We start from the raw sequence: 54,981 nt of genomic DNA on the forward strand, positions 1-54,981 counted from the left end.
CCCGCGTAAGGTGTTCCGCCACAACGACCTCGAGCACCTCGAGGAGCTGCTGGCGGCCGCCCCGGCCGACGCGCCCAAGATGGTCGCGTTCGAGAGCGTCTATTCGATGGACGGCGACATCGCCGACATCCGCGCCACGGCCGCCCTGGCCAAGAAGTACGGCGCCATGACCTATCTGGACGAAGTCCACGCGGTCGGCATGTACGGTCCGCGCGGCGGCGGCGTCGCCGAGCGCGAAGGCCTGATGGGCGAGATCGACATCATCGAAGGCACGCTGGGCAAGGCGTTCGGTGTCATGGGCGGCTATATCACCGGTGACGCCGTGGTGATCGACGCCATCCGCCTGATGGCTTCGGGCTTCATCTTCACGACCTCGCTGCCGCCCGCGCTGGTCGCCGGCGCCCTGGCCAGCGTCCGCTGGCTGAAGCAGCATCCCGAAGTGCGCGAGATCCACCAGGAGCGCGCCGCGACCCTGAAGGCCATGTTCAAGGCCGCTGGTCTGCCGGTGATGGACAACGAAAGCCACATCGTTCCGGTGCTGGTCGGCGACCCCGTCCACACCAAGCTGATCAGCGACATGCTGCTGGCCGATCACGGCGTCTATGTGCAGCCGATCAACTACCCGACCGTGCCGCGCGGCACCGAGCGCCTGCGCTTCACGCCCACGCCGTTCCACTCCGACGACATGATGCGTAAGCTGGTCTCGGCCATGGAAAAGCTGTGGGCCCACTGCAACGTCGCCCGCATGGGCGGCCACGCGGCCTAAGGAACAGACGCACCTTCAACTTCGACCGAACCACACATCGTCGAAACGAAAAACGCCGCCGGAGTCCGGCGGCGTTCGCGTGTCTCGAAGTTTGGGCGCAGCTAGCTGCCGCGCCGCACACCCTTGCCCAGACCGATCTTCTTGGCGAAGTCCGAGCGACGGGCCGCATAGGCCGGCGCCACCATCGGATAGTCCGGCGGCAGGCCCCATTTGCGGCGGTATTCCTCGGGGCTCATGTCGTAGTGCGAGCGCAGGTAGCGCTTCAGCATCTTCAGCTTCTTGCCGTCTTCCAGGCAGATGATGAAGTCGTGCTGCACCGAACGGCCGACCGGCACGGCCGGCTTGGCCTTCTCGACCGGGCGCGGAGCCTCGCCGCCATTGTTCAGCGAGGTCAGGGCCTCGTGAACCGTGCGGATAAGGTCGGGAATGGCCGTCTGGGACACTGTGTTCTGGCCGACATAGGCCGCTACGATCTCGGCGCTGAGCCCCAGGATATCGACGTCGTTGTCGTTCGCCGTGTCCGTGCCGCCGCCCTGAGACGCCATGAGAAACCCCACTACTGTTGTTGCAGATGTTTTGTCGCGGGCGGTCAGCGCCGCCCTACGCGACTGCAACGCACAACCAAGCATGTGGTTCCGAGATTGATCGCCGCGCCTTACCCGTTAAAGAGGGCGCCTCTGCTGACTCCCCCAAACGCCTGGAGAGCGTCATGACCCAATCCACCACCAGCGCCTTTTTCGGCGCGGACCTCGCCACCGCGGACCGAGACATCTTCGACCGCATCGGTCGCGAGCTGGATCGCCAGCAGAACCAGATCGAACTGATCGCTTCGGAAAACATCGTCTCGAAGGCGGTGCTGGAAGCTCAGGGCTCGATCCTGACCAACAAGTACGCCGAGGGTTATCCCGGCAAGCGCTATTACGGTGGCTGCGAGTTCGTCGACGAGATCGAGACGATCGCCATCGAGCGCGCCAAGAAGCTGTTCGGCGCGGCCTTCGCCAACGTCCAGCCGCACTCGGGCTCGCAGGCCAACCAGTCGGTGTTCATGTCGCTGCTGCAGCCGGGCGACACGTTCCTGGGCATGGACCTGGCCGCCGGCGGTCACCTGACCCACGGCTCGCCCGCCAACCAGTCGGGCAAGTGGTTCAAGCCGATCAGCTACACCGTCCGCCAGCAGGACCAGCTGATCGACTATGACGGCGTGGCCGAGATCGCCCAGCGCGAAAAGCCCAAGCTGATCATCGCCGGCGGCAGCGCCTACAGCCGCGAGATCGACTTCGCCAAGTTCCGTGAGATCGCCGACTCGATCGGCGCCTATCTGATGGTCGACATGGCCCACTTCGCGGGCCTGGTGGCCGGCGGCGTGTTCCCCAACCCCGTCCCGCACGCCCACGTCGTCACCACCACCACCCACAAGACCCTGCGTGGTCCGCGTGGCGGCATGGTGCTGACCAATGACGAGGCGATCATCAAGAAGGTCAACTCGGCCGTCTTCCCGGGCCTGCAAGGCGGTCCGCTGGAGCATGTCATCGCCGCCAAGGCCGTGGCCTTCGGCGAGGCGCTGCAGCCGTCGTTCGGTGAATACGCCAAGCAGATCATCGCCAACGCCAAAGCGCTGTCGGAAGCCCTGCTGAAGTCGGGTGTCAACATCGTCTCGGGCGGCACCGACAGCCACCTGATGCTGGTCGACCTGCGTCCCAAGGGCGTGACGGGCCGCGACGCCGAGCACAGCCTCGAGCGCGCCCACATGACCTGCAACAAGAACGGCGTGCCGTTCGACACCGCGCCGTTCACGATCACCTCGGGCATCCGCCTGGGCACGCCGGCCGGCACGACCCGTGGCTTCAAGGAAGCCGAGTTCACCCGCGTGGGCGAGCTGATCGGCGAAGTGATCAACGGCCTGGCCGCCAACGGTCCGGACGGCAACGCCGAGGTCGAGGCCAAGGTGCGCGAGGAAGTGCTGGCCTTGACGGCCCGGTTCCCGATCTACAACTAATATGGCTTAGGCTTCGCGGGAGGGGCCACATCATGCGTTGTCCCTTCTGTGGCCATGCCGAAAGCCAGGTCAAGGACAGCCGCCCGTCGGAAGACGGCGCGGCTATCCGCCGTCGTCGCATGTGCCCCGAATGCGGTGGCCGGTTCACGACCTTCGAACGGGTTCAGCTGCGCGAGCTGATCATCCTGAAGCGTTCGGGCCGGCGCTCGCCGTTCGATCGCGACAAGCTGGTCCGCTCGATCGCCCTGGCGACTCAGAAGCGGCCCGTCGAGGCCGAGCGGATCGATCGGATGATCAACGGCATCGTCCGCCAGCTGGAAAGCATGGGCGAGACCGAGCTTCCGTCGTCGGCGGTGGGCGAAATGGTCATGAAGGCGCTGAAATCGCTCGATGACGTGGCCTATGTCCGCTACGCCTCGGTCTACCGGGATTTCAAGGAAACGAGCGACTTCGCGAAATTCCTGACCGAAGAAGGTCTGAGCGACGTCGCCGAAGACGAGCTATAGTTCGTTAATCCCTGATGTGTGCTTTTGGTCGCGCGGCGAGCGTGGCCGTGGAGATTCGAGCTAGATGGTTGAAGACAACATCCGCCTGTTGATCGTGGAGGGCCGAAGCCATTCGGGGATCTCCGACGAACTGCTGCGCGGAGCCGCCCAGGCCATCGAGGCCCAGGGCGCCGAATATGACGTGATCACGGTCTCCAGCGCGCTGCAGATTCCGACCGCCATCGCCATGGCCGAAGAGGCCGGTCACCGGCCCGTCGGCGTGCGCTATGACGGCTATGTCGCCCTGGGCCTGGTCATTCGTGGCGAGACCTATCATTTCGAGCTGGCGGCTCATGAAACCGCCCGCGGCCTGCAGGACCTGGGCGTGGGCAAGCGCCTGCCGATCGGTTTCGGCGTACTGGCGGTCGACGACGAGGCTCAGGCCTGGACCCGCGCGCGGGTCAGCGAAGGCGACCGGGGCGGCGCGGCCGCCAAGGCGTGCCTCGAAACCATCGCTCTGAAGCGTCAACTGCTGGGACAGGCCCGATGAGCGGCAACCGCATCCAACCGCGCTCGGTGGCGCGCCTCGCCGCCGTCCAGGCCCTGTACCAGATGGAAGTCTCGGGCGCCGGCGTCGACTCCGTGGTCCGCGAGTTCGGCGAGCACCGCTTCGACCGCGACGTCGAGGGCGAGCGCCTGGCCGCCGCCGACGAAAAGTTCTTCGAAGAGTTGGCCAAGGGCGTGGTGAGCAACCAGGCCAAGGTCGATCAAGGCATCGTCAAGCGTCTGGCCTCGGGCTGGCGCCTGGAGCGCCTGGACGCCACGGCCCGCGCCGTTCTGCGCGCCGGGGCCTTCGAACTGATGTTCCGGCCGGATGTTCCGACCGAAGTCGTCATCAATGAGTACGTCGAGATCGCGAAATCCTTTTTCGAAGGACCCGAGTCAGGCTTCATCAATGGCGCCCTCGACGCGATAGCCCGTGATGCACGAGACTGACGAAGACGACTGGTTCGCAGAAGACGACGCTCCGCCCACGGCGGCAGCGCCTGCGACCGAATTCGACCATATCGAACGCCTTCTTCGTCCGCTGACGCGTGGCGATCCCGTGGCGCTGGACCTGCTGGACGATGCGGCCGTGCTGCCGTCGCGTCCGGGCTACGACTTGGTGGTCACCAAGGACGCCATGGTCGCCGGCGTGCACTTCCTGGCCGACGAGGCCCTGGACGTCGTCGCGCGCAAGCTGCTGCGCACCAATCTCTCGGATCTGGCCGCCAAGGCCGCCGAGCCCTACGGCTATTTCCTGGCCGTCGGCTGGCCCTCGGGCTCCGACGTCGCTTCGCGAGAGACCTTCGCTCGTGGCCTGGCCGAGGATGGCGCGGCTTTCGACATCTCGCTGCTGGGCGGCGACACCGTCACCACATCGGGTCCGCTGGTCGTCTCGGCGACCCTGCTGGGCTGGGTGCCGCAAGGCGCGGCTGTCCTGCGTCGCGGCGCCAAGCCGGGCGACCGCCTGATGGTCTCGGGCACCATCGGCGACGGCTGGCTGGGCCTGCTGGCCCAGTGGGGCGAGGTGATGGACGCCGACGGCGCCATGCTGCGTCGTTATCGCCAGCCCGAGCCCCGCGTGACCCTTCGCGACGCCATGCGCGTCCACGCCAAGGCCGCCGCCGACGTCTCCGACGGCCTGCTGGCCGACAGCGCTCACATCGCCAAGGCCAGCGGCTGCCGCGTCCGGGTCGACCTGGAGCGCCTGCCGCTGTCGCCCGGCGGTCAGGCCTGGCTGGACCAGCAGCCCGAGCAGGTCGAGGGTCGCATCTCCCTGGCCTCCGGTGGCGACGACTACGAAATCATCTGCGCCGTCGACCCGAACGAAGCCTGGAACTTCCGCATCGCCGCCGCCGCGGCGGGCGTGAAGGTCAGCGAGATCGGCGAGTTCGTGGAAGGCGAGGGGGTGTCGGCCTACTACAAGGGCCGCGACGTCACGCCATCCCGCCTGGGCTGGCTGCACGGCTAGTTAGGTTAATCTCAAGGCCTGTCGGTTATGGGAAAGACCCATGACCCGCTTCGTCACGCCTTCGCGCCGCCTCCTGCTCGCCGCCGCTCTTAGCGCTGTGGCCGTCCCTGCCTTCGCCAGCAGCGGCAAGAAAGAGAAGAAGGAAGGCGAGGGCCAGGCGCTCGATCCCACCTACAAGCTGGGCTCGATGACCATTCCGCTGATCGCCAACGGCCGGATCGTCAACTACGTCTTCGTGGCCATGACCTTGAAGCTGACCTCCGGAACCGAGGTCGAGTCCTTCAAGGACCAGGAGCCGGTGTTGCGCGACGCCATCGTCCGCGCGGCCTACAAGACCCCCTTCACCCGCATCGACACCTGGAAGGAAGTCGACGGCCCGCGCCTGACCGGCTTCGTGCTCAGCCAGTGCAACACCTTGTTCGGCAAGGGCAAGGTCGCCTCGGTCGAGATCGTCAAGCAGATCCCCCGCCAGCAGCTGATGCCGCCCAAGGCCGGCGTCGCCAATGCGAGCAATACGGGCCCTTTGAACCCCTGATTCCGCCGCAGCGGCCAAGCTTTGCCTCGCCAAACGCTTGCGCCGACACGGGTTGCGCGCCCCCCGACCATCTGACAGTCTCATTTGGATGACGCCGTTCGGCGGTCATTCAGGGAGCATCGAGGGGGCACGAGGCCAAAGGCCCGCCCGTCGATCCGGGCGGCGGTTTGGCGTTCGTCATATTTGGCGTTCGTTGGCCTCTCAGCCGCCGGGACCGGCGCACCCCTCGTGATTGGAAGCGCGAAGGGGCGAAGAACTAATGAGTCTTTGGCTTAATCTGGCCATTGGGGCCGGGCTTTTGGCGGTGCTTTACGGCGCCGTGCAATCAGCCAGTCTGATGCGGGCCTCGGCCGGCAATGCACGAATGCAGGAGATCGCCGCGGCGATCCAGGAAGGGGCCCAGGCCTATCTGAACCGCCAGTACACGACGATCGGCATCGTCGGCGTGGTGGTGATCGCCATTCTGGCGTTCTTCTTCAAATCTTGGGAGCAGCCTGTCGGCTTCGCTCTCGGCGCCATCCTGTCGGGCGCCGCCGGTTTCGCCGGCATGCTGATCTCGGTCCGCGCCAATGTCCGCACGGCCCAGGCCTCGTCCGAGAGCCTGGCCAAGGGCCTGTCGATGGCCTTCACCTCCGGCGCCGTCACCGGCATGCTGGTGGCCGGCTTCGCCCTGATCGGCGTGGCGGGCTACTTCGCCCTGCTGCTGTCGACCGGTCACGCCGGCACCGACCGCGTGGTGGTCGACTCGCTGGTGGCTCTGGGCTTCGGCGCCTCGCTGATCTCGATCTTCGCCCGTCTGGGCGGCGGCATCTTCACCAAGGGCGCTGACGTTGGCGGCGACCTGGTGGGCAAGGTGGAAGCTGGCATCCCGGAAGATGACCCCCGCAACGCCGCGACCATCGCCGACAATGTCGGCGACAATGTCGGCGACTGCGCCGGCATGGCCGCCGACCTGTTCGAGACCTATGCGGTGACCACGGTCGCCACCATGGTCCTGGCGGCGATCTTCTTCCGCGGCACCGAAGCGGTGTCGTCGATGATGCTGCTGCCGCTGGCGATCTGCGCCATCTGCATCGTGACCTCGATCATCGGCTCGTTCGCCGTGCGTCTGGGCAAGAGCCAGAACATCATGGGCGCCCTGTATCAGGGCCTGATCGTCACGGGCGTCCTGTCGATCCCGGCCGTCTGGTACGTGATCCACCAGCTGGTGCCGGCCGCCGTCACCGTCGGCCTGGGCACGGCGACCGAAAAGACCTTCGACGCCGACAGCCTGTTCTATTGCGGTCTGGCCGGTCTGGCCGTCACCGCCCTGATCGTGGTGATCACCGAGTACTACACCGGCACCAACTTCCGCCCGGTGAAGTCGGTGGCCCAGGCCTCGGTCTCGGGTCACGGCACGAACGTGATCCAGGGCCTGGCCATGTCGCTGGAATCCACGGCCCTGCCGGCCCTGACGATCATCGTCGGCATCGTGGTGACCTATAACCTGGCGGGCCTGTTCGGCATCGCCATCGCCACCACGACCATGCTGTCGCTGGCCGGCTTCATCGTCGCCCTGGACGCCTTCGGTCCGGTCACCGACAACGCCGGCGGCATCGCCGAGATGGCGGGCCTGCCGCCGGAAGTCCGCGTCACCACCGACGCCCTGGACGCGGTGGGCAACACCACCAAGGCCGTCACCAAGGGCTACGCCATCGGTTCGGCTGGCCTGGGCGCCCTGGTGCTGTTCGCCGCCTATACCGAGGACCTGAAGTTCTTCTCGGCCAACGCCACGCCGGGCAGCTTCTTCGACGGCATGGGCGCGGTGACCTTCGACCTGTCGAACCCGTACGTCGTGGTCGGCCTGCTGTTCGGCGGCCTGCTGCCGTTCCTGTTCGGCGGCCTGTCGATGACCGCCGTCGGTCGCGCGGCCGAGTCGGTCGTCGCCGAGGTGCGTCGCCAGTTCCGTGAGAACCCGGGCATCATGACCGGCGAGGTCAAGCCCGAGTACGGCAAGGCCGTCGACATCCTGACCAAGGCCGCCATCCGCGAGATGATCGTGCCCAGCCTGCTGCCGGTCGTTTCGCCGGTGGTGCTGTTCTTCGTGATCAACGCCATCGCCGGCAAGGTCGACGCGTTCGCCGCGCTTGGCGCCATGCTGATGGGCGTGATCGTCACCGGCCTGTTCGTCGCCATCTCGATGACCAGCGGCGGCGGCGCCTGGGACAACGCCAAGAAGGTGATCGAAGAAGGCTTCACCGACAAGAACGGCGTCCTGCACACCAAGGGCGGCGACACCCACAAGGCCGCGGTCACCGGCGACACCGTCGGCGATCCCTACAAGGACACCTCGGGTCCGGCCGTGAACCCGATGATCAAGATCACCAACATCGTGGCCCTGCTGCTGCTGGCGGTGCTGGCCCACGGCGTCTGATCTTTAGTCAGAGCCTGAAAAAGGAAACGCCCCGGAGGAAACTCCGGGGCGTTTTGCTGAGGACGGTGTTTTCGGGGACTGAGAAGAACTCAGTAGACGTCCTCATGGTCCATCTCGGCCAGGGCGTCCTGGACCTCGACCTGCGGCGCGCCACGGCGGTCCACGCCCTGGAAGTCATGGTCGATCCGCCGACGCCGGCAGGGGCCGAAATATTCGCTCGCCCGGATGAAGGGGCGAGGGTTGTTCACGATCTCATTGATCCGGTGCATGACCCCGCGCGCCGTCAGCGGCTTGGCCAGGAACTCGGTGACGCCCGCCATCCGCGCGTCGTTCAGCGAGCGCTGCGTCGCGTGGCCGGTCATCATGATGACCGGCACATAGGGGTTGGGGCTGGCCGTCGATGTCCGGATCCAGCGGATGAACGCCAGGCCGTCGACCGGCGACATCATCAGGTCCGTGAAGATCAGGTCGATCTCTTGCGACTGAAAGATTTTCAGCGCTTCGAGGCCATCGCTGGCTTCACGAATTTTGCGCACGCCGGCAGCCTTCAGAATCTGGCTGATCACCTTGCGCATGTTGGCGTTGTCGTCGACCAGCAGAATGGCGACGTCACGAAGATCCATGCCCTCCATAGTGCGCCTCCCACCGCCGCTATGAATTCGTTCTCCAAAACCTTGGAGATCAGAGGCCGCAGTTGACCCGTTTCGGGTTTATGAAGTGTTGAGAGCGCGGTTACTTACTTGAATTAAGAAGGTGAATGCCGAATTCAGAATGAATGGCGCTGTTCTACTCACGTCTGTGAGTAGGTTGCGGCGGCGCCCCACACTCCACGCGCGAAAAAGCCGTCCACCTTGCGGTGAACGGCTTTTCTAATCTGTCGAGTTGTCGACTTTTGCTGGAACGTCTAGCGGCGGTCGCCCGGACGCTGGCCCGGAGCCTCGTCGTCCTGCGGGAGCATGCCGCCGCGACCGACGTTGCCCAGCAGCTGCTCGAGGATGGTCATCTCGCGGCCGCGGGTCGGGGTCTCACGGCCGTTATAGGCGATGACCTTGCCGTCCTTCAGCGTGTAGGTGTTCACCGAGGCGACTTTTTCGTCGGCCGCGTTGAACTTGATGGCCACGACGTCGCGCTTGATCACGCGCGGCATGTAGAAGGCCACGCGGTCGGTGGTCTGCGAGATGTAGTACCAGGTGTTCTGGTCGAAGGTCGAAACGACCGACGGCGAACCCAGCTTTTCCATCAGCGTCGACTTGGAGTCCTCGCCGACCTTCATGTCGGCCGGACGGGCCTCGATGGCCTGGAAGCCGGAGTAGCTGGTCAGCGGCGTGCAGGCCGAAGTGGCGATCGCCAGGCCGAGAATAGCGGCGGCGAAAACGGCGGGGCGAGACATCAAGGCTCCGAACCGGAAAAATGCAGACTTTGACCTATCGCCCGCGGGAGCTTAGTTCAATGCCCGCGTGAAAGCGGACCCCGCGTCTAGCGGGATGTCGCGGCGAAATCGAGGCGTTTCATGTTTCTGGATCGGTGGCTCAAGCCCAGGCCCGCCAAGGCGGCGGGGGCCAAGCTCTATGCTGGAGCGGTCGGGCAGGCGCGATCCGCGGCTTTTTATCGTGACTTCGGCGTTCGCGACTCGATGGAGGGCCGTTTCGAGCTCTTCAGCCTGCATGTCATCTTCCTGGTCGAGCGACTGAAGGGCCAGGGCGACGCGGCCGCCGAGACCTCGCAGGCCGTGTTTGATTCTTACGTAAAGGGCCTGGACGACGCCTTCCGCCAGATCGGGGTGTCGGACACCTCGGTCGGCAAGAAGATGAAGAAGCTGGCCGGCGCCTTCTATGGTCGGCTGAAGGCCTATGACGATGCGGTCGCGACCTTGCCGGACGAGGCCGTCGTGAGCGCCTTCCTGGCCCGCAACGCCTTCGAAGAGCGCGGGGAGGGTGATGTCGCCGCCCTGACCGCCTATGTGATCAAGACGCGCACGGCGCTGGCGGAACAGCCGCTGGAGACCGTGCTGCAAGGAGACGTGACTTGGCCGAACCCGTGACCGCTGCCTGGCCCTGCGAAATTCCGCTGGCCCAGGTCGACCGTGGCGCCGTGAAGCTGAAGCTGGAGCCCACGGCCGACCAGCGCAAGGCGATCGCCAAGCAACTGGACCTGGTCAGCCTGGAAGCGTTGACCGCCGAGGTGTTCCTGACCTCGTGGCTGGACGGCGCTGAGATCTCCGGCGTCTTGCGCGCCCGTGTCGTCCAGACGTGCAGCGCCACGGCCGACGACTTCGAAACCCCGATCGATGCGCGCTTTGACCTGCGCGTGCTGCCGGCCAACAGCAAGAACGCGCCGCAGGGCGAGGACAGCGGCGACCTGGGCGTCGATCCGGACGCCGACGATCCGCCGGACGTGCTGGAAGGCGAGAAGGTCGACGTCTCGGGCTATGTGATCGAGCATCTAGCGCTGGAGCTTGATCCGTTCCCCCGCAAGCCGGGTGCGGTCTTCGTTCAACCGCCTGAACCGGTCGAACTTTCTCCGTTCGCTGCGCTCAAGAGCCTCAAATCAACGGATAAGGACGGCTAAAGAGCCCGACTCGACCGCTTGCGTGATATTCACGCGGATGTATCGTCCGCCGCCTTGAGGGCGGCCGGACCGCCTGCCGGAGCTCTAAGCGCCACGTGTCCCAATCCGTAGTCATCTCCGTCGACGCCATGGGCGGCGACCACGGCCCTTCCATCGTCGTGCCCGGCATCGCCCAGGCGAGCCAGGCTCTGCCGGGCGTGCGGTTCCTGCTGCACGGCGACGGGGCGGCGATCGAGGCGGAGCTGGCCAAGAACCCTGCGGCCAAGGCGGTCAGCGAGGTCCGTCACTGCGACAAGGCTATCGGCATGGACGAAAAGCCCGCCCAGGCCATGCGCCGCGGCAAGGGCTCGTCGATGTGGAATGCCGTCGAGGCGCTCAAGTCCGGTGACGCCCACGCCTGCGTCTCGGCCGGCAACACCGGCGCGCTGATGGCCATCTCCAAGCTGATCCTGCGCATGGGCGCGGACCTGGAGCGCCCGGCCATCGTCGCCAACTGGCCCAACATGAAGGGCGTGACCACGGTCCTGGACGTCGGCGCCAATGTCGAAAGCGACGCCGAGCAGCTGGTCGAGTTCGCCATCATGGGCGCGGCCTACCACCACGCCGTGCATGGGGCCAAGCGCCCGACGGTGGGTCTGCTGAACGTCGGCTCCGAGGATCAGAAGGGCCACGAGGAAGTCCGCGAGGCCCACGCCATCCTGCGCGAGACCAAGCTGGACTTCGACTATCACGGCTTCGTCGAGGGCAATGACATCGCCTATGGCACGGTCGACGTGGTCGTCACCGACGGCTTCACCGGCAATGTCGCCCTGAAGACGGCCGAAGGCCTGGCGCGGTTCTTCACCAACGAGATCAAGTCCACCCTGACCTCGGGCCCGCTGGCCATGCTAGGCGCGGTGATCGCCTCGGGCGCGCTCGGCAAGATGCGCAAGCGCCTGGACCCCAGCCGGGTGAACGGCGCGCCGCTGCTGGGCCTGAACGGCATCGTGGTCAAGAGCCACGGGGGCGCGGACGCCAACGGCTTCGACTCGGCTATCCGGGTCGCCACCAACCTCGCGCGCAGCGACTTCCGCGCCGAGATCGACAGAAATCTGAAGCGTCTGACCGCTGTCGCGGCCAAGGACGAAGCTCCGGCTTCGGAGCAGGGAGCGGCCGAGTGAGCGTAGTTCGCAGCGTAGTGACCGGCGTCGGCGCGTATCTGCCGCCCAAGGTCGTGACCAATGACGACCTGGCCAAGTTCGTCGACACCAGCGACGAGTGGATCGTCGAGCGCACCGGCATCCGCCAGCGCCACCAGGCGGCCGACGACCAGCCGGTCTCGGACCTGGCCGCCGAGGCCGCCAAGGAAGCCCTGGCCGCGGCCGGCAAGACCGCCGCCGATGTCGACCTGATCATCGTCGCCACCACCACGGCCGACCTGACCTTTCCCGCCGTCGCCACCATCGTCCAGCGCAAGCTGGGCGCGCCGGTCGGCATCGCCTTCGACGTCCAGGCCGTGTGCTCGGGCTTCGTCTATGCCCTGAGCGTCGCCGACGGTTTCGTGGCGCGTGGTCATGCCAAGTGCGCGCTGGTCATCGGCGCCGAGACCATGACCCGCCTGATGGACTGGAGCGACCGCGGCACCTGCGTGCTGTTCGGCGACGGCGCCGGCGCGATCGTGCTGGAGCCGAAGGAAGGCGAGGGGACCACGGCCGACCAGGGCATGCTGGGCTTTGCCCTGCGCGCCGACGGCACCAAGCAGGACCTGCTGTACGTGGACGGCGGCGTCTCGACGACCGGCACGGTCGGCAAGTTGCGCATGCTGGGCAACCAGGTCTTCAAGCACGCCGTGGTCAACATCTCCGAAGCCATCCACGCCTCGGCCGCCAAGGCCGGCGTCGAGGTGGCCGATGTCGACTGGTTCATTCCGCACCAGGCCAACCAGCGCATCCTGGCCGGCGTGGCCCATCGCTGCGGCATCGACGAGGAAAAGGTGATCTCGACGGTCGCCATCCACGCCAACACCTCGGCCGCCTCGATCCCGCTGGCCTTCGCGCACGGCGTCAAGGACGGTCGAATCAAGAAGGGCGACCTGCTGCTGCTGGAAGCCATGGGCGGCGGCCTGACTTGGGGCGCCTGCGTTCTGCGCCTTTAAGGCGCAGCTTGCGCGATCTTCCCGCCGGGCATGAACTCCCAGCGTTGAGCCTTTGACTTCATGCGATAATCACGGCATGAGGTCGTCGGTGAATTTGGGCGCGGTCCGTTGAGGGCGGTCGCGGGCTACCTGGATTTACCGCGAGTGCACCATCGTAGGTGGTTCTTCGAACCGCCAGGATACGCGTGAAGGGGGTTGCATGAAGGGCGCTACTTTGACCCGGGCCGACCTGTGTGAGGCGGTCCATGAAGAGGTCGGATTGACCCGTCAGGACTGCGCCGGCCTCGTCGAGCGCACCCTGGATCTTGTGGCCGAGGCGCTCGAAGAGGGCGAGACGGTCAAGCTTTCCGGATTCGGCGTCTTCCAGGTCCGCGCCAAGCGGGCCCGCATGGGACGTAATCCCAAGACCGGCGAGCCGGCCGAGATCGAACCCCGTCGGGTGATCGGTTTCCGCGCCTCCCAGGTCATGAAGGCGCGAATCGACCGCGCGCTCGGCGGCTAGGGAAACAATGCGGTGGCGAAGGGGCCCAACGCCTTCCGCACGATTTCCGAAGCAGCCGACGAGCTGGGCGTGCCGCAGCACGTCCTGCGTTTCTGGGAAACCAAGTTCTCCTTCATTCGCCCGATGAAACGGGCGGGCGGGCGGCGATTCTATCGCCCGCAGGACGTGGCCGTGCTGAACGGCGTCCGCACCCTGCTGCACAGCGAAGGCCTGACCATCAAGGGCGTGCAGAAACTGCATCGCGACCAAGGCCTGGCGCAGGTGATCGCCGCCGGCATCGGCTCGAATGGCTCGGCCACGCTTGATCCCGACTTCGACTACGACGCCCCTGTCGCGCAGCGGCTGGACGGCGAGGCGCGCGATCGCCTGGCCTTCGCGCTGGACGATCTGACGGCCATCAAGTCCCGTCTCGACGGGCTTTTGACCCGCGCTTAATTTCGTCCGAAATCGCTGTTGCCCAACGGGGGAGCGGCGCCTATAAGAGCGCCTCTTCCGTCGGAGCGTGGCGCAGCCTGGTAGCGCACTTGACTGGGGGTCAAGGGGTCGCAGGTTCGAATCCTGTCGCTCCGACCATTTCCTTCGGGGAATAAACGGAAGACGAAAGGCCGCCCTTCGGGGCGGCCTTTTTCATTTCCGGTCTTAGCGCTGGCCCACATCCAGCGGCTTGTCGGCCTTGCCCATCCACGTAATCAGCGGGATCACCGGCAGGATCCAGCCCATGCCCAGCGCCACGAAATAGATCAGGTGCACGAAGCGGTTCGACGGCAGGCGGTCGTACAGGCTGGTGAAGGCCCAGATCCAGGCGAACAGGACGACCATCACGGCCAGCGAACCGAGCAGCTTGCGCAGGCGCGCCGGAATCATGCGGGCAGGAATTTGGGGAGCGCTCACGCGGTTCTCCGGAAGAGGCCCAGAACGGCCAGGAACAGGATCGCGCCCACGCTGGAGACCAGCAGCTCACCGGCGAAGCCGTCCAGGTGCAGGTCGATGCGCGAGGCGATGAACGCTCCGATGAACGAGCCGATCACGCCGATCAAGAGCTTGATGAACAGCGAGTGCCGGCGGCCCAGCACGATGTCGGCGATCCAGCCGGCCAGGATGCCGATCACCGCCGCCGCGAATACGCCCATGCCGCTCATCGTCTTCTCCGCCCCCGTAAGACCAGCGTTTCTCGCATGAACGCGCGGCGCCGTCATGCTGAGCCACAGAAACATTGATGCGGGCAAGCGGCGGGCGTAGGGAAGTCTCGCCGCATTTCGGCCCACTAGTGACGCTTTTCAGGCCCGTATGACGTCTTTCCTGCGTTCCGACCGTTCGCGCCCTGTCGCGATCTGGCTTTTCATCGTCGCCGCCATGGTGTTCGGCATGGTCGTCGTCGGCGGCGCGACCCGCCTGACCGACTCGGGCCTCTCGATCACCCAATGGAAGCCGATCATGGGCGCGCTGCCGCCCCTGTCCGAGCAGGCCTGGCGCGAGAGTTTCGAGCTCTACAAGAAGATCCCCCAGTTCCAGCTGGTGAACCCCGACATGACCCTGGAAGGGTACAAGGGCATCTTCTGGTGGGAGTGGGCGCACCGCCTGCTGGGCCGCACGGTGGGCGTGGTCTTCGCCATTCCCTTCATCGTCTTCCTGATCCGCCGCGACATCCCGCGCCGCCTGATCGCCCGCTGCGCCGTCATGCTCGGCTTAGGCGGCCTGCAGGGCCTGGTCGGCTGGTGGATGGTCTCCAGCGGCCTATCCGAGCGCGTCTCGGTCGCCCCTGAGCGGCTGATGATCCACCTGGGCCTGGCCCTGGCTTTGTTCGTCGTCCTGATCTGGACGGCGCTGGACGCCTGGAGCGGCTCGCCGCGAGTCGAGGAACGTTCGGCCTGGCGCGGCTGGGCCCTGGCCTTCTTGGGCGCGGTGTTCTTCCAGAGCCTGCTGGGCGCCCTGGTGGCCGGCAACGACGCGGGCCTCGTCTATAACGACTGGCCGCTGATGAACGGGGCCTTCTTCCCGGCGGAGTACGTCGGCAAGGGCCTCTGGGGCACGCTGGCCCACAGCCAGGGCGCGGTGCAGCTGCATCACCGCCTGGTGGCCTACGCCCTGTTCGCCGCTGGCATCGCCATCGGCGTCCTAGCCCGTCGCGATCGTCCGTTGGCCGAGGGCAGCAAGGCCACGGGCCTGGCGGTGGCGGTCGTCGTCACCCTGCAGGCGGGCCTGGGCATCTGGACTCTGATGGCCTCGGTGCCGATCGCCCTGGGCGTGCTGCACCAGGCCGGGGCGGCGCTGCTGCTGGCGACGGCCACGGCCTTCGCCTGGCGCGTGCGCAGGCCCTGATTTTCCAGAGGACTGCAACAAAGAGCCGGAACAACTGTCACACGCCGGGCGCAAACGAAGGCCGATTCCTCATGGAGCTTGGCCTTGATCCGCTCGCTTGTTCTCGCCCTTGTCGCGACCGCCGCCGTTCCCGCCATCGCCTTGGCCCAGACCCCGGCCTCGGCCAGCGCCAACGACCCGTACTACAAGGCCGGCGAGGCCGCTCTGGCGCGCCAGATCGCCGTGGTCCCGAACACCGGCAAGGCCAAGAACGTCATCCTGTTCCTGGGCGACGGCATGGGCATTTCGACGGTCACGGCCGGCCGCATCTATGACGGCCAGCTGAAGGGCGTGGACGGCGAGTCCAACTCGCTGGCCTTCGAGAAGCTGTCCTATTCGGCGCTCTCCAAGACCTACAGCCACGACACCCAGGTCACCGACAGCGCCGCCGGCATCACGGCGATCATGAGCGGCGTGAAGACCCGCAACAAGATCATCGGCCTGACCGGCGCGGCGCTGGGCGAGAAGTGCGAGACCGAAAAGGGCAATAGCGTTGCGTCGGTCGCCGAGCTGGCCAAGGCCAACGGCCGCGCCGCCGGCGTCGTCACCACCACTCGCGTCACCCATGCCACCCCGGCCGGCGCCTATGCCCACACTGCCTATCGTGACTGGGAAGGCGACGGCGACATGCCGGTCGAGGCCCTGCAGGCCGGCTGCAAGGACATCGCCCGCCAGCTGATCGAGGCGCCCGACGCCCTGCGCCTGGACGTCGTCATGGGCGGCGGCCGTTCGCGCTTCCTGCCGGACGGCAAGGACGTGGGCAAGCGCGCCGACGGCCGTGACCTGACCGCCGAGTGGCTGAAGGCCGAGGGCGCCGGTTCGGCCTACGTCACCACGGTCGACCAACTGAAGGCGATCCCGGCCGACACCAAGCACGTGCTGGGCCTCTTCGCTGGCGAGCACCTGCCGTACGAGGTGGAGCGTCCGGTGCTGGGGCAGGGCGTCCCGACTTTGTCGGAAATGGCTCTGTCGGCCATCGACGTGCTGTCCAAGAACCCGAACGGCTACTTCCTGCTGGTCGAGGGCGGCAAGATCGACATGGGCAGCCACCTGGGCAACGCCAAGCGCACCCTGAGCGAGACCGTCGAGTTCTCGAAGGCGATCGAGGCGGTGCTGGGCAAGATCGACCTGAAGGACACCCTGGTCGTCGTCACCGCCGACCACAGCCACGGCCTGGTGATCTCGGGCTACGCCGCCCGCAACGCGCCGATCCTGGGCCTGGCCGGTAACGAGGGCGAGCCGATCCTGGCCGGCGACGGCAAGGCCTATACGACGCTGATGTTCGCCACCGGCCCCGGCGGTCCGGAAGGCAACGACCTGCGCAAGGATCCGGCCAAGGAAGACACCGACGACATCGACTATCACCAGCAAGCCACGGTGAACCTGGGCAGCGCCGCCCACGCCGGCGAGGACGTGGGCGTCTTCGCCGACGGCCCGCAGGCCTTCCTGCTGCGCGGCGTGGTGGAAGAGAGCTACATCTTCCAGGTCATGCGCCATGCGTTTGGGTTTGACGCCAAGGCGGATGTGGCGCCGGCGACCAAAGAAACGAAGAAGCGCTAGATCCTCCCTCGCGATGCGGGGGAGGTGGCCCAGAGGGCCGGAGGGGGCTAGCACTGCCGCCTTCCAGCTAGCCCCCTCAGTCGCTCCGCGACAGCTCCCCCGCAACGCGGGGGAGCATCTTATGGGCATTGAGCCGCCTCAATCCCCGGCATTCGCAAGATCGACCTCAGCGAAATCAACCGCTTGTCGATTTTACGCGCCCCTGAATGATCCGCGTTCAAAACCACCCCCATACTTCTCCTCACCCGATGGCGCGGAAGGGACGTCCGGCCGGCGATCGTGACGGCTGTCGGGTGTGGTCGAGCGGGAGTGCTCGCCGGGTCTCTTCGGGGGCTCGTCTTCGTGGCGGATCCAGCGGCAGGCTCCCTGAAACATCGGGACGAAGCCCTGGCGGCGAAGGCTTCGGCGGCGCGGCAGGCACGGGCTGAAATCGCCTGTGCATTCCGGACGGGATGGCCAATCCCTCCGCCCGCCGGGGGCCTAATGTCGGGAGCGGGTTAAAACCCCGCGCCTCGCTGGCTCACCGGATAACGGCTGCGCGGAGCGTACGGCCCTCGTCGAAACGGTACTTCCAAACTCACACTCCGGACGTTGTCCGGCGCTCCGCAGTCCCTTCCAACGCTTCAGCGGCTGATCGCATGAAGCCGATGACGCATGACCTTGATTTCAAAAATGCGGTATTATGATACCGTAACATCTATCTCATTGTATTTTATAGCTTTTGTAACTTTCTGCTCCTGCCGTTGTTGACACCGCACAAACCCTCCCGTACATGCCGCGCCTCATACGGACGAAACCGGGTTTCTCGGGTTCGAACGCCCAGAAATTACGGATCAATCCCATGCAGAAGATCACGGCTTCCTTGAAGCCAGCCGAGGTCGAGAAGAAGTGGATCGTGGTCGACGCCGAGAACGCCGTTGTCGGCCGTCTGGCGACGTTCATCGCCATGCGTCTTCGCGGCAAGCATCGCCCTGACTACACCCCGCACGTCGATTGCGGCGACTTCGTCGTCGTCATCAACGCCGACAAGGTGAAGTTCACCGGCAAGAAGATGGACGACAAGGTTTACTATCGCCACACCGGTCACCCGGGCGGCATCAAGGAAACCACCCCGCGCAAGGTTCTGGGCGGCAAGTTCCCGGAACGCGTCCTGGAAAAGGCCGTCGAGCGCATGCTGCCCAAGGAGAGCCCGCTGGCTCGCAAGCAGCTGACCCACCTGCTCATCTACAACGCCGGTGAGCACCCGCACCAAGCGCAAAACCCCGAAGTCGTCGACTTCGCGGCGCGCAACACCAAGAACACCCGGAGCCTCTAAGTCATGACCGACGCACAAGGCTTTGAAGCGCTGGCCTCGCTGTCCAGCAACCCGGAAACCGCCGTTCCGGCCGAACCGAAGATCGACGCCCAAGGCCGCGCCTACGCGACCGGCAAGCGCAAGAACGCGATCGCTCGCGTCTGGATCAAGCCGGGCAAGGGCTCGATCACCATCAACGGTCGCGACCAAGAAGTTTACTTCGCCCGTCCGGTGCTGCGCATGATGATCGCCCAGCCGCTGGAAGTGACCGACCGTCTGGGCCAATTCGACGTCATCGTGACCGTCGAAGGCTCGGGTCTGTCGGGTCAAGCCGGCGCCATCCGCCACGGCCTGTCCAAGGCCCTGACGCACTACGAGCCCGGCCTGCGCCCGGTCCTGAAGCCGCACGGCTTCCTGACCCGCGACAGCCGCGTCGTTGAGCGTAAGAAGTACGGCAAGGCCAAGGCCCGCCGCAGCTTCCAGTTCTCGAAGCGCTAATCGCGACGATTACGTTTTTGGGAAAGGGCGCTTCGGTCAGGCCGAAGCGCCCTTTTTCATTTCTGTCTCTGTTTTCTGCTTCTTCTACTGGCGTTCGTAGCCAGGTTCGGAGTCCGCCATGTCCAGCGCCCCCAAGGTCTTCATCGACGGCGAAGCCGGCACCACCGGCCTGCAGATCCGCGAGCGCCTGGTCGACCGCAAGGACCTGCAGCTGGTCTCGATCGATCCGGACAAGCGCAAGGACGCCGACGCCCGCGCCGAGATGCTGAACGGCGCAGACGCCGTGATCCTATGCCTGCCCGATGACGCGGCCAAGGAAGCCGTGTCGCTGGTGACCAATCCGAACACGGTGATCATCGACGCCTCGACCGCCTATCGCACCGCCGAGGGTTGGGCCTATGGCTTCGCCGAGCTGGACAAGGAACAGCGCGGCAAGATCGCCGCGTCCAAGCGCATCTCGAACCCGGGCTGCTATCCGACCGGCGCCATCGCCCTGACGCGGCCGCTGGTCTCGGCGGGCATCCTGCCGGCCGAGCTGCCGGTCTCGTACAACGCCGTCTCGGGCTACACCGGCGGCGGCAAGGCCATGATCGCCGAGTTCGAGGACGAGAGCGCGGCGAACTTCACCAAGGTCCCGTACCGGATCTACGGCCTGTCGCTGACCCACAAGCACGTGGCCGAGATGCAGAAGCACGGCGGCCTGCTGACCCGTCCTATCTTCATGCCAGCCGTGGGGCGCTACGCTCAGGGCATGCTCGTCGAGATGCCGCTGCACTTCTCGACCCTGGACGGCGCGCCGTCGCTGGGCGACATCCACGCAGCCCTGGCCAAGCACTACAAGGGCGAGAAGTTCGTCGAGGTTGCTTCGCTGGACGAGGCCAAGAGCCTGACGACCCTGGACCCGGAAGGCCTGAACGGCACCAACCGCCTGAAGCTGTTCGTGTTTGGCTCAGACACCAGCGGCCAGGCCCGCCTGGTGGCGCTGCTCGACAACCTGGGCAAGGGCGCTTCGGGCGCGGCGGTCCAGAACATGAATATCGCCCTTGGCCTCAAGGAAGACGCGGGCCTCTAGGCTCGCGTCGTTGCTAGACCCGCCAGCGATAGTGGCCGGCGGGCTTGTGCAGCTTGAACATCCACAGCGGCTCCTCACGGACGCCGGAGCCGATGTTGTGCGCCACTCGCACGGTTCCGAAGTCGTCGACGACGACGCCCAGGTGCGGGCGACCGCCGCCGGCCAGGCGCCAGGTCAGCACGTCGCCGGCTTGCGGGCTCTTGAAGGCGTCGCCGCCCAGCAGGCGCGCCGAGGGGAAGGCGAGGGCGGCGTTCTGGCGGGCCAGGAAGGTCTCGAGATTCAGCACCCGCCGGTGGTCGATATTGGCGTCCGGCTTCTTCAGGCCCCAGGTGCGGCGCGAGGGATAGGCCTCGAAGGCGCGGACCATGTCCTCGTGCACCCGCCGCTGCAGGTCGATGCCCCAGGCGTCGCGGGCCGCCCGGATCAGGACGTCGGAGCAGACGCCGCTGGTGCGCAGCACGTCGCCGTTCGGATAGCCGATCGACCGGTAGCTGGGATCGTAGTCCAGCGTGACGCCGATCTGCTCGCGGGCGGCGGCGGCCAGCTTCAGGCCCGAATTCTGGATCAGGGCGAGGCTCGACCCCGCGCTCGCCATCAGGGGCGAGGCGGCGAACATCCCCAGGGCTGTCCGGCGGTCGAGCGTGAGCATGGGCGGAAGCTCCGCCGTGCTCGTGGCGACTTTTGGGCGAACGTTGGTCGCTCGTGTGTTCAGTCGTCGATCAGCACCCGCGGGCCAGCCCCGGCGCCGGCCATGACGTCGCCGGGGTTGCGCAGCGGGCACTCCTTCAGCGACAGGCAGCCACAGCCGATGCAGCTGTCGATCTGGTCGCGCAGACCGGTCAGGTGGCGGATGCGCAGGTCCAGCTCGGCCCGCCAGGACTCCGACAGGGCGCGCCAGTCGTCGGCGCTGGGCGCGCGATCCTGGGGCAGGTGATCCAGGGCGGTCTTGATCTCGACCAGCGAGATGCCTGTGCGCTGGGCGATCCGGATCAGCGCCACGCGGCGCAGCACCGCGCGGGGATAACGCCGCTGGTTGCCTTCGGTCCGCAGGCTGCGGATCAGGCCCTTGGCCTCGTAGAAGTGCAGGGTCGAGACCGCCACGCCGCTGCGCTTGGCCACCTCGCCGACGCTCAAGGTCGGAGGCGAAGGAGATGTCGACATCGGTGCTTGACCTCAACTTTGGTTGAGGTTGTACGGGGAAGGCTCCCTCACAGGCAACAGCGCCAAGGAGCCCGCATGAACACCGCCCCAGTCATCAGCATCAGCGTCATCCGCCCCAAGGCCGGACGCCTGGAGGATTTCATGGCGTTGCAGCTGGAGCAGCACCAGCGCGTGCGGGGCAAGGTCGACGGCCTGCGCGGCGCGCGGCTGTTTCGCTCGGACGATGGCGTGGTGCTGATCTCGGTGTTCGACAGCGCCGAGCAGGCCGACGCCTTCCGCCGTGATCCGATGTTCACCGACCACATCGCCCGAGTCCGACCGCTGATCGAGACCTCCGAGGCCGGGGCCTTCACGCAAGCCTATGCGGTGGGAGAAATCTGATGGCGCCGCGCGCGTCCGCCGTTCGCCTGGTCGAGGTGCTGGAGCCGGCCGCGCCGGCCGTGTCGATCAGCGTGATCCATCCCAGGTCGGGCATGCTCGACGCGTTGCTGGCGGCGCAGGCGGCCCAGCATCGCCGCCTGGAGGGCCGTGTCGCCGGCCTGCGCGGCGTCCGGTGCCTGCGGGCTGGGGAGGTCGTCGTGGTGATCACCACCTTCGACGACCCGCTGGACGTGCTGGCGTTTGCCCGTGACCCACGCCGGCTGGCCCACTTGGAGCGCATCCAGCTGCTGGTCGAGCGGGTCGAGACCGACGTGTTCGAGGAGGTCTATGCCAGCGGGGTGCTCTAGGCCTGGGACTTGACCATGACGAAGCTGCCGGGGGCGTTCTCCAGCGGCTTCAGCTTGCCCTTGGTAGGATCGCGGGCCGGGACCTCGTCGCCCGAGCGCGAGCGCAACCACTCGGCCCAGTGCGGCCACCAGGAGCCCGGATGCTCGGTCGCGCCGGCGATCCATTGGCCAACATCGTTGGGCAGGCCTTCGTTGGTCCAGTGCTGGTACTTCTTGGCGTCAGGATGGTTGATCACCCCGGCGATGTGGCCCGAGCCGGCCATGGTGAAGGTCACCGGCCCGCCGAACGCCTTGGCGCCGCGATAGACGCTGCGGAACGGGGCGATGTGGTCGTCCTTGGACGACTGGACGTAGATCGGGGTCTTGACCTTCGACAGGTCCAGGTGCTCGCCGCCCAGGCTGAGCTGACCCGTCGTCAGGGCGTTGTCCTTGTAGAAATTGCGCAGATAGAACAGGTGCAGCGACTTGGGCATCCGCGTCTGGTCGGCGTTCCAGAACAGCAGGTCGAACGGCCGGGGCTCCTTGCCCATCAGGTAGTTGCTGACGAAGAACGACCAGATCAGGTCGTTGCCGCGCAGGGCGTTGAAGGTGTCGGCCATCGACTGGCTGGGCAGGAAGCCGCCGGCGGCGTCCATCTGCTGCTCGATCGACTGCAGCCATTCCTCGTTGGTGAACAGCAAGAGGTCGCCGGCCTCGGCGAAGTCCTGCTGGGCGGCGAAGAAGGTGGCCGAATTGATCCGCTTGTCGCCGCGCGCTGCCATGTGGGCCAGGGCCACGGACAGGAGCGTGCCGCCGATGCAGTAGCCGACGGTGTTGACCCGATCGACGCCGCACTGGGTCATGACCTGCTGGGTGGCGTCGTAGATGCCTTCGAGCATGTAGTCTTCGAAGGTCTTGGCGGCCAGCTTCTGGTCCGGATTGACCCACGAGGCGACAAACACCGTGAAGCCCTGACCCGTCAGCCAGCGGATCATCGAGTTCTCGGGTCGCAGGTCCATGATGTAGAACTTGTTGATCCACGGCGGGAAGATCAGCAGCGGGATCTCGCTGACCTTGTCGGTGCTGGGATCGAACTGCAGCAGCTGCAGGATGTCGTTCTGGTAGACGACCTTGCCCGGCGCGGTGGCGACGTTCTCGCCGACCTTGAACTTGGCCAGATCCGTCTGGCTGATCGCCAGCTGGCCGCCGCCGCGCTCCAGGTCGGCGGCGAAGTTCTCCATGCCGCGCACCAGGCTCTGGCCCTGGGTCTGCACCACCTCGCGCAGGGCGGCGGGGTTGGAGATCAGGAAGTTCGACGGCGAGAAGGCGTCGGTCAGCATCTTGGTGAAGAACTCGACCCGGCGCTTGGCGCCTGGATCGACGCCGTCGACCTCGGCGATCAGGCCGTTCAGCCAGTTGGACGACAGCAGGTACGACTGCTTCATCAGGTCGAACATCGGGTTCGACGCCCAATCCGGATCGTTGAAGCGCTTGTCGCCGGCGGCTGGGGCGACCACGGGCGCGACCTCCTCGCCGGCGGCGCGGCGGGCGGTCGACTGCCACAGCTCCATGTACTGGCTGAACAGATCGGCCTGGGCCCGCATCAACCGATCGGGCTGGGCGGCCAGGCGGGTCATCACCTCGTTCAGGGCCGGGGCGACGTGGAAGGGATCCGGGGTGAGGGCGGCCGGGCGATCGGCCTGGCGCAGGGCGGCTTCGGCGATCGCGCCCTGGGCGGTGACCGCCGCGCGGGCCAGGTTCGCCGATAGGGTCTCGACCATCTTCAACTGGTCGGCCGACAACACGCTCTCGAACGGCGGGAAGGGCGGGGGCGTCTGGCCGCCGCCTTTCGGGCCTGCCGATTCGGTCTTCGGCGGCGGCTCGACGGTTTCGGGCTTGGGCTCGGCCTTCGCCTTCTTGGGCGCGCTCTTGGCCTTCGCTTCGGCAGTCTCGACCTTGGGGGAAGCCTTCTTCCGGGCCTTGGGAGCCGCCTTCGCCGTGGCCATGAGTTCCTCCGCCTAATGTGTTCGCGAAAAGCGGCGTCGAACGCCTTTCGCTCGCCGCGATCATCGCATAAGACCAGAACCAATGAACGGCGAAACCCGCAAAATCGTACGTGTCGCTCTGATCGTCGGCCTGGCCGCCGGTGCGGCCGCATGCGTGGCCAGTCCGTTCACGACCGCGCAGGTCGATCCCAGCTCGCCGATCGCGGCGCGGGCGACCGCCGCCGCAAAGGCCAAGGCGCCAAGCCGCAAGTTCTCGGACATTCCGGTGATCCCGACCGACGTGCCGAACGCCGACCAGGTTCGCGCCGCCGTCGTCGACCAGCAACGCGCCGGCGACGCCCTGACCAAGGCCGTCGCGCCGGGCACCTGGGAACTCAAGGACACCGAAGGCTACGCCGACAAGGCGCGCCGCGACGTCAAGCCGGGCGACTTCCAAGCGCCGACCGACGCCGACCGCGCCGCAACCGAAGCCTTCGCCCGCGCAGCCCGCGGCCGAGCTAGCGCGCCTCCGTCCCAGCCCCAATAGGGCGACGGAGGCATAATCTTCCTTGAACTGGCTTGGCTTGACCCCGCTCGGGGTCTATCCATGCCCGACTTTTCGCTCCCAGAGCGCCGAAGCGGCGCACAGAGCCCTCATGAGCACCGATTTTCACCGTATCCGCCGTCTGCCGCCCTACGTTTTCGAAGAGGTCAACAAGATCAAGGCGCGCCTCCGCGCCGAGGGGACCGACATCATCGACTTCGGCATGGGCAATCCGGACATGCCCACGCCCCAGCACATCGTCGACAAGCTGATCGAGACGGCGCGTGACCCCAAGGCGGGTCGCTACTCCGCCTCCAAGGGCGTGCCCGGCCTGCGCAAGGCCATGGCCAACTACTATGGCCGCCGTTTCGGCGTGAAGCTGAACCCCGACACCGAGGTGATCGCGACTCTGGGTTCGAAGGAAGGCTTCGCCAACCTGGCCCAGGCCCTGACCGGTCCCGGCGACGTCATCATCTGCCCGAACCCGGCCTATCCGATCCACGCCTTCGGCTTCATCATGGCCGGCGGCATTATCCGCCACGTGCCGGCCCTGTCGCCGGAAGAGTACCTGTCCAATATCAGCCGCGCGGTGAAGCACTCGGTGCCGCCGCCCTCGGTGCTGATCCTCTCCTATCCGTCGAACCCGACGGCGCAGTGGGTGGACTTGGACTTCTATAAGGACGCCGTGGCGCTCGCGAAGAAGCACGATCTGCTGGTGATCAGCGACGTGGCCTATGGCGAGATCTATTTCGACAACAACCCGCCGCCGTCGATCCTGCAGGTCGATGGCGCCAAGGACATCGCCGTCGAGGTCAACTCGCTGTCGAAGACCTACGCCATGGCGGGCTGGCGCGTGGGCATGGTGGTCGGCAACGCCCGCATCTGCGCGGCTTTGGCCCGCGTGAAGTCGTACCTGGACTATGGCGCCTACACCCCGGTGCAGGTGGCAGCGGCCGCGGCGCTGAACGGCCCGCAGGACTGCGTCGACGAGATCCGCGGCATCTACAAGAGCCGCCGCGACACCCTGATCAAGTCGATGAAGGGCGCGGGCTGGGACATCCCCAATCCGCCGGCCTCGATGTTCGCCTGGGCCAAGATCCCGGAACAGTACCGCGAGGCCGGCTCGATGCTGTTCTCGCGCCTGCTGATCGAGGAGGCCGGCGTCGCCGTGGCTCCGGGCATCGGCTTCGGCGAATACGGCGAGGGTTATGTGCGGATCGGTCTGGTCGAGAACGAGCACCGCATCCGCCAGGCGGCGCGCAACGTGAAGAAATTCATCGCCAACGCCGACTCCATCCTGGCCAAGGCCCACAACAAGATGGAACAGGCCTCGTAGGCTGGTTCGACCTAAGGATTCGAAGATGACGAACAAGACCTGGCGCGTCGGCGTCGCGGGCCTGGGCACCGTTGGCGGTGGCCTCCTGCAGTTCCTGGCCGACCGTCCGGACTTCGCGCCGGCCGGCGACAAGGCGGTCGTCACGGCCGTCTCGGCCCGGTCGAAGTCGCGTCCGCGCACGGTCGACATCTCGAACCTGGCCTGGTTCGACGATCCGGTGGCCCTGGCGGCCTCGCCGGATATCGACCTGTTCGTTGAGCTGGTGGGCGGTTCGGACGGTCCGGCCAAGGTCGCCGTCGAGACGGCCCTGAAGGCCGGCAAGCCGGTGGTCACGGCCAACAAGGCCCTGATCGCCGAGCACGGCGCCGAACTGGCTGCTCTGGCGGAAGCCAACAACGTCCCGCTGCTGTTCGAAGCCGCGGTGATGGGTGGCGTGCCGGCCGTGAAGATGATGCGCGAAGCCCTGGTCGGCGACGACATCGTCTCGGTGGCCGGCATTCTCAATGGCACCTGCAACTTCATCCTCTCGGAGATGGAGAAGACCGGTCGCTCGTTCGCCGACGTGCTGCGTGAAGCCCAAGGCCTGGGCTATGCCGAGGCTGACCCGACCATGGACGTCGGCGGCTTCGACGCCGGCCACAAGGTCAGCATCCTGGCCGCCCTGGCCTTCGGCTGCGCTCCGAACTTCGCGGCCGCCGAGATCGAGGGCATCAGCGAGGTCGACCTGCTCGACATCAAGCTGGCCAAGGATCTGGGCTATCGCATCAAGCTGATCGCCAGCGCCGCCAAGTCCGAGGACGGCGTCGCGGTGAAGGTGCATCCGTCGCTGGTGCCGCTGGACCATCCGCTGGCCCAGGCCGGCGGCGCCCTGAACGCGCTCTTTATCGAAGGCAAGCGCATCGGCCGGATCTTCGTGCAAGGTCCGGGCGCCGGCGCGGGTCCGACCGCCGCCGCCGTGGCCGCCGACATCGCCGACGTGATGACCAAGGCCGTGCGGCCTGTTTTCCAGGCGCCGGCCGGCGATCTGACCTCGTTCACGCCGATCGACCCGGCCCGCGCCGTGGGCAAGGCCTATCTGCGCGTGATGGTGAAAGACGAGCCCGGCGTGATCGCCGCGATCTCGGAAACCCTGGCCGAATGCGGCGTCTCGATCGACAGTTTCCTGCAAAAGCCCGTCGATGGCGCGGGTGGCGTCCCGATCGTGCTCGTTACGCATGCGACGCCGGAATCGAAGCTTCTGGACGCGATTAGCCGCATCGAAAAGCTGCAGACCGTGCTAGAGCGTCCCCGCCTTCTGCGTGTCGCGCGCATCTAAAACGACCGGGAAAACTCGGCGTCGAAGGCGACATTGGGAACTAGGCCGCTCTTTTCCGGGAGCGGTCGGGAGAGACGGATGAGTTCGAACACCCTGGACCGCTCGCTGGTCCTGGACGCCGTTCGCGTGACCGAAGCCGCCGCCATCGCCTCGTGGACGATGCTGGGCCGCGGCGACGAGATGGCCGCCGACCAGGCGGCCGTCGACGCGATGCGCAACGCCCTCAATGAGCTGAACATCGACGGCGAGATCGTCATCGGCGAGGGCGAGCGCGACGAGGCGCCGATGCTCTACATCGGCGAGAAGGTCGGCACGGGCAAAGGCCCCAAGATCGACATCGCCCTGGATCCGCTGGAAGGCACGACCCTGGCCGCGAAGGCCCAGCCCAACGCCCTGACCGTGATGGCGTGGGCGCCGAAGGGCACGCTGCTCAACGCGCCCGACACCTATATGGACAAGATCGCCTGCGGCCCGGGCCTGCCCGCCGGGGTGATCGACCTGGACAAGTCGCCGGCCGAGAACATCCAGGCCCTGGCCGAGGCCAAGGGCGTCGCCGCGACCGAGATCACGGTCTGCGTGCTGGATCGTCCGCGTCACGCCGACATCATCGCCAAGGTCCGCGCCGCTGGCGCTCGCATCCATCTGATCACGGACGGCGACGTCGCCGGCGTGATCAACACCACCGATCCTTCGACCGGCATTGACCTGTACCTCGGCTCGGGCGGCGCGCCGGAAGGCGTTCTGGCCTGCGCGGCGCTGAAGTGCGTCGGCGGCCAGTTCCAGGGCCGCTTGCTGTTCCGCAACGGCGACGAGCGCGCCCGCGCCGCCCGTTGGGGCATCACCGAGCTGGACAAGAAGTACGACCTGCACGAGATCGTCCGCGACGAGGCGATCTTCGCCGCCACGGGCGTGACGCGCGGCGGGCTGGTGGACGGCGTCATCTTCCGCGATGGCTGCGTCCACACCCACACCCTGGTGATGAACTCGTCGACGGGCACCGTCCGCGAAGTTCGCATGAAGCGTAAGGTCTGAGACCTTCCTGTCACGGTCGCCCTGTAGAGGCGGCCGTTCTGCTTTCTGGTTTTGAGGTTCCTATGACCACCTTTGTCGACTTGGCCGCCTGGCTCGCGGCGGAGCCGGCGGACGCCGCCCTCAAGGACGTCGTCCAGACGGTCGCCACGACCTGCGCGCAGATCAGCCGCGTCGTCGCCTCCGGCGCCCTGTCGGGCAGCCTGGGCGCGGCGGGCAGCACCAATGTGCAGGACGAGGAGCAGAAGAAGCTCGACGTCATCACCAACGACATGCTGAGCGACGCCCTGAAGGCCTGCGCCGCTGTCGCGGGCCTGGCCTCGGAAGAGCTGGAAGAGGTCGAGCCCACCGGCCGTGTGGGCGGTTATCTGGTGACCTTCGACCCGCTGGACGGCTCCAGCAACATCGACGTCAACGTCTCGGTGGGGACGATCTTCTCGGTGCTGCCGGCCCCGGCCGATCATGCGCCGGCCGAGGCCGACTTCCTGCAGACCGGCCGCAATCAGGTCGCCGCCGGCTATGCCGTCTATGGCCCGCAGACCATGCTGGTCATTACGCTGTCGGGCGGCGTCAACGGCTTCACCCTGAACGCCGACGGCCAGTGGCTGCTGACCCATCCGGCCATCGCCATCAAGGCCGACACCGCCGAGTTCGCCATCAACATGTCGAACCAGCGCCATTGGGCCGCGCCCGTGCGCCGCTATATCGACGGCTGCCTGCAGGGCAAGGACGGCCCGCGGGCCAAGAACTTCAACATGCGCTGGGTGGCCTCGATGGTCGCCGACGTTCACCGCATCATGATGCGCGGCGGTGTTTTCATGTACCCGTGGGACGCGCGCGAGCCCGACAAGCCCGGCAAACTGCGCTTGATGTACGAGGCCAATCCGATGAGCCTGCTGGTCGAACGGGCCGGCGGCAAGTCGACCGAGGCGGTGATCGACATCCTCGACATCCAGCCGACCAAGCTGCACCAGCGCGTGCCGGTGGTGCTGGGCTCGGCGAATGAGGTGGAAGTGATCCGGGCGGAAGCCAAAGCCGGCTAACCCACGTCCGGGACTGTCGTGTCCGCGCCGCATGGTCCGAATCCACGTGACCAGCTACTCTCCAGCGATGCCTGCCGATGGTGTCACCGATATTTCTCCTGCCGCCTTCCTGGGCGTCGAACGTTCGCTGAGCGGCCGCGCCTGGCGCGAGCGTCCGGCCGACATGGCCGTGGTGCGCGACATCCAGCAGCGTCACGGCTTGACCGAGCCTTTGGCGCGCGCCTTGGTCTCGCGCGGCGTCACTCTGGATCATGCCGAACACTATCTGCGCCCGACCCTGAAGGCGCTGTTCCCTGACCCGTCCAGCTTCACCGACATGGACCGGGCCGCCGAGATCCTGATCGATGCCCTGGAGCAGGGTCGCCCAACCATGGTCTTCGCCGACTACGACGTCGACGGGGCCACCAGCGCCGCCCAGCTGGTCCGCTGGTTCCGCTACATGGGCGTCGAGCTGCCCATCTATATTCCCGACCGCCTGACCGAGGGTTACGGCCCCAGCCCGGCGGCCTTCAAGACCATCCGCGACAGCGGGGCCGAACTGGTCGTGACCCTGGATTGCGGCGCGGCGGCCTATGACGCCATCACCAGCGCCGGCGAGATCGGCCTGGAGGTCGTGGTCATCGACCACCACCTGATGCGCGAGGATCCGCCGGCCGCCGCCGCCGTGGTCAATCCCAACCGTCCGGGCTGCCAGAGCGGGCAGGGGGTCTTGGCCGCCGCGGGTGTGACCTTCGTGCTGCTGGCCGCCCTGAACCGCGAAGCCCGCAAGCGCGGCCTGTTCACCGACGATCGTCCGCAGCCGGACCTTCGCCAGTGGCTGGACCTGGTGGCCCTGGGCGAGGTCTGCGACGTCACCCAGCTGGTCGGCTTCAACCGCGCCCTGACGGCGCTGGGTCTTCGGGCGATGGGCGCCTGGGCCAATCCGGGGCTGAAGGCGCTATTCGAGGTCGGCAAGGGTTCGGGCGATCCGTCCGTGTTCCACGCCGGCTTCATCCTGGGGCCGCGCATCAACGCCGGCGGCCGTATCGGTCGCTCGGACCTCGGCGCCAAGCTGCTCTCCACCGACGACCCGTTGGAGGCCGCCGCCCTGGCCGAGGAGCTCGACAGCCTCAACACCGAACGCAAGGCCGTCGAGGCCGCCGTGGTCGAAGAGGCCGCGGCCCTGCTGGAGCGCGGCAGCAACTTCAATCCGGACGCGCCGGTGATCGTGGTGGCCGGCGATGACTGGCACCCCGGCGTCATCGGCATCGTCGCGGGCCGCCTGCGCGAGCGCTATCGCAAGCCGGTGGTGGTGATCGGCGTCGATCGCGCCGCCAATGTCGGCAAGGGCTCAGGCCGCTCGCAGCCCGGCGTGAACCTGGGCAAGGCCATCCAGGAAGCCTTCGAGGCGGGCCTGCTGATGGCCGGCGGCGGTCACGCCATGGCGGCGGGTCTGTCGATCCGTCCCGACGCGATCCCCGAGTTCCGCGCCTTCCTGGAAGAGCGCCTGGCGGGCGAGATGGAGGCCGTGGGAATCGAGTCGGTCGAGATCGACGCCCTGCTGCAACCGCGCGCGGCGAATCGCGCCTTGCTCGACGACTTCCAGCGCCTGGCGCCGTTCGGTCCGGGCAATCCCGAGCCGATGTTCGCCCTGAGTCAGGTTCGGCCCGATCGCGTCTCGGCCCTGAAGGGCGGTCACGTGCGCATGGACCTGGTCGGCCCGACCGGCGACCGCATCAAGGCGATCAGCTGGCGCAGCGCCGAAACCCCGCTGGGTCAGCGCCTGCTGGCTGGCGGCGGGGCCTTGGACGTCGTCGGCAAGCTCAAGCCGGACGACTACATGGGGCGCAATGGTGTCCAGCTGGAGATCGAAGACGCCAACGATCCTCGGGCTCGCTACACGTCCTGAGGTCGGGATATGGGCGGACTGAAAAAATCCGTTTTCGGCGGCTTGCGCACCCCAAAGGTCGCGGCTATACACCCGCTTCCTCGCGGGGCCGCTGGTCCCTTCGTCTATCGGTTAGGACGCCAGATTTTCAATCTGGAGAGAGGGGTTCGACTCCCCTAGGGACTGCCACCCGCGAGGACTACATATCGGCTATGTTCCGCTTCGGCGGTTATGTGGTCCCTTCGTCTATCGGTTAGGACGCCAGATTTTCAATCTGGAGAGAGGGGTTCGACTCCCCTAGGGACTGCCATCTCTGGCTGTATTTCAGGATTGTTACTGTGTTGTATCTGCGACGAAATGTCGCGGAACGCACCCACACGCGGTTTTGACGTGATTTCGTCATTGACGGCTCTCGTCACGCGAGAACACTGTTCTCGTAGTGCTTGCTCCGATGGGCTGATTGGGCAAGCCAGAGGGGTGGGATGTCTGGTTTCGATTTTGAGGACGCTGCGGCGCACGAAGAGTTCGTGCGCATCAGCGGGAGGGTGAAGTGGTTCGACGCCGGTAAGGGCTATGGGTTCATCGTACCCGATGATCCCGGCCAGACCGGGCTGAAGGACGTACTTCTACATGTGACGTCGCTGCGTAACTGCGGCCGCGAAACCGCCATGGAGGGGGCGGTGATCGTGTGTGACGTCGTGAAAAGGCCCAAGGGCTGGCAGGTCTGCGAGGTGGTCAATCTCGACGAGACCTCGGCGCCCGCGCCGCTGGAGCGCCAGAGGCGGACCTTCGCCGACGGGCCGCCGCGGCGGGACCCCCTGCGGGAAGGTCACGGACGCCATGCTCTGGAGCCCGAGGGGCCGCCGGAGCACGCCAAGGTCAAGTGGTTCAACCGCACCAAGGGCTATGGCTTCGTGATCCGCGACGCCGAGCCGGGCGACATCTTCGTGCATATCGAGACGCTCCGCCGGGGCGGGCTCGAGGACCTGCAGCCGGGCGATGACGTCCTGGTGCGGTTCGCGCGCGGGCCCAAGGGCCTGGTCGTCGCGGAGATCACGGCCGGAGACGTCTGACTTCCGCCGCCCGACTCCGAAAGCTAGTCTGATGGGGATTGGCTTTCGGTGAGGTGGCGCGTGGCGGAACGGATGATCGACAGGCGTGCCTTGCTGGCCGCGCTGACGCTGAGCGTTGGCGCGGGCGGCGAAGTCTTGGCCGCGCCCAAGCTGGAGACGGTCGAGATCGTCACCGGCCGTGGTCGCGCGCGTTTCCAGGTCGAGATCGCCGCCACAATGGCCCAGCAGAAGCAGGGGCTGATGTTCCGCAAGTCCCTGGCGCCCGACCGGGGCATGCTCTTCACCTACAAGCGGCCGCAGCCGGCGGCCTACTGGATGAAGAATACGCTGATCCCGCTGGACATCATCTACATCGCGCCCAACGGGACGATCCTGTCGCTGGTCCGCAATGCTCGTCCGCACGACGAGACGCCGCTGCCCTCGGGCGGCATGGTGCTGGGCGTGCTGGAGATCGCCGGCGGCCGCGCGGCGCAGCTCGGAATCCTGCCGGGAGATCGCGTCTTGCACAGGATCTTTCCAAAGGCGTGACGCTTTCGTTGATCCGCACGCCAAACGCCTGTAGAGCAGCCGCCTGCCGGTGTTTCGGAGCGTAGCGCAGTCTGGTAGCGCGCCTGGTTTGGGACCAGGATGTCGCAGGTTCAAATCCTGCCGCTCCGACCACCGGCAAGGTACTTTGGAGAAGGTCCATGCTGGCCCGCATCTATCGCCCCGCCAAGAACGCCATGCAGTCCGGCAAGGCCAAGACCAAGGACTGGGTGCTGGAGTTCGAACCGGCCTCGGCCCGCAAGCCTGACCCGCTGATGGGCTGGACCACGTCCAGCGACATGAACGGCCAGATTCGCCTGACCTTCGAGACCCGCGACGAGGCCGTGGCCTACGCCCAGCGTCACGAGATCGCCTTCCAGCTCTTCGAGCCGAAGGCCCCCAAGAAGATTATCAAAGCCTACGCCGACAATTTCGCGGCCAACCGCAAGCAGCCCTGGACCCACTAGGGCTCTCGCGGGGCTAGCCGGCATGCGCGCCCTTAGCTCAGCTGGATAGAGCACTCGCCTTCTAAGCGAGCGGTCGCTGGTTCGAATCCAGCAGGGCGCGCCAGCTCCCCGGCTGGTCGCGGACGTGCGCGCGCATTCCCAAAGGTTCCCTAAGTTTCCTTTTCCTCCTTAAGGCGGAGCGGAGGAGGGGTATTCGTTGCGCCCTGGAAGCGGGCCTAGGAGTTCGTCGAGAGCGTCCGCCAGGTGAATCTCGAACAGGGCTAACATCTGTTCCGTAGCAGGTCGCGTCTCTGGCCAGTCGCCTGCCTCCACCATCTGCATGGGTGGTAGAGCGCGTTTGGGCCTTCCCGCGTCAGCACAGTCCTCGGCCAGCCTTGCGCAGGATGGGAGTACCGAGCTGAGCCTCGAGTTTTTGCATCTGCATGCTGATGGTCGAGGGCGAGCGGCCAACCATGGCGGCAGCCTTGGAGAACGCGCCAAGCGAAACGCCGGCGACCAAGGATCTGAGGCTGTCGAGGTCAAGCGTGTTGCGCATCCGGCGGCCCCGTCATGAAAATCATGACCGACCTATTCTGGTGGTGTTCCAATTGTTCGGAAAAACCGAAGTGTCGTCTTGTGGCGCAGCGCGCGCCCTTGACGCGGAGGTCAAGAACGATCGAGCCCTCGGCAGCAACAGTTAAACTGGATCAGCGTGGTCTAGTGAGCCCGGCGCTCGTGTGGTCAGGGCGGGTTGGCTCGGCGCTCCGCGCTTAACGGGCTAGCCGTGAGCCCCGGACGCGGCGCGGTCCGTAAGCAAGAAAATGGCCCGCTGCACACCGTCCCGCCGGTGCGAATAGTAAGCCGCCGTGCGCATCAGCACGATGCTGTCGCGCACGGCGTCGCCGGTCAGATTAGTGGTCGACATATCCACGCCGAACACAGAGCGTGTGAAGTCACGGTCATAATAGAGCGCTAGAGCCTCAGGACCGAGATCGCCCGACACAATATTCGAAAGGTCCACGTCGCCTGGATAGTCCTTGTCATCAAAAAAGCTTCCGCCCAGCACCTGCAGGAGGGGAGGCCGGTCAAGCGCCCTTACTGCGGCGACATAGGCGCATAGGCCATCAAAGAGACCACGTCGACGCGCGTTGTAAGCAAAGCGCCGTCCGATCTGGTCCAAGGATAGCTCGAAGGGCGCGTTGAAGACGGTGTGAAACTCCGGCCTCTTCTGAACAGGGTCGACTGAGCCATTGACGAAGGCAAGGTCCGGCGCGCGATGAAGAATTTTGCGGTCGGAAGTCATTGTAGCGGCCTCAAGGTTCCATTCTCCAGAACCAACACGCGATCGGCGGCGCGGATCGTGTCGGGGCGATGGGCGACCACCACGCGGGTGATGTTCAGAGACTTCAGCGCGCGATTGATCCTCGTCTCGCGCTCGAGATCCAGGTGCGAGGTTCCCTCGTCCATGATCAGTATCTGCGGGCGGCGATAGAGAGCGCGGGCGATCAGCAGGCGCTGGCGCTGGCCGCCCGACAGCATCGAACCCATGTCGCCCACCAGGCTGGCATAGCCCATCGGCAGATTGGCGATGTCCTCGTCGATGGCCGAGGCCTCGGCCGCCCAGCGGACCTGGTCCATATCGGGTTCGGGCGCAAATAGGGTGATGTTGTCCAGCACCGTGCCGGCGAAGAGCTGATCATCCTGCATCACAAAACTGGCGCGCCGGCGGATCAGGTGCGCCCCTAGCGACTGCAACGGTTGGCCATCGATGAGGACCTGGCCCGATGTCGGCGCGCTCAAGCCTACCAGCAGCCTCAAAAGGGTGGATTTGCCGCCACCCGAACGACCGGTGATCGCGACAAACTCGCCCGCGGCCACCTTGAAGTTGACGTCGTCAAGCACGTGGCGGTCGAACGGCGAATACTGGAAGGCGACGTTCTTGAACTCGATTTCGCCCTGCAGCCGTTGGTCGGCCTTGTCGGAGGCTTCCAGGTTCTGCTCGGTCGTCGTTGTCACGATGTCGGCGACCCGCTCGAGCTGAACGTCGAGCAGCGCAAAGACGATGATCTGGTCGACCAGAGCCCCGACGCGCGAGAGGAACTGCGACTTGTAGGCCAGGAACGCGGTCAGCACCCCAACGGTGAGCTCGCCGCCGAGCGCCATCTTTGCGCCCAGGAAGATGACCAGGGCGTCGCTGACGCCGGAAATGGCCTGGTTGAGGGTTACGACGGCGAGGTTGACGTTTCCGCGGCGGATCTGGGCGTTGACCGTCGCGGCCGCGTTGCTGCGCCAGACATCCTCGCGCTCGCGCTCCGCGCCATTGACCTTGATCGTCGCGATCGTTCGCAGGGTTTCGAGGAAGCGGGTCTGCTCGCGCGCCTCGGCGGCCAGCGCCGCGCCCGCGACATTCCGGTTTGTTTGAATGGTCGCCACACGAAGACCCACCGAGATCAGCACGAAGACGAAGACGATGAGGGTCAGCTTCAAGCTGTAGGCCAGCATGATGGCTGTGGCGGCCACCGACAGCAGGCCGTCGATCAGCGCCGTCACGGCGCCCGAGCCGATCGCTTGCTGGATCGGGGCCAGGGCGCGAAACCGCTGCTGCAGGTCGCCGACCTGCCGCTTCTGGAAATAGCTCAGCGGCAACCGGATCAGATGTTGGAACACAGCCGACATCATGTCGAACGACAGGACTTGGGTGATGAACTGGGTGGCGTAGCCGCGCATCAGCGACACGACCGCCGAGAAGATGTTCACCGCGACCACCCCGCAAAACAGCAGCGTGAGAATGTCGACATCGCCCTTCTGCAGGCCCTCGTCGATCACCATCTGCATGTAGAGGGGGATCGCCAGCACCGCTGCTTGCAGGACCAGCGAGAGCAGGAAGCACTGGGCGAAGGCCATGGAGAGCGCGGGCGTAAGGCGCACCAGCTTGTCGACGCTTAAGGGGCGCTGGGCGGCCTTGCGCTCGAAGCGGGGCGTGGGCGCCAGCTCCATGGCGATGCCGGTAAAGTGGGGCGAGGCTTCCGCCAGACTCATGCCCACCAGGCCAGCGGACGGATCGGCGATGAATAGCCGCTTGCGGCCGACCTTGTAGAGCACGACGAAATGGCCAAGATTCCAATGCAGGATCGCGGGCAGGCGCAACTTCAGAAGATCGTCCATCTCGCAGCGAACGATACGGCTGCTCAGGCCCATGCCATCGCTGGTCATGGCCAGGTCCCTGGCCGTGGAGCCGCGTGCGGAAACCTCATAGTCGCGTCGAAGGCTGGCGATGTCGATGCGCATGCCATGGTGATTGGCCACCATGGCCAGGCACGCCAGTCCGCACTCCGAGGTCTCGGCCTGCCGGATCAGCTTGAAGTCTGGCACGATGCTGAAATCCAGCCAGGGAAGCTGCTGCGACATCACATGCGACCGGCGCTGGAAATCATCGGTTCGAAAAGCCACTCGAACAAAGTTCTCTTCTCCAGGATCAGGTCGGCTTTCAGGCTCATGCCGGGCCGCAGACGGTTCTCGGCGCCAAAGCCGTAGACCGTCTGTGTGTCGAGCCGGACGCGGACGGCGTAGACGGGCTCGGCGGCGGCGTTGGTGGTGATCGGCTCGACACGGACCGGGCTGCGCGAAACGCTGATCACCGTCCCTCGGCCGGCCCCGAACTTCTGATAGGGAAAGGCGTCGTAGAGCAGCCGCGCTTGGTCGCCTGGACGCACGAAGCCGATGGCGCGCGAGGGAACATAGAGCTCGGCGATGAGCGGGACATCCTCGGGGACCAGCGAAAGCACGGTTTCGCCCGACTGGATCTTGGCGCCCGTGGTGATGCGCAGGCCACTGACCACGCCCGCGATCGGCGCGCGGGTGCGATAGCCGCTTTCCTGCGCCACGGACAGGCGTCGCTCCTTCAGTTGCGAGGCGGCCGCGGCATTGCGCTGGCGTTCGATCTGCGCTTGCGCCTGCAGCCGGCTGATTTCCAGCGGCTGGCCCCTGACGTCCGCCTTGGCCGTGGTGAGCTCGGCCATGAGCTGCTGCTCCTGAAGCTGCGCGGCCAGGACCGCATCGGCGCGCCGGCGCGCTTCCTCGGCCGCCACCAGTCCCTGCTTGAAAAGCTTGTCGCCGATCAAGGCGCGTTCCTCGGCGATACGTCGACGCGAGGCAGCCGTGGCGATCTGCCCCGAAAGGTTTTCGATCTTGGCGCGGGCGACGTCGCCTCTCTGATGGACGAGGGCGAGCTCGGTGGCCAGGTTGCGATCGGCGCTGGCTTGCTGAGCCGCCAGAAGCCCATCCTGCTCGTTCAGCAGGCTAAGTTCCTCGAGCCGCTGGGAGGCCCCGCCGATGAGCGCGGCCTCGGTGCGCACCTCGAACAACGGCGCTCCGGCGGCGACCGTCTGGCCTTCCTTGACGAACAGCGCCGACAGCACCCCGCCGCGTTCGCCGGTCATGACGACTTCGCCTGATATCGGCCGCAGTAGGCCCATGGCCATTTCCTTGCGGGCGAACCGGCCCGCGAACAGGAACACCAGCGCCGTCAGGAACATCAGCAGCAGGCAGCCGGTAACCAAATGCCACCCGAGCGGCACGATCGCCACGGGGCGGGGCTTGAGAATGTCCAATCGCCGCTGCAGCGCTTCTTGGCGGAAGAGGCTGGTCGGCTCCTCCGGTTGGCCTTCGCGCGGCGCGATCCGGCGGCGGGCCAGGATGGTCGGTTCCTTGGCGGCCGGTTCAACCATCGGCCTGGATCCGATGTTCCGCCGCCAGGCCGCACCATTCGAAGTGACGGGGGCCGCGAACCTTGCAGAAGGCGAACATCCGCGGGTAGCGCTCGTCGGTGCTGAAGGTCACGGAAGGCCAGCCGCGGCCGGCGGCGCGCAGAAAGACTGCGCGCCAGACCGACAGGATGGCGCGGTCAGCGCCCTGCTGAGACCTGACATAGCTCGAGGTCGCTCGCAGCCAGCCGTCCTCGATCGCGTGGCAGATGATCCATCCGGCCAGGTCGCCGGCGTGGGTCAGCGCCAGACTGAACTCGGGGATCCAGGGTTTTGCGTCCGGCGCGGCCGGTATGAAGCGGTGCGGCGCCAAGGCGGTCGGGGCCCAGTCCGGCGAGGCCCGATCCTCGCGCCAGGCCTCCAGGCCCCAGGGCGGGGTCAGGCGCGCGCCGCCCAGGTCGGCGGCGAGTTGGGCGGGGTCCCCTTTGACGGTCACGGTGGTCGGGCCCACGCGCCGCCACCCCGATCGCACCGCCGCATCGCCAAGGTCGCGTTCAGCGCGCGCCGACAGCGGCACTTCGGCCGATATTGTCGCCACGCCTTGGCGCGCGGCGGCGCCTCTAAAGGCGTCGACCAGGGCGCGACCCAGGCCTTGGCCCCGGAGCGAGGGCGCGATGGAGACCGAGAGCAGGCGCGCCTGGTCGGCGCTGCGTCTACCCAGGGCCAGGCCCGCCGCCACGGGCTCGCCTTCGATCGTGGCGACCAGACCGACGGCCAGGACGCCCCCCGGCGCGGGACGGCGCAGGAGGGCGGCCATGCTCGGATAGGTCAGGCACGTGAAGTCGAGGGCGGGTAGGCTATGAGGATCGGCGAAGAGGACCGAAGGCGTCATGCGGGCTGCAGGGACAGAACCTCTTCCAGGCGCTGGGCGGCGGCCGAGACGCTGTCCAGGCTATGGCGCTCGCCGGTGATACGGCGACCGTTGCGAGAGGTGCCCGACACGCCCTCGATCCAGTCGTCGCGCGTGACCAGCCCCTTCTGTTCAGCGCGCATGAACATGCGTTCGGCGAAGTTGAACTTCCAGCTGGGGCAGGGAAGGCCGGATTCGCCGGATTGCTGGTCGTTGTGCACCGTCTTGAACGCGCAGGCGCCAGCGCACATCGGCAGGATCTTGCAGTCCGAGCAGACCGGATTGTTGAACGGCGACCAGGCGGCCCATCGTTGAGCCGGCTTGCTCTTCTCGGCCTTGGCCATGTCGAAGATCGTGCCGTGGCGTAGTTCGGGCTGGTTGACCGTGTCCCAGCACTTGTGGACGTCGCCGGTTGGGGTGACGACGATGCTCTTGGGGCGAACCGCCTGGCACAGGCCCAGATACTTGCCGCCAGGCGGAGCGGAAGCCAAGCCGAGCCTGGCCGCCTCGCGCTGCACCTCGATCTCGAACTTGGCGTAGGTTTCCTTCTGAAGGTTGGAGGATTCGCAGCTGGCGCAGTCCACCGTGCTGGCCTCGACAGGCGCGAAATAGACCGAGACGCGCTTCTTCTGGCTCAGGCCGCGGTCGTGGAGGTCCTGCAGCATCTCGTAGACCGCCGCCTGGTTGGTCATGTCGACATTGACGCGGATGACGATATTGATCGGCGGCGCGTCCGCGGCCACGGCGCAGATATTCTCCAGGATGCGCTCATAGGACCCGCGCCCCGACAGCAGGGGGCGGCGGACGTCGTGCACCTCGGCGGGACCATCCAGCGTGATCTGGGCGACCGAGACGCCGGTTTCGGCTAGGCGGCGCGCGACTTCAGGCGTGAAGAGGTAGCCGTTGGTGACGATTGAGCCGCTCTTGCTGGCGCGCTTTTCCAGGCGAACCTGGTCCAGGCGTTCGGCTAGGTCGAAGAGTGCTTCCTGGCCCATCAAGGGCTCGCCGCCATACCAGCAGAGCGAGAGGTTGCCGCCGGGCGGCAGGGCTTCGCGGACATAGTCGACGATGGCGTCGCGCACCTTGACGCCCATCTTGGTCGAGGGCTTGACCATGCCCTGGAAGCAGTAGCCGCAGGCGAGGTTGCAGTAGAGCGTCGTGCAGACCGTGATCTGCAGGCTCCGCTCCGACTGGCGGTTCTTGTCGTAGTCGGCCCGGACCATGCCCAGCTCGTCGACCATGTCGGGCATGACGAACCGGGCCGTTGCGAAGCCCTCGGCGGCAGGGTCCAGACTGTCCAGCCCGTCCTCTTGCGCCCGCTCCCAGACGGCGATGTCTTCGCGATCCCAAAGGGCGAAGGCCTGGGAGACGCTGCTATAGGCCAGCATTCGATCATCCCGCAGCGGGATGGTCAGCGTGTATTTCGACGGAACAAGCCGCATGTGTCCCACTTTCTGAACTAAGGAATTTGACCGGCGATGCGCGCGCTAGACGCCCGGCACGCCGGGCAGGACATTGACGAGGCAGGCGTCGGCCGCGCACAGGTCGCCCGGCGCAATGTCAACGACGCAGGCCGCCGCCATGCAGAGGTCAGCCGCGCAGGCGGCGACGTAGCAGGCCGCCGCGCCGCAGCCATCGACCCCGCAGCCCGCGATCGCACAGGCGTCGCCGGCGCACATCGCGCCGACGCAGCCGTCGGCAACGCAGCCGGTCGCGCCGCCGCCCGGATCGACCCCCGCGCCCGCCGTGCCGCAATAGTCCGTCGTGCAGTAACCCTCGGTCCAGCAGCCTTCGGAGCCGCAAGTATTGCCCTGCGTCGTGCAGGCCACGACCAGCACCGAGCAGTGGCCGTCATCGGTGTCGTTCATCGTGCAGCCTTCCCAGCTGCCGTCGTCGCCGACGCACATGTAGTCGTCGTTGCAGGGAAGGTTGTTCATGCAGCCGTCGTCGGAGTTCTTGCCGCCGGCCACCTGGCTGAGCTGGTAGTCGTTGAGCTCGCGGCCGACGCTCTTGGCGAGCTGTTCGCGGGTCTGGTTCGACGCGTGCGAAGCCATCTGCGACTTGAAATAGATGATCTGGCCGAAGGTCTCGCGGTTGGTCCGGACCCGCGCCGTCGCCGCGTCGCTGCGCCCTTGGGAGACCTCCATTTCGACGCCATCGAACGTGACCGTGTACGCGCCGACGCCGGCGATCTCGAACTGGATCACCTCGCGCCCCTGGACGCCGCCGGTGAAGGCGCGGTCGAGCAGATACTCGAATACGAACGGAACCGCGTCGCCGGTGAAGACCGAACGCGCGCCGGTTTTGACTTCGCGCGCGGCGCGGGCCTCTTCCAGGGCCGGGGCGTCAAAACGGAAAGCCTTGTCGAACTTTTCCAGCGCGATGAGGTTGTCCACCCGGATGTCACCGGAGGCGATGGCGGAGCGGGGGTCGCGCAGCTTCGTTGAAGCAATTCTCGGCGCGTCAATAATTTTCATGTCATCCTCGGCATTGGGTTATCTTTCGGCGCGCGGACTCCGCTTCGCCAGCCAAGAGGTGGGCGAGTTTGTTCGAGATAAACCTTCGTCAATCCGTCACTATTACTTTATAACATCGCGCATCGCCATGAGCGTCCGCTCATGTCGCTTCATCTATGCTTGAAAATGCACCCTTGAGATGATTTCGATGTCGATACACCTCGACACAACGGCCTAGCTCGTGTCAAGGTGGAAAGCAACTTTAGATCGTATATCAGTCGCGCTAAGATGGAGGTGGCATTTATCATGACGGTTGAGGCGCAAGCAGATTGGATCGTGTCCACGCCGGCCGACGGCGGCGCGGAACTCCGGGCGCACCTGCCCCCGGTCGTGATCTCGACCTCGATCCCCACCGGGGCGACCGAGGTCGCGCCAGGCCCCTGCGAGCTGCGCGTCACCTTCAGTGAGGCCATGGCCGACCATGCCTGGTCGGTCGTGGAATGGGCGCCGGGTTCGGCGCCGAAGCTGGCTGGCGCGCCGCGCCTGATCGATGGGGGGCGCGTCGCAGTGCTGCCGTTGGTGCTCGCGCCGAGCAGCCTCTACGCCTTCTGGCTCAACACGCCCGCCCACCACCACTTCACCGACCAGCAGGGCTATCCGCTGGTCCCGTATCTGATCGGCTTCCATACCGGGGCTTGAGGACCATGCGCCGTTCCAACCCCGCGCGCTGGAATATCCGGGACCTACGGGGCGAACCGGCTCAGAGCCATGTCGCCGCGTTCAGCACCGCCACGCAGGAGGCGAGGCGATGACCGCGCCAGACAAGGCCTCGAACGCCTGGTTCAGGTATATGGTCATGACGGGGCGGATCACGGCATTCCCTGCCAACTGGAAGGGCTGGATCGCCTTCCTGTTGATCATCGCCGCGCCGGCCGGAACCGTCTTTCTGATCTCGCGTGTCTTGCCGGACCTGCCGAAGGATCAGCGTTTTCTCGTGTTCTTCGCCGTCTTCGTCCTGGCGTTCGCCGTGCTTGCCCTGCTGGTCTTCTTCAAGGGTGAACGCGTCCCGATAAAATGAGGCGCCAAGGGTAATAAATTTAAGATTGCAAATATCATTGATTCAAACCTAGGTGTAGTTGTCGCCAAACTTGGTGGCTTTCATGTAGGGGATTGAGTGATGAAGCTGATCGATGCGCCCAAGTTCGGGACGAGCGAAATGCGCGATCCGCGCGCGGCGCTCGCGACGGGGGATATCCGCGTCGACAACATCTTCACTCTGGAGAAGTTCGAGCGCGCCTTCCTCTTCGATGACGATGCGCTCGAAGATGGCGGTTTCAACCACGCCCTCAAGCAAAAGGCCGGTTCAGCGGCGGTGATGAAGGCCTTCTTCGGCGGCGTGCTTCAGGCCGCGTTCGTCGGGGGTGTCGTCGGCCGTGAGGTGATGCACATCTATCTCGAGGACGAAGGGGCCTACACGGTGGCCTTCGATGGCGAGGACCTGGAAGTTTCCGAAGGCCACAACGGCTCGGCCACCGCCCACCTGTCGACCGATGGCGCCACCCTGGCGGCGGTCGCCGTGTTCAAGGCCAAGATGAATTCGAGCGCGGCGCGCGCCTTCAAGGCCGACACCGCCCTGCGGGTGGGCGCGGAACTGAAGGATCACCAGCTGGGGCAGGTCGCCGGCGGGAAAGGGTCCGACTACAGCTGCGGGGTCGACTCGTGCGGGGCCGACTCGCCACCTCCCGTTGAGAACTGCGTCACCCAGTTTATCGTCTGAGCCGTACCGCGCGGTGAACCTGCGCCCTCGCCAACTCGCCGATCAGGCGGCTGCGAATAGGCGCGGCCGCCCATGGCGCGCGCGCCAAGGTTGTCCCGCAGCCTTGGATCGAATGTCGCGACGTCCCGGCCCAGCGATCGGCGCCCTGGTCGCCTTGGCTCTCCTGGCGGTCCACGGACGGGCGTGGGCGGATCCGTCGGGGGTGGATTGGGTGTCGTTGACGCGCCGCGACGTCGAGACGGCCACGACGTTGCTGGCCGACAATCACCCGGCTGCCGCGACCGCTCTGGGCGACACAGCCTTCGTGGAGACTTTGCGAGACGCGGGGCGGGAGGCGTTGGCTGCCGCCGCCGCCGCGCGCGACCGGAGCGATCATGATCGCGCGCTCACACGGCTAGCGGGGCGCTTCGCCGATCCGCATATCGCCTGGCGCGCTTTCGATCGGACGCCGAGATTACAAAGCTCGCCGGGCGCGGAGGCCGGCTATGGCGTGGGCGTCTCGGCGGAGGCGGCGTGGATCTCGCTCGGCGGATTGGATGCTCAGGCGGCTGGGGTCGTCCGCGACCTCCAGGGGAATCTGCCGCGCGTGCTCGCCGCGCCTCGCGTGATCATCGATCTGCGCGGCAATGCCGGAGGGGACTCCTATTACGGCGACGCGATCATCACGTTGATCTTCGGTCGCCCCGCGATCGAGGCGCTTCATGCCGCGCCCAGCGGAGGATGCGGTTCGGTCTGGCGCGCTTCGCCGGGCAATCTCGAAACCTTGCAGACCTATCGCGCGCGCCTGGCGTCTTCGCGACCCAACGCGGCGCGCGGGCTTGGCGAGGAGGCGGCTCTGATGCAGGCCGCGCTGAACGCGGGCAGCGCCTTCAACAGGCCTATTCCGGCTCGGTGCCTGACCGCGCGACCGCCAGAGCCTTCGATCGCCAAGGTCGCGGCCGCGGACAAGGTGCTGGTTCTGACCGACGAGGCCTGTTTCAGCTCCTGCCTGCTGTTTGTCGCTTCCCTGCGTCGGCTTGGCGTGCGGCAGGCGGGGTGGCCGACCGGAGCGATGAACCACTACATGGAGGTTCGGGCCGTCACACTGCCGTCCGGTCTGGGGACCTTTAGCACCCTGCAGAAAGTCGCGCTCGATCGCCCGGCCGCGATCGGCCCCTTCATCCCCGACTTTCCGCTTCCACGTGAGCTTGCCGGCGCGCAGCTGGAGGCGCGCGTTCGAGCCCTTGATGTCTCGCGAGGCGGCCGGCCGCGGTAACGAAGTCGCCGGCAGCCGTGACGCGCGACCGCCTCCTCATAATAAATTTTAGATTGCATACATGCGATATTCAAACTTAAGTTTATCTTGGCGGTCAAGCTTGACGAGCCCTGATATAGGAGGATTGAGCGATGAAACTGATTGATGCGCCCAAGCTTCGGACGGGCGAGGTGCGCGATCCACGCGCCGCGATCGCGACAGGGGATATCCGCGTCGATAACATCTTCGCGCTCGAGAAGTTCGAGCGCGCCTTCCGCTTCGACGAGGAGGTGCTGGAAGAGGGCGGTTTCAACCAGGCGCTCAAGCAGAAGGCAGGCCCGGCGGCCGTGATGAAGGCCTTCTTCGGCGAGGTCCTTCAGGCCGCGTTCGTGGGCGGCGTTGTCGGGCGTGAAGTAATCCACTTTCGCCTGGACGGGGCGCAGGCCTTCACGGTGGCCTTCGATAGCGAGGCCCTGGAGATTTCCGAAGGCCACAACGGTTCGGCCAGCGCCCAACTGTCGACCGACAGCGACACCTTGGCGGCTGTCGCGGTGTTTAAGGCTAGGCTGAATTCGCGCGCCGCGCATGCGTTCCGCACCGATATGGCGCTCCGTGTTGGCGCGGAGTTGAAGGATTATCAGCTCGGGCAGGTTGCGGGCGGGAAACCGTCGGATGCCGGATGCTACGACGATGCTCCATGCGTCTTCGATTTCTACGACGATCCGTGCCCAGGCGATTACATTCCCTGCAATACGGATGGCTGGATTTGTACGGCCGAGAACGGCAGTGGCGTCGACCCCTGTCCCACTGCCAGTTGCGGTGTCGACAGCGGTGGCGAGACCTGCCCAACCGCTAGCTGCGTTGTTGATGCCTGCGGCGTTAACAGCTGACGTCCGGCTTAGACCAGCCCGTAAAGCGCGGTAGCGCTTTACGGGCTGGCGCACCCTCCATACCCGAACGGTTAGAAGGCGAAGGGATCGTCGCTCCATCGAGCGGGCGGCAATTGAAGGTCGCGTTTATGGCGATGCGTAAATGTCTGTAAATGGCGTCCGCTCGACCTCGAAGCAGGCCGCTTGGCCCTCGAACGGGGGCAACCGGCGCAGTCATGGAAACTTCGGTTCCGCTGGCGGAAACATTCAAAGCGGCCTGGTCGCCGCGGGCTCGTGTCCTTCAGCCAGGAGGCCCGCCAGGGTTTCCACGCCGGCGGCCAGGCTTTCCTCATCCCAAGCGGCATAGCCCAGGAGAAAGCCTTGGCGTCCTTCCGTTGAGCCGGCGTGAGTCGAGAGCGGGTCCAAACTAAGGCCTCGCGACGCGGCGAAGGCCGCGAAGGCCACGTCCGACTCCCAGCCTTGCAGGGGGGCGTTCAGAACCGCGGCCAGGTGTGTACCAACCTCCTGAGGCGCGACGGTCAGCACATCGCCCAGCCGCGCGTCCAACGCCTGGGCCAGCGCCAGGCGACGCGCGCCCAGGCGCTGTCGCAACTCACGCAGATGTCGGGCCAGGCCGCCGCCGGCGATGAACTCGGCCAAGGCGGGCTGAGCGGCGGTGGCGACCGGAGCCCCTTCGCGCGCTCGCGCCTGCGCCAGACGGTCGATCAGGGAGGGCGCGCCGACCACGTAGCCCAGTCGCAGCCCCGGGAACGTGACCTTCGAGAGGCCGCCGATCGCCAGGACGCTGCCGCTGCGGTCAAGGCTGGACAGGGTCTCCATCGGGCGTCCGGAAAAACGCAGCTCGCTGTCGTAGTCGTCGGCCAGGATGATCGCGCCGGTCTCGGCGGCCCAGTCGATCAGCGCCACGCGGCGGGGCAGGCTGAGCGGCGCGCCCGAAGGAAACTGGCGCGATGGCGTGACCAGCGCGAAGCGGGCGCTTGGCGCCAGTCGGCGGCCGATCGACACTTTCAGCCCCTGCGAGTCGACAGGGACCGGCACCACATCAAGGCCCTCACGGCTTAGGGTCCGTCGCGCGCCCACATGGCCGGGATCCTCGACCCAGATCTGGGCGCCGGGCGAACCCAGGGCGCGGGTGATGATCTGCAGCGCGTCGCCAGTGCCGCCAGTCACCAGAATATGCTCGGCGGTGCAGTTCAGCCCCTGTAGCGCGTGCAGATGCCCGGCGATCGCCGCGCGGAGGGACGGCAAGCCCGCCCAGTGATCGAAACCAATCGCCGCCTCGGCTTCCCGCCGCCAACCTCGCGCCGTCAGGCGGGCCCAGGTACGGATCGGAAATAGGTCGTTGGCCGGCGCGTCGGAATCGAAGGGACGACCGCGCGGCGCCTCGGTGCGTTGCTCAGGCGGACGGGAGGAGGGCTTGACGCGGGGCGGGGAGGGCGGCTTGCGGTCCAGCGTTCGGACATAGTGGCCCGACCCGTGCCGGGAGGCGAGATAGCCTTCCACGCCCAGCTGCTCGTAGGCCGCCAGGGTGACCGTGCGCGAAACGCCCAGGTCGAGGGCCAGTTTGCGGCTGGAGGGTAGCTTTGCGCCCGACTCCAACTGTCCTGACAAGACCAGGTCACGGATCCTGAGATAAAGCTGACGTCCCATCGGCTCGCGCGCGTCGCGGTCCAGCACCACCGACAGCAGGGAGGTCGCCGCGTCGCTTTTGCCCGTGGGTGTCGAAGTGGTCATCCGCATTGGGCCAAAAGTGGATATTTCGCAGAGCCACGCAAGCGACTAAGCGTGGCCTGGCTAAACGTTGAGGCGAAGCCGCTCGCTCGCTCAACGTTTCGTCGCCCGAGCCCACACCGCATTTCTGGAATGGACACACGTATCATGTCGCTGAGGATCAATTCCGAGGCGCCGAACTTCACGGCGCAGACCACCCAGGGTGAGATCACCTTCCATGACTGGATCGGCGACAGCTGGGCGATCCTGTTCTCGCACCCCAAGGACTTCACCCCGGTCTGCACGACCGAGCTGGGCTACATGGCCGGCCTGAAGCCCGAGTTCGACAAGCGCAACACCAAGGTCATCGGCCTCAGCGTCGACCCGGTCGAGAACCACGCCAAGTGGGCCGCCGACATCGAGGAGACGCAAGGCCACGCCGTGAACTACCCGATGATCGGCGACACCGACCTGAACGTCGCCAAGCTCTATGACATGCTGCCGGAAGGCGCGGGAGACACCTCGGATGGCCGCACGGCCGCCGACAACGCCACGGTGCGGGCGGTGTTCATCATCGGGCCGGACAAGAAGATCAAGGCGATGCTGATCTATCCAATGACCTCGGGCCGCGACTTCGACGAAGTGCTGCGCCTGCTGGACTCGGTGCAGCTGTCGGCCAAGCATACGGTGGCCACGCCGGTGAACTGGCGGCCGGGCCAGGACGTCATCATCCCGCCGTCGATCAGCGACGAGGCCGCACGCGAGAAGTATCCGGACGGCTTCAAGACCGTGAAGCCCTACCTGCGCGTGGTCGCCCAGCCCAAGTAAGACGACAAGCTCGGGGGAGCCGACATGATCTTCGAACAAATCGCTACCGGCGGCTGTCGTTCGTATCTGGTCGGCTGCCCCGACACGTTCGGCGCCGTGCTGATCGATCCCGAGATCAGCCAGGTCGACCGCTACCGGGCCCTGGCCCTTCGTGATGGCCTGCGCGTGCGCTACGTGGTCGACACCCACACCCACGCCGACCATTTCTCGGCCGCGCAGCAGACGGCCGAGCTGTTCGAAGCGACGACGGTGATGCACCTCTCCAGCCCTGCGCCGCACGCCAGGCTGCGATTGGACGACGGCGACCAGCTGAATGTCGGAACCTTGCGCATTCGGGCCATGCACACGCCCGGTCATACGCGGGACTCGATGTGCCTGATGGTCGGCGACCGGGTCTTCACCGGCGATACCCTGCTGATCGGCGGCACGGGTCGTACCGACCTGCCGACCGGCGACCCGGAGCAGCTGTACGACAGCCTGTTCGGCAAGCTGCTGACCCTCGACCCATCGACGCTCGTCTTCCCGGCTCACGAGTACAAGGGCCGCTCGCACAGTACGATCGGCGACGAGATCGCCGAGAACCCGCGCCTTCAGAAGCGTGACCGCGCCGAGTTCGTGCAGATGATGCGCGACCTGAACCTGGCCGCGCCCACCCACCTGACCGAGGCCCTGCGCACGAACATGAGCGGTGGCAAGACGGTCAGCCAGTTGCTGGCCGAGGCCGCCGCCGACGTGCCGTTCATCGGCCTGGACGAACTGAGCAGCCGCCTGGCCAACCGACCCAACGATCTGCTGATCCTGGATGTGCGTGAAGAGAGCGCCTTCAACGCCGGCCACATCCCCGGGGCCATGCACCTGCCGCGCGGTCAGCTGGAACTCAGGGTCAACGAGGCGATTCCGGACCCGACGATGCGCATCGTCACCTGCTGCGAGTTCGGCAAGATATCGACCCTGGCGGCTGCGACCCTGCGCAGCCTGGGCTTCACAAGGGCCACCGCTCTGGACGGCGGCATGAAGACCTGGCGCGAGAGCGGCTACGGTCTGGACACGTCCGGATAAGATCTTCGCCGCAAATCGGCGCGCCCCAACGCGCTGTGCGAAGAGGACTTGGCCCGTGTCGAACGGTATTCGTCGACGGGGTGAGAAAAAAGAGGAGGCGAGCGTGTGGCCCGCCTCCCTTGAAAGTCCTTCTCGTCTACCCGGACTAGAAGGTCAGGACCGAGCCGGCCATGGTGGCCGTCGACAGGTCGAGCACGCCGGCCAGCTTGACCACGTAGTCCGAGCCCGCGACGAAGACGTTGCTGTTGCTGGCGTCGATGACGACATAGGTGTCAACGCCGTCGGTGAACCAGTGGGCGACGGCCGTGGCGGCGCCGGTGGTGCTGGCGGCGGCCGCGTCCAGGGCGTTGGTGTAGGACCCGCCGTAGGTGATCGCCGCGCCCAGGGCGCCTGCGGTTGGTGCGCCGCCGACCAGCGCGAAGCTGATGCTGTCGCCGTGTGCGAAGTCGGTGATCGTCGTCGGGTTGGAGGCGCTGGCCGGGGCGAACTGCAGGTTCACCCGGTCGTTGCCCGCGCCCAGGGTGACGATGTTGTGCCCGTCCGACAGGGTGATGGTGTCGACGCCCGAGCCGCCCGTATAGGTGACATCGGCGGTCAGGGCGGAGGCGACCAGGGTGTTCGCGCCGGTGGCGCTGCCCTTGACCGTGACGGCGGACGACGAGGCGCCCAGGGTCACGTTCAGGCCGCCCAGGGTCAGGCCGCTGGCGTCCAGCGTGGTCAGGTGCGTGCTGTTCAGGGTCCCGAGATCCAGACCGGCGTTGCCGCTGACGTTGAGGACCTTGAGCGCCGAGTCGGTGATGGGCGCCTTGTCGAAATAGGCCCCCGTCGGCGACGCCGAGGTGTCCTTGGTGGTGATGTTGATGGTCTCGACACCTGAGGTGAGCAGGGCGCCGATATCCTGGATGCCGGCCTTCGACAGGGTCAGGTTGATCGTGTCGTTGGTCCCGCCCGCGAAGGCGCTGTTGGTCAGCACGACGGAGCCGCCGGCCGCCAGGTCGCCCATCAGCGTCAAGCTGCCGCCGGACGCGAAATTGGTCAGCTCGAAATTGTGAGCGCCCATGATGAGGAGATCGTCGGTGACCACCACAGACGCGAAGTTGCCCAGCATGCCGACGTCGATGGTGTAGTCCCCGACAAAGAGAAAGTTGAGGTCGATCCGGAGGACTTCGAAGCCGGTGACCTGGCCGGCGAAGGCGTTGCTGCCCGAGAGGGTTTGAGCCACGTTGATGTCTAACGCCACCGTATCGGTCCCGCTGCCGCCGCTGATCGAACCGGTCCCGGAGACGCCGTTGAGGAAGATCAGGGTGTCGTCGCCGCCACCCAGGGCGCTGTTGGTGTTGATGATGCCGTTGACCGTCGTGAGCGTGTCCGCGCCCGAGCCGCCGAGGAAGGTGGCGTGGTCCGGCCGGAACGTCAGGATGTTGGAGCCGGACGAGCCGCTGGCGTCGATCGCGGTGATCGCGGTCGAGCTCAGGGTGGCGGTCAGGCTGGCCGCGCCGGTGATGTTGATCGTGCTCAGCGAGCTCATGCCGCTGGCCGAGGTCAGGGTCAGCCGGCTGGCGCCGCCGAGGTTCAGCGCGGTCAAGGCCGTGTCGTTGATGTTGGCCAGGGTCGAGGCCGTGGCGCCGGTGGTGACATTCAGCGTCGTGTACTTGTTGTTCGTGTCGGTCAGCGCGCCGCCGGTGACGCCGTTCAGCGTCAGGTTCAGGGTAGTGGCAGGGCTGGTCGCGCCCGTGCTGTTGATGTTCACCGCGCCCGAGCCGTGGGCCAGTTTCAGCGTGGTCAGGGCGCTGTCGCCGATGCTGGCGGTCGTGTAGCCGTCCAGGTCGACCGAGGTGATCTTGCCCAGCGCGGCCGCGCCAGCGTTGACGTCGGTGATGGCGATGGCGCCCGGCGTGCCGGTGGTCTTGACCTTGACCGCGGTGGTCAGGGCCGAGCCGTTGATCGTCACCGCGCCGTCGGTCTGGGTGACGTCGACGCTGGTCCCGCCGGTGATGGTCAGCTGGCCCGCCGAGCCGGCGGCGGTGCGGTTGACGGTGATCGCGCCGGTCGGGGCGGTGGTCCCGCCGATGTCGATCGTGCCCGTGGTGACGCCGTTGGCGGTCAGGCTGACGTTCGCGCCGCCATTGAGGACGACGGGCAGGGCACCCTGGCCGTTGACCGTCGCGGTGACGTTGGTGGTCGTCGCCGTGGTCAGCACCGTCGAGCCGGCCGAGGTGGCGTTCAGCTTGGTCAGACCGGTCCAGCTGGTCGTGTTGGCTGAGGTGTCGCCGGTGTTGACGAGGTTGAAGGTCTCGACGCCGCTGACGCTCGCGCCCGGCATGATGTACGAGCCGCCGCCCGTGGCGTTGACGGTCAGGGTGTCATTGCCGGCGCCGCCGTTGATCACGTCGGTCCCGTTGAAGGTCAGGTGCGTGCCGGTGATCGTGTCGTTGGCCTCGCCGCCCTGGGCTTTGTCGACCCCGGTGGTCAGGACGAGGCTGAGGGGCGTCGGCGCCGTGGGCGAATCCGGTGTGGGATAGGGCAGGGTGGCGCCCTGGTCGATCGCATGACCGGTGCCGTGAGAGGCCGATCCGACGACGGGCGCGTAAGCATAGACCATATTGGTGTTGTAGACGGCCGTGCCTTGGGCCATGGCGACCATGAAGTTGTTGGCCGCGGCGGCGTAGAGGCCGACATCGGCCTTGATCGCCTCGGCCAGTAGGTACCCGGCTGTCGCGGCCTTCAAAGCGATGTCGATCTGGGCGGCGGTCATGTTCGGGTTGATCAGGCCGGCGCTGGTCGCCGTGGCGAGGATAGCGTCCTTGCGGGACACGATGTCGGCGATGGCCTTGGCGCTGTCGATACCGGCGGCGGCCGCGTAAGAGCCGCCGATGATGGTCTGATAGATGGACGCCACGTAGTCGCCGAAGCTCATGGCGCCATACTTGGCCGAGAAGGCAACGGCCCCTTCGCCCGCGACGCCCAGGTTGGCGGCGAAGTTGATGTAGCGGTTCTCGAGATTGAAACGCGCATAGTATGCGTCGTTAAGGTCGGTCGGGTTCGCGGTCGAGTTGACGAGGTAGGCCAGGCCCGCCGCCGTCGGGCTCTTGCCCGTGAAGAACTGATAGCTCAACAGCGCCAGGGCGGTGGAGTTGTCGGCGCTGTTGACGATGTTGCCTAGCAGCTGCGCGTCGGCCAACTGGCCGTTGGCGCTGAGTATCGCCTGGGTCTGGAAGAGGCCCTGCGTGGCCGCGTCTGGCGCGATCCCTACGTGCACGGCCTTGTAGGCCAGGGACAGTTGTTCGAGCGTGTAGGACATTCGGTCAAATCTCTGGTTTCAAGGCGCGGGTCCACGGTCGCGGCACGGCCGCTCGGACCGACCACTTCAAGGCGAGACCTACGCCCTGACGTTGCACTCTCCTGCGCTTTAGGAACTTATCTGGATATGGGAAATATCCACTTTTGAAAATTTTGAGGTGACCACTTTTGTCCGATGGTCACCAGGCCTGGCCCCGCAAGGCCTTATGGCGCTTGGGGATGGTTCGTAGAGCCGTATTTGTTGTTGTGATGAGGTTTCAGTGACAGAGACGTGACGCGTCCGCCGGCGCGCATTGCTACCCTGGATTACCTTGTCGGTGATCACTCAGGGCGGTCAGCATTTGTTGTGAGGCAATACCGCTGCTCGCCGGATCGCCAATTCGAGACTTACGCGCGGCGACAACCGTCGCCAGCTTCATCAACGGCTTGCCGACCCGCCTCTTCTGCGACCGCGCTAGGCGCCTCAGATGGCGGACTTATCGAGGCGCACCATGATCCGCCATCATCCACGCTTGCAGTATCGCTGTCGCGATACTGTCTCAGCTCGACCTTAAGCACGGCGGCGACCAAGCTTTGGAAACGTCGGGTGCAACCCAATGATATGGCTCAGGGAGTTCGATCATTGGTTCATCGATCAGGTCCTGCCGTATGAGCGGCAATATCTGAAGCTGGCGAGGAAGCTCACCGGCGATTTCGATGAAGCCGCCGACCTGGTGCACGACGCCTATGCCCGGATGTTCGCCCACGAGGGCGCGCGGCAGGCGGCCAATCCGCGGGCCTATGTGCTGCAGATCATCCGCAATCTGGGCATCCAGAAGATCCGACGCGCCCGCATCGTCTCGTTCGAGAGCGTCGCGGCCGTTGAGGACCTGCAGCATGCGGATGTGGGCGTCGACGCCCTGGGTCAGCTGTCGGATCGCGACGAATTGCGACGGCTGATCGCGGCGATCCAAAAGCTTCCCCCACAGGCGCGGCGGGTCGTGATAATGCGACGGTTCGACGAGATGTCGCCCAAGGACGTAGCGGCGCGGCTCGGCATAAGCGTCTCTACTATGGAGAAGCATCTCGCCAAGGGCCTCAGCCTGCTGGCGCAGATGCTGGACGCGGCGGAAATGGCGGAGGAACCCGTCCAAGGAGAACGTGAGACCGGATGGAGCCGCAGGACCAAGTCGACCACAAGGCGATAAGGGACCAGGCCAGTCTCTGGCTGTCGCGGCTCGACTCCGGTTCGGCTGATCTCGAGGCCTTCGAACGCTGGCGCGACGCCCATCCCGCCCACGCCGCCGCCTTCGCCAAGATGAGCCGGCTGTGGTCGAAACTCGGCGACGCCGGGACGCTGACCGATCTGCAGCTTGCGGAGACCGCGCCGGCGCAGCCTTCGCGCCGAGTGTTCCTGCGCGCCGCCGGCGTGGTCGGCGCGGCGGCGGTGGTCGGAGCGGGCGCGTTCGCCACCAAATCCTTCGCCCGCTCGACCGCCAGCACCCTGCCGGGAGAGCGCCGCCGTGTGTCGCTGGGCGATGGCATGGCCGTGGAGCTCAACACCGACAGCAAGATCTCGTGGCGGCGCGGCGCGCGCGCGACCGAGGTCTGGCTGGAGCGTGGCGAAGCGGCCTTGATCGTCCCGCCGTCCGCTGCGCGTCCGTGCACGCTCAACGCCGGCGCCGTCACCGCCGATTTGGGGACGGGCGAGTTCAACGCCCGCCTGCGTGGTGGTTCGCTGAACCTGCTGGTGCTGCGCGGCGCCGGTGCCTTGCACGCCTCGGGAGGGCAGGGCGCTGCGGCGACCCGCTTCAGCCAGGGGCAGAGTGTCTTGGCCACCGCCTCGCGCACCCTCGTCCAGGCCGCGTCCGCGGAGTCGGTGGACGACGTTTCGGCCTGGCGGCGCGGCGAGATCGTCTTCCAGGGGGCTCCGCTGGGCGCGGTCGTCGAGGAATATAATCGCTACCTGACCAAGAAGATGGTCATCGCCGATCCCGAGCTGAGCAAGCTGCGGCTGGGCGGCCGTTTCATCAATTCCGACCCGACCGATTTCCTGGCCACGCTGCGCTCCAGCTTCGATATCGATGCGGTGGACGCGGGTGGCGACACTATCATGTTGACCCGCTCCGAATAAAAATCGCGATCGGCATAGAGCCGGCGCCAAGCTCGAGCGTCTCTATGACGCAGCCTGCCCAGTCGGGGGTGAGCGGCTGACCGGAGCGACCTATGACCTTGAAGCGTTCTTCGAGCGCGCGCCTTCTGGCGGCGCTGCTGGCGACGACCTGCGCCGTTTCGGCGCCCGCCGCCTGGGCCCAGACGGCCGAGATCACGTTCGACATTCCCGCCCAGGGCCTGGCCTCGGCGCTCAACGAATTCTCGCGCCAGGCCGGGGTGCAGATCCTGTTTCCGTATGACGCGATCGACGGCCGCGCCAGCAAGGCGCTGAAGGGCCGCTACACCGCGCGCGCCGCTCTCACCATCCTGCTGGCCGGCTCGCCGCTGGTCGTCGACAGCGACAACGGCCGCACCATCGGCCTGGTGGCTGCCAAGAGGGCTGGGCAGGGACAGGTCTCGGGCCTGGTCCGTCAGGCCGAGGGTGCAGCTCCGCTCTCCGGCGTGCTGGTGCGCGTCGATGGCGACGGCCAGACCGCCGTCACCGACTCCGAGGGCCGCTACCGCTTCGGCAACCTGACGTCCGGCGCCCATAGCCTGACGTTCCAGTATCTCGGCTTTCCCGACCACAGCGAGGACGTCCAGGTCGCGCCCGGCGAGAATGCGCCGCGCACCACCGTCCTGGGCCAGGTCTCGGAAGTGATCGTCACCGGCCAGCGCGCCGGCCAGGCCCGCGCCCTTAGCCGCCAGCGCAACGCCGACAACCTCAGCAACGTCGTCGCCGCCGACCAGGCCGG

56 protein-coding genes, 5 tRNA genes and 1 pseudogene (2 of these 62 running past the window's edge) are annotated in these 54,981 nt (G+C 66.4%); 45 read left to right on the forward strand and 17 right to left on the reverse strand.

Annotated elements, in window-relative coordinates:
* Positions 1–766, forward strand: partial view of a 5-aminolevulinate synthase gene (gene hemA / locus AC07NF_RS05500; RefSeq protein ID WP_454715736.1) — the 3' portion only. It extends 461 nt beyond the left edge of the window; 766 of the gene's 1,227 nt are visible here — the last part of the coding sequence; its start codon lies beyond the left edge, outside the window; its stop codon occupies positions 764–766.
* 101 nt (positions 767–867) lie between these two features.
* Here hemA and AC07NF_RS05505 read toward each other — a convergent pair whose 3' ends face one another.
* Positions 868–1,311, reverse strand: coding sequence for a Ros/MucR family transcriptional regulator (locus AC07NF_RS05505; RefSeq protein WP_492810101.1), 444 nt, complete (start codon positions 1,309–1,311; stop codon positions 868–870).
* Positions 1,312–1,475: 164 nt separating this feature from the next.
* Between AC07NF_RS05505 and glyA the strand changes: the two genes are divergently transcribed.
* The 7 genes from glyA to AC07NF_RS05540 all read left to right on the forward strand — a co-directional run bounded on the left by glyA (position 1,476) and on the right by AC07NF_RS05540 (position 8,209).
* Positions 1,476–2,762: a serine hydroxymethyltransferase gene (gene glyA / locus AC07NF_RS05510; protein WP_494628321.1), complete on the forward strand. Its 1,287-nt coding sequence runs from the start codon at positions 1,476–1,478 to the stop codon at positions 2,760–2,762.
* 32 nt (positions 2,763–2,794) lie between these two features.
* Complete coding sequence (gene nrdR / locus AC07NF_RS05515) at positions 2,795–3,268, forward strand: transcriptional regulator NrdR (protein ID WP_454715741.1); 474 nt, start codon at positions 2,795–2,797, stop codon at positions 3,266–3,268.
* 64 nt (positions 3,269–3,332) lie between these two features.
* Positions 3,333–3,797 carry a 6,7-dimethyl-8-ribityllumazine synthase gene (locus AC07NF_RS05520; RefSeq protein WP_494628319.1) on the forward strand — a complete coding sequence of 155 codons (465 nt, stop codon included), beginning with the start codon at positions 3,333–3,335 and terminating at the stop codon, positions 3,795–3,797.
* A complete protein-coding gene (gene nusB, locus AC07NF_RS05525; RefSeq protein WP_454715743.1) occupies positions 3,794–4,243 on the forward strand; it encodes a transcription antitermination factor NusB in 450 nt (149 codons plus the stop codon). The genes AC07NF_RS05520 and nusB overlap by 4 nt, the downstream gene beginning before the upstream one ends.
* The gene (thiL, locus tag AC07NF_RS05530; protein WP_492810105.1) at positions 4,230–5,261 is read left to right on the forward strand and encodes a thiamine-phosphate kinase; all 1,032 of its coding nucleotides are present in this window, start codon (positions 4,230–4,232) and stop codon (positions 5,259–5,261) included. Before nusB ends, thiL begins: the two co-directional genes overlap by 14 nt.
* 40 nt (positions 5,262–5,301) lie before the next feature.
* Positions 5,302–5,796, forward strand: a complete 495-nt coding sequence (locus AC07NF_RS05535; protein WP_494628316.1) for a hypothetical protein — start codon at positions 5,302–5,304, stop codon at positions 5,794–5,796.
* Positions 5,797–6,055: 259 nt separating this feature from the next.
* A complete protein-coding gene (locus AC07NF_RS05540) occupies positions 6,056–8,209 on the forward strand; it encodes a sodium-translocating pyrophosphatase (protein ID WP_494628314.1) in 2,154 nt (717 codons plus the stop codon).
* An 89-nt stretch (positions 8,210–8,298) separates the two neighbouring features.
* On the opposite strand, the gene AC07NF_RS05545 is transcribed toward AC07NF_RS05540, so the two are convergent.
* Together AC07NF_RS05545 and AC07NF_RS05550 are read right to left on the reverse strand one after the other, a co-directional pair.
* Positions 8,299–8,841, reverse strand: a complete 543-nt coding sequence (locus AC07NF_RS05545) for a response regulator (protein WP_492810110.1) — start codon at positions 8,839–8,841, stop codon at positions 8,299–8,301.
* A 272-nt stretch (positions 8,842–9,113) separates the two neighbouring features.
* A complete protein-coding gene (locus AC07NF_RS05550) occupies positions 9,114–9,599 on the reverse strand; it encodes an outer membrane protein assembly factor BamE (protein WP_492810111.1) in 486 nt (161 codons plus the stop codon).
* A gap of 120 nt (positions 9,600–9,719) precedes the next feature.
* Here AC07NF_RS05550 and AC07NF_RS05555 point away from each other — a divergent pair, with 120 nt between their 5' ends.
* From AC07NF_RS05555 to AC07NF_RS05585, 7 genes are all read left to right on the forward strand, one after another.
* Positions 9,720–10,250, forward strand: a complete 531-nt coding sequence (locus tag AC07NF_RS05555) for a ubiquinol-cytochrome C chaperone family protein (protein WP_494628310.1) — start codon at positions 9,720–9,722, stop codon at positions 10,248–10,250.
* Complete coding sequence (locus AC07NF_RS05560; protein ID WP_494628308.1) at positions 10,235–10,777, forward strand: YceD family protein; 543 nt, start codon at positions 10,235–10,237, stop codon at positions 10,775–10,777. Before AC07NF_RS05555 ends, AC07NF_RS05560 begins: the two co-directional genes overlap by 16 nt.
* 95 nt (positions 10,778–10,872) lie before the next feature.
* Positions 10,873–11,937 carry a phosphate acyltransferase PlsX gene (gene plsX / locus AC07NF_RS05565; protein ID WP_494628306.1) on the forward strand — a complete coding sequence of 355 codons (1,065 nt, stop codon included), beginning with the start codon at positions 10,873–10,875 and terminating at the stop codon, positions 11,935–11,937.
* Positions 11,934–12,911, forward strand: coding sequence for a beta-ketoacyl-ACP synthase III (locus tag AC07NF_RS05570; RefSeq protein ID WP_494628304.1), 978 nt, complete (start codon positions 11,934–11,936; stop codon positions 12,909–12,911). The genes plsX and AC07NF_RS05570 overlap by 4 nt, the downstream gene beginning before the upstream one ends.
* 199 nt (positions 12,912–13,110) lie before the next feature.
* Positions 13,111–13,413 (forward strand): integration host factor subunit alpha, encoded by a 303-nt coding sequence (locus AC07NF_RS05575; protein WP_291879223.1) that lies wholly within the window; start codon positions 13,111–13,113, stop codon positions 13,411–13,413.
* Positions 13,414–13,425: 12 nt separating this feature from the next.
* Positions 13,426–13,848, forward strand: coding sequence for a MerR family transcriptional regulator (locus AC07NF_RS05580; protein WP_492810120.1), 423 nt, complete (start codon positions 13,426–13,428; stop codon positions 13,846–13,848).
* Positions 13,849–13,909: 61 nt separating this feature from the next.
* Positions 13,910–13,986: transfer RNA gene (locus tag AC07NF_RS05585), tRNA-Pro, on the forward strand.
* 66 nt (positions 13,987–14,052) lie between these two features.
* Here the strand turns inward: AC07NF_RS05585 and AC07NF_RS05590 are convergent.
* Positions 14,053–14,277 (reverse strand): DUF2842 domain-containing protein, encoded by a 225-nt coding sequence (locus AC07NF_RS05590; protein ID WP_494628681.1) that lies wholly within the window; start codon positions 14,275–14,277, stop codon positions 14,053–14,055.
* A 23-nt stretch (positions 14,278–14,300) separates the two neighbouring features.
* Positions 14,301–14,552, reverse strand: coding sequence for a GlsB/YeaQ/YmgE family stress response membrane protein (locus AC07NF_RS05595; RefSeq protein ID WP_492810122.1), 252 nt, complete (start codon positions 14,550–14,552; stop codon positions 14,301–14,303).
* 148 nt (positions 14,553–14,700) lie between these two features.
* On the opposite strand from AC07NF_RS05595, the gene AC07NF_RS05600 reads away from it, so the two are divergent.
* The 5 genes from AC07NF_RS05600 to argC all read left to right on the forward strand — a co-directional run bounded on the left by AC07NF_RS05600 (position 14,701) and on the right by argC (position 20,195).
* The gene (locus AC07NF_RS05600; protein WP_494628301.1) at positions 14,701–15,732 is read left to right on the forward strand and encodes a COX15/CtaA family protein; all 1,032 of its coding nucleotides are present in this window, start codon (positions 14,701–14,703) and stop codon (positions 15,730–15,732) included.
* An 84-nt stretch (positions 15,733–15,816) separates the two neighbouring features.
* Complete coding sequence (locus tag AC07NF_RS05605) at positions 15,817–17,331, forward strand: alkaline phosphatase (RefSeq protein ID WP_494628299.1); 1,515 nt, start codon at positions 15,817–15,819, stop codon at positions 17,329–17,331.
* Between the two features lie 841 nt (positions 17,332–18,172).
* Positions 18,173–18,646, forward strand: coding sequence for a 50S ribosomal protein L13 (gene rplM / locus AC07NF_RS05610; protein ID WP_492810128.1), 474 nt, complete (start codon positions 18,173–18,175; stop codon positions 18,644–18,646).
* A gap of 3 nt (positions 18,647–18,649) precedes the next feature.
* Positions 18,650–19,123 (forward strand): 30S ribosomal protein S9, encoded by a 474-nt coding sequence (gene rpsI / locus AC07NF_RS05615; RefSeq protein WP_492810130.1) that lies wholly within the window; start codon positions 18,650–18,652, stop codon positions 19,121–19,123.
* 118 nt (positions 19,124–19,241) lie between these two features.
* On the forward strand, positions 19,242–20,195 hold the full coding sequence (argC, locus tag AC07NF_RS05620; RefSeq protein WP_492810132.1) for an N-acetyl-gamma-glutamyl-phosphate reductase: 954 nt from the start codon (positions 19,242–19,244) through the stop codon (positions 20,193–20,195).
* A gap of 13 nt (positions 20,196–20,208) precedes the next feature.
* Here argC and AC07NF_RS05625 read toward each other — a convergent pair whose 3' ends face one another.
* Positions 20,209–20,844 carry a DUF1287 domain-containing protein gene (locus tag AC07NF_RS05625; RefSeq protein ID WP_494628296.1) on the reverse strand — a complete coding sequence of 212 codons (636 nt, stop codon included), beginning with the start codon at positions 20,842–20,844 and terminating at the stop codon, positions 20,209–20,211.
* A 59-nt stretch (positions 20,845–20,903) separates the two neighbouring features.
* The gene (soxR, locus tag AC07NF_RS05630; protein ID WP_494628294.1) at positions 20,904–21,356 is read right to left on the reverse strand and encodes a redox-sensitive transcriptional activator SoxR; all 453 of its coding nucleotides are present in this window, start codon (positions 21,354–21,356) and stop codon (positions 20,904–20,906) included.
* Between the two features lie 75 nt (positions 21,357–21,431).
* Here soxR and AC07NF_RS05635 point away from each other — a divergent pair, with 75 nt between their 5' ends.
* Positions 21,432–21,737, forward strand: a complete 306-nt coding sequence (locus tag AC07NF_RS05635; RefSeq protein WP_494628292.1) for a putative quinol monooxygenase — start codon at positions 21,432–21,434, stop codon at positions 21,735–21,737.
* Positions 21,737–22,084: a hypothetical protein gene (locus tag AC07NF_RS05640; RefSeq protein WP_494628290.1), complete on the forward strand. Its 348-nt coding sequence runs from the start codon at positions 21,737–21,739 to the stop codon at positions 22,082–22,084. Before AC07NF_RS05635 ends, AC07NF_RS05640 begins: the two co-directional genes overlap by 1 nt.
* Here the strand turns inward: AC07NF_RS05640 and AC07NF_RS05645 are convergent.
* On the reverse strand, positions 22,081–24,069 hold the full coding sequence (locus AC07NF_RS05645; RefSeq protein WP_494628288.1) for a class I poly(R)-hydroxyalkanoic acid synthase: 1,989 nt from the start codon (positions 24,067–24,069) through the stop codon (positions 22,081–22,083). The two genes, AC07NF_RS05640 and AC07NF_RS05645, sit on opposite strands and share 4 nt — an antisense overlap.
* An 82-nt stretch (positions 24,070–24,151) precedes the next feature.
* Here AC07NF_RS05645 and AC07NF_RS05650 point away from each other — a divergent pair, with 82 nt between their 5' ends.
* The 13 genes and pseudogenes from AC07NF_RS05650 (at position 24,152) to AC07NF_RS05710 (ending at position 33,350) form a co-directional block, all read left to right on the forward strand.
* On the forward strand, positions 24,152–24,595 hold the full coding sequence (locus AC07NF_RS05650) for a hypothetical protein (RefSeq protein WP_492810144.1): 444 nt from the start codon (positions 24,152–24,154) through the stop codon (positions 24,593–24,595).
* Between the two features lie 109 nt (positions 24,596–24,704).
* A complete protein-coding gene (locus tag AC07NF_RS05655; protein WP_494628286.1) occupies positions 24,705–25,928 on the forward strand; it encodes an LL-diaminopimelate aminotransferase in 1,224 nt (407 codons plus the stop codon).
* Between the two features lie 25 nt (positions 25,929–25,953).
* The gene (locus AC07NF_RS05660; RefSeq protein WP_492810146.1) at positions 25,954–27,243 is read left to right on the forward strand and encodes a homoserine dehydrogenase; all 1,290 of its coding nucleotides are present in this window, start codon (positions 25,954–25,956) and stop codon (positions 27,241–27,243) included.
* Between the two features lie 78 nt (positions 27,244–27,321).
* Positions 27,322–28,275, forward strand: coding sequence for a class II fructose-bisphosphatase (gene glpX / locus AC07NF_RS05665; RefSeq protein ID WP_494628283.1), 954 nt, complete (start codon positions 27,322–27,324; stop codon positions 28,273–28,275).
* A gap of 62 nt (positions 28,276–28,337) precedes the next feature.
* Complete coding sequence (locus AC07NF_RS05670) at positions 28,338–29,315, forward strand: class 1 fructose-bisphosphatase (RefSeq protein ID WP_494628281.1); 978 nt, start codon at positions 28,338–28,340, stop codon at positions 29,313–29,315.
* Positions 29,316–29,382: 67 nt separating this feature from the next.
* Positions 29,383–31,203 (forward strand): single-stranded-DNA-specific exonuclease RecJ, encoded by a 1,821-nt coding sequence (recJ, locus tag AC07NF_RS05675; RefSeq protein ID WP_494628279.1) that lies wholly within the window; start codon positions 29,383–29,385, stop codon positions 31,201–31,203.
* A 93-nt stretch (positions 31,204–31,296) separates the two neighbouring features.
* A tRNA-Glu gene (locus AC07NF_RS05680) sits at positions 31,297–31,371 on the forward strand.
* Positions 31,372–31,417: 46 nt separating this feature from the next.
* A tRNA-Glu gene (locus AC07NF_RS05685) sits at positions 31,418–31,492 on the forward strand.
* Positions 31,493–31,664: 172 nt separating this feature from the next.
* The gene (cspD, locus tag AC07NF_RS05690) at positions 31,665–32,255 is read left to right on the forward strand and encodes a stationary phase survival cold shock domain protein CspD (RefSeq protein ID WP_492810154.1); all 591 of its coding nucleotides are present in this window, start codon (positions 31,665–31,667) and stop codon (positions 32,253–32,255) included.
* Positions 32,182–32,783 (forward strand): annotated as a pseudogene (locus AC07NF_RS05695) (DUF192 domain-containing protein). The gene cspD and the pseudogene AC07NF_RS05695 overlap by 74 nt, the downstream one beginning before the upstream one ends.
* A 55-nt stretch (positions 32,784–32,838) precedes the next feature.
* A tRNA-Pro gene (locus AC07NF_RS05700) sits at positions 32,839–32,915 on the forward strand.
* Positions 32,916–32,941: 26 nt separating this feature from the next.
* Positions 32,942–33,247 (forward strand): ETC complex I subunit, encoded by a 306-nt coding sequence (locus tag AC07NF_RS05705; RefSeq protein WP_295111623.1) that lies wholly within the window; start codon positions 32,942–32,944, stop codon positions 33,245–33,247.
* A gap of 26 nt (positions 33,248–33,273) precedes the next feature.
* Positions 33,274–33,350, forward strand: a tRNA-Arg gene (locus AC07NF_RS05710).
* A 249-nt stretch (positions 33,351–33,599) separates the two neighbouring features.
* Here the strand turns inward: AC07NF_RS05710 and AC07NF_RS05715 are convergent.
* The 7 genes from AC07NF_RS05715 to AC07NF_RS05745 form a co-directional block, all read right to left on the reverse strand.
* Positions 33,600–33,782 carry a LysR family transcriptional regulator gene (locus tag AC07NF_RS05715; RefSeq protein ID WP_492810158.1) on the reverse strand — a complete coding sequence of 61 codons (183 nt, stop codon included), beginning with the start codon at positions 33,780–33,782 and terminating at the stop codon, positions 33,600–33,602.
* Positions 33,783–34,004: 222 nt separating this feature from the next.
* Complete coding sequence (locus AC07NF_RS05720) at positions 34,005–34,529, reverse strand: DUF6932 family protein (protein WP_492810160.1); 525 nt, start codon at positions 34,527–34,529, stop codon at positions 34,005–34,007.
* Positions 34,526–36,634 (reverse strand): peptidase domain-containing ABC transporter, encoded by a 2,109-nt coding sequence (locus AC07NF_RS05725; RefSeq protein ID WP_492810162.1) that lies wholly within the window; start codon positions 36,632–36,634, stop codon positions 34,526–34,528. The genes AC07NF_RS05720 and AC07NF_RS05725 overlap by 4 nt, the downstream gene beginning before the upstream one ends.
* A complete protein-coding gene (locus AC07NF_RS05730; protein ID WP_492810164.1) occupies positions 36,634–37,836 on the reverse strand; it encodes a beta-barrel domain-containing protein in 1,203 nt (400 codons plus the stop codon). The genes AC07NF_RS05725 and AC07NF_RS05730 overlap by 1 nt, the downstream gene beginning before the upstream one ends.
* Positions 37,837–37,945: 109 nt before the next feature.
* Positions 37,946–38,821 (reverse strand): GNAT family N-acetyltransferase, encoded by an 876-nt coding sequence (locus AC07NF_RS05735; protein ID WP_494628274.1) that lies wholly within the window; start codon positions 38,819–38,821, stop codon positions 37,946–37,948.
* Complete coding sequence (locus AC07NF_RS05740) at positions 38,818–40,281, reverse strand: radical SAM protein (RefSeq protein ID WP_492810168.1); 1,464 nt, start codon at positions 40,279–40,281, stop codon at positions 38,818–38,820. The genes AC07NF_RS05735 and AC07NF_RS05740 overlap by 4 nt, the downstream gene beginning before the upstream one ends.
* Positions 40,282–40,326: 45 nt before the next feature.
* Positions 40,327–41,235, reverse strand: a complete 909-nt coding sequence (locus tag AC07NF_RS05745; protein ID WP_492810170.1) for a hypothetical protein — start codon at positions 41,233–41,235, stop codon at positions 40,327–40,329.
* 396 nt (positions 41,236–41,631) lie between these two features.
* Here AC07NF_RS05745 and AC07NF_RS05750 point away from each other — a divergent pair, with 396 nt between their 5' ends.
* The 5 genes from AC07NF_RS05750 to AC07NF_RS05770 all read left to right on the forward strand — a co-directional run bounded on the left by AC07NF_RS05750 (position 41,632) and on the right by AC07NF_RS05770 (position 45,196).
* Entirely contained in the window at positions 41,632–41,994 is a 363-nt protein-coding gene (locus AC07NF_RS05750) for an Ig-like domain-containing domain (RefSeq protein ID WP_494628271.1), read from the forward strand.
* A gap of 109 nt (positions 41,995–42,103) precedes the next feature.
* Positions 42,104–42,373, forward strand: coding sequence for a hypothetical protein (locus AC07NF_RS05755; protein ID WP_494628269.1), 270 nt, complete (start codon positions 42,104–42,106; stop codon positions 42,371–42,373).
* Between the two features lie 99 nt (positions 42,374–42,472).
* Positions 42,473–43,072 (forward strand): hypothetical protein, encoded by a 600-nt coding sequence (locus AC07NF_RS05760; RefSeq protein ID WP_494628267.1) that lies wholly within the window; start codon positions 42,473–42,475, stop codon positions 43,070–43,072.
* A 217-nt stretch (positions 43,073–43,289) separates the two neighbouring features.
* Positions 43,290–44,327: a hypothetical protein gene (locus AC07NF_RS05765; RefSeq protein WP_494628265.1), complete on the forward strand. Its 1,038-nt coding sequence runs from the start codon at positions 43,290–43,292 to the stop codon at positions 44,325–44,327.
* Positions 44,328–44,458: 131 nt separating this feature from the next.
* Positions 44,459–45,196 (forward strand): hypothetical protein, encoded by a 738-nt coding sequence (locus AC07NF_RS05770; protein ID WP_494628263.1) that lies wholly within the window; start codon positions 44,459–44,461, stop codon positions 45,194–45,196.
* Between the two features lie 246 nt (positions 45,197–45,442).
* On the opposite strand, the gene pdxR is transcribed toward AC07NF_RS05770, so the two are convergent.
* Entirely contained in the window at positions 45,443–46,930 is a 1,488-nt protein-coding gene (gene pdxR / locus AC07NF_RS05775) for a MocR-like pyridoxine biosynthesis transcription factor PdxR (protein ID WP_494628261.1), read from the reverse strand.
* Between the two features lie 144 nt (positions 46,931–47,074).
* Between pdxR and AC07NF_RS05780 the strand changes: the two genes are divergently transcribed.
* Positions 47,075–47,734, forward strand: coding sequence for a peroxiredoxin (locus AC07NF_RS05780; RefSeq protein ID WP_494628259.1), 660 nt, complete (start codon positions 47,075–47,077; stop codon positions 47,732–47,734).
* 24 nt (positions 47,735–47,758) lie between these two features.
* Positions 47,759–48,793, forward strand: a complete 1,035-nt coding sequence (locus AC07NF_RS05785; RefSeq protein WP_494628257.1) for an MBL fold metallo-hydrolase — start codon at positions 47,759–47,761, stop codon at positions 48,791–48,793.
* Positions 48,794–48,938: 145 nt separating this feature from the next.
* Here AC07NF_RS05785 and AC07NF_RS05790 read toward each other — a convergent pair whose 3' ends face one another.
* Positions 48,939–52,094 carry a hypothetical protein gene (locus tag AC07NF_RS05790; protein ID WP_494628255.1) on the reverse strand — a complete coding sequence of 1,052 codons (3,156 nt, stop codon included), beginning with the start codon at positions 52,092–52,094 and terminating at the stop codon, positions 48,939–48,941.
* A 595-nt stretch (positions 52,095–52,689) separates the two neighbouring features.
* On the opposite strand from AC07NF_RS05790, the gene AC07NF_RS05795 reads away from it, so the two are divergent.
* The 3 genes from AC07NF_RS05795 to AC07NF_RS05805 form a co-directional block, all read left to right on the forward strand.
* Positions 52,690–53,280, forward strand: a complete 591-nt coding sequence (locus tag AC07NF_RS05795; protein WP_494628253.1) for an RNA polymerase sigma factor — start codon at positions 52,690–52,692, stop codon at positions 53,278–53,280.
* Complete coding sequence (locus tag AC07NF_RS05800) at positions 53,244–54,206, forward strand: FecR family protein (protein WP_494628251.1); 963 nt, start codon at positions 53,244–53,246, stop codon at positions 54,204–54,206. Before AC07NF_RS05795 ends, AC07NF_RS05800 begins: the two co-directional genes overlap by 37 nt.
* Positions 54,207–54,298: 92 nt before the next feature.
* Positions 54,299–54,981 carry the start of a TonB-dependent receptor gene (locus tag AC07NF_RS05805; protein WP_494628249.1) on the forward strand. It continues 2,425 nt past the right edge of the window, so 683 of the gene's 3,108 nt are visible here — the first part of the coding sequence; its start codon is at positions 54,299–54,301; its stop codon lies off the right edge, out of view.

The organism is Caulobacter sp. GW821-FHT10A06 (genome assembly GCF_059415805.1).

Coding starts and splice junctions, on each gene's coding strand:
- thiL (WP_492810105.1), top strand. CDS start 4,230: ATGCACGAGACTGACGAAGACGACTGGTTCGCAGAAGACGACGCTCCG.
- nrdR (WP_454715741.1), top strand. CDS start 2,795: ATGCGTTGTCCCTTCTGTGGCCATGCCGAAAGCCAGGTCAAGGACAGC.
- AC07NF_RS05780 (WP_494628259.1), top strand. CDS start 47,075: ATGTCGCTGAGGATCAATTCCGAGGCGCCGAACTTCACGGCGCAGACC.
- AC07NF_RS05505 (WP_492810101.1), bottom strand. CDS start 1,311: ATGGCGTCTCAGGGCGGCGGCACGGACACGGCGAACGACAACGACGTC.
- AC07NF_RS05575 (WP_291879223.1), top strand. CDS start 13,111: ATGAAGGGCGCTACTTTGACCCGGGCCGACCTGTGTGAGGCGGTCCAT.
- argC (WP_492810132.1), top strand. CDS start 19,242: ATGTCCAGCGCCCCCAAGGTCTTCATCGACGGCGAAGCCGGCACCACC.
- glyA (WP_494628321.1), top strand. CDS start 1,476: ATGACCCAATCCACCACCAGCGCCTTTTTCGGCGCGGACCTCGCCACC.
- AC07NF_RS05600 (WP_494628301.1), top strand. CDS start 14,701: ATGACGTCTTTCCTGCGTTCCGACCGTTCGCGCCCTGTCGCGATCTGG.
- soxR (WP_494628294.1), bottom strand. CDS start 21,356: ATGTCGACATCTCCTTCGCCTCCGACCTTGAGCGTCGGCGAGGTGGCC.
- rpsI (WP_492810130.1), top strand. CDS start 18,650: ATGACCGACGCACAAGGCTTTGAAGCGCTGGCCTCGCTGTCCAGCAAC.
- cspD (WP_492810154.1), top strand. CDS start 31,665: ATGTCTGGTTTCGATTTTGAGGACGCTGCGGCGCACGAAGAGTTCGTG.
- AC07NF_RS05555 (WP_494628310.1), top strand. CDS start 9,720: ATGTTTCTGGATCGGTGGCTCAAGCCCAGGCCCGCCAAGGCGGCGGGG.
- AC07NF_RS05740 (WP_492810168.1), bottom strand. CDS start 40,281: ATGCGGCTTGTTCCGTCGAAATACACGCTGACCATCCCGCTGCGGGAT.
- AC07NF_RS05715 (WP_492810158.1), bottom strand. CDS start 33,782: ATGCGCAACACGCTTGACCTCGACAGCCTCAGATCCTTGGTCGCCGGC.
- AC07NF_RS05650 (WP_492810144.1), top strand. CDS start 24,152: ATGAACGGCGAAACCCGCAAAATCGTACGTGTCGCTCTGATCGTCGGC.
- AC07NF_RS05625 (WP_494628296.1), bottom strand. CDS start 20,844: ATGCTCACGCTCGACCGCCGGACAGCCCTGGGGATGTTCGCCGCCTCG.
- AC07NF_RS05660 (WP_492810146.1), top strand. CDS start 25,954: ATGACGAACAAGACCTGGCGCGTCGGCGTCGCGGGCCTGGGCACCGTT.
- AC07NF_RS05535 (WP_494628316.1), top strand. CDS start 5,302: ATGACCCGCTTCGTCACGCCTTCGCGCCGCCTCCTGCTCGCCGCCGCT.
- AC07NF_RS05595 (WP_492810122.1), bottom strand. CDS start 14,552: ATGAGCGGCATGGGCGTATTCGCGGCGGCGGTGATCGGCATCCTGGCC.
- AC07NF_RS05705 (WP_295111623.1), top strand. CDS start 32,942: ATGCTGGCCCGCATCTATCGCCCCGCCAAGAACGCCATGCAGTCCGGC.
- AC07NF_RS05635 (WP_494628292.1), top strand. CDS start 21,432: ATGAACACCGCCCCAGTCATCAGCATCAGCGTCATCCGCCCCAAGGCC.
- AC07NF_RS05655 (WP_494628286.1), top strand. CDS start 24,705: ATGAGCACCGATTTTCACCGTATCCGCCGTCTGCCGCCCTACGTTTTC.
- recJ (WP_494628279.1), top strand. CDS start 29,383: ATGCCTGCCGATGGTGTCACCGATATTTCTCCTGCCGCCTTCCTGGGC.
- AC07NF_RS05785 (WP_494628257.1), top strand. CDS start 47,759: ATGATCTTCGAACAAATCGCTACCGGCGGCTGTCGTTCGTATCTGGTC.
- rplM (WP_492810128.1), top strand. CDS start 18,173: ATGCAGAAGATCACGGCTTCCTTGAAGCCAGCCGAGGTCGAGAAGAAG.
- AC07NF_RS05540 (WP_494628314.1), top strand. CDS start 6,056: ATGAGTCTTTGGCTTAATCTGGCCATTGGGGCCGGGCTTTTGGCGGTG.
- pdxR (WP_494628261.1), bottom strand. CDS start 46,930: ATGACCACTTCGACACCCACGGGCAAAAGCGACGCGGCGACCTCCCTG.
- AC07NF_RS05790 (WP_494628255.1), bottom strand. CDS start 52,094: ATGTCCTACACGCTCGAACAACTGTCCCTGGCCTACAAGGCCGTGCAC.
- AC07NF_RS05545 (WP_492810110.1), bottom strand. CDS start 8,841: ATGGAGGGCATGGATCTTCGTGACGTCGCCATTCTGCTGGTCGACGAC.
- AC07NF_RS05725 (WP_492810162.1), bottom strand. CDS start 36,634: ATGTCGCAGCAGCTTCCCTGGCTGGATTTCAGCATCGTGCCAGACTTC.
- AC07NF_RS05770 (WP_494628263.1), top strand. CDS start 44,459: ATGAAACTGATTGATGCGCCCAAGCTTCGGACGGGCGAGGTGCGCGAT.
- AC07NF_RS05590 (WP_494628681.1), bottom strand. CDS start 14,277: ATGATTCCGGCGCGCCTGCGCAAGCTGCTCGGTTCGCTGGCCGTGATG.
- nusB (WP_454715743.1), top strand. CDS start 3,794: ATGAGCGGCAACCGCATCCAACCGCGCTCGGTGGCGCGCCTCGCCGCC.
- glpX (WP_494628283.1), top strand. CDS start 27,322: ATGAGTTCGAACACCCTGGACCGCTCGCTGGTCCTGGACGCCGTTCGC.
- AC07NF_RS05645 (WP_494628288.1), bottom strand. CDS start 24,069: ATGGCCACGGCGAAGGCGGCTCCCAAGGCCCGGAAGAAGGCTTCCCCC.
- AC07NF_RS05520 (WP_494628319.1), top strand. CDS start 3,333: ATGGTTGAAGACAACATCCGCCTGTTGATCGTGGAGGGCCGAAGCCAT.
- AC07NF_RS05795 (WP_494628253.1), top strand. CDS start 52,690: ATGATATGGCTCAGGGAGTTCGATCATTGGTTCATCGATCAGGTCCTG.
- AC07NF_RS05800 (WP_494628251.1), top strand. CDS start 53,244: ATGGAGCCGCAGGACCAAGTCGACCACAAGGCGATAAGGGACCAGGCC.
- AC07NF_RS05760 (WP_494628267.1), top strand. CDS start 42,473: ATGAAGCTGATCGATGCGCCCAAGTTCGGGACGAGCGAAATGCGCGAT.
- AC07NF_RS05755 (WP_494628269.1), top strand. CDS start 42,104: ATGACCGCGCCAGACAAGGCCTCGAACGCCTGGTTCAGGTATATGGTC.
- AC07NF_RS05670 (WP_494628281.1), top strand. CDS start 28,338: ATGACCACCTTTGTCGACTTGGCCGCCTGGCTCGCGGCGGAGCCGGCG.
- AC07NF_RS05720 (WP_492810160.1), bottom strand. CDS start 34,529: ATGACTTCCGACCGCAAAATTCTTCATCGCGCGCCGGACCTTGCCTTC.
- AC07NF_RS05735 (WP_494628274.1), bottom strand. CDS start 38,821: ATGACGCCTTCGGTCCTCTTCGCCGATCCTCATAGCCTACCCGCCCTC.
- AC07NF_RS05550 (WP_492810111.1), bottom strand. CDS start 9,599: ATGTCTCGCCCCGCCGTTTTCGCCGCCGCTATTCTCGGCCTGGCGATC.
- AC07NF_RS05640 (WP_494628290.1), top strand. CDS start 21,737: ATGGCGCCGCGCGCGTCCGCCGTTCGCCTGGTCGAGGTGCTGGAGCCG.